The sequence below is a fragment of the Amycolatopsis sp. WAC 04169 genome (genome assembly GCF_003947535.1).
GTDB lineage: Bacteria > Actinomycetota > Actinomycetes > Mycobacteriales > Pseudonocardiaceae > Amycolatopsis > Amycolatopsis keratiniphila.
Window position 1 is genome coordinate 686,798 of the sequence record NZ_QHJI01000006.1, and the last position, 52,995, is coordinate 739,792.

The 52,995-nt window shown below is 67.4% G+C and carries 52 protein-coding genes, 2 tRNA genes, 1 rRNA gene and 1 other RNA gene (1 of these 56 running past the window's edge); 18 read left to right on the top strand and 38 right to left on the bottom strand.

Going from position 1 to position 52,995, the window contains the following annotated elements; translation table 11 throughout:
* Positions 1-380: the 5' end (the start) of a histidine kinase gene (locus tag DMC61_RS19115; protein WP_233594864.1), read on the bottom strand. It extends 1,243 nt beyond the left edge of the window; the window shows 380 of its 1,623 coding nt (coding positions 1-380); its start codon is at positions 378-380; the stop codon falls past the left edge of the window.
* A 97-nt stretch (positions 381-477) separates the two neighbouring features.
* On the opposite strand from DMC61_RS19115, the gene DMC61_RS19120 reads away from it, so the two are divergent.
* Positions 478-687, top strand: coding sequence for a hypothetical protein (locus DMC61_RS19120; RefSeq protein ID WP_016331662.1), 210 nt, complete (start codon positions 478-480; stop codon positions 685-687).
* The gene (locus DMC61_RS19125) at positions 684-1,442 is read left to right on the top strand and encodes a hypothetical protein (protein ID WP_125690423.1); all 759 of its coding nucleotides are present in this window, start codon (positions 684-686) and stop codon (positions 1,440-1,442) included. Before DMC61_RS19120 ends, DMC61_RS19125 begins: the two co-directional genes overlap by 4 nt.
* A gap of 27 nt (positions 1,443-1,469) precedes the next feature.
* Here the strand turns inward: DMC61_RS19125 and hutI are convergent, their stop codons facing one another.
* From hutI to hutH, 5 genes are read right to left on the bottom strand one after another with little or no spacing between them, the layout of a single operon-like run.
* Entirely contained in the window at positions 1,470-2,636 is a 1,167-nt protein-coding gene (gene hutI / locus DMC61_RS19130; RefSeq protein WP_125690424.1) for an imidazolonepropionase, read from the bottom strand.
* Complete coding sequence (locus tag DMC61_RS19135; RefSeq protein ID WP_125690425.1) at positions 2,624-3,919, bottom strand: formimidoylglutamate deiminase; 1,296 nt, start codon at positions 3,917-3,919, stop codon at positions 2,624-2,626. Before DMC61_RS19135 ends, hutI begins: the two co-directional genes overlap by 13 nt.
* Entirely contained in the window at positions 3,916-5,112 is a 1,197-nt protein-coding gene (locus DMC61_RS19140) for an allantoate amidohydrolase (protein WP_125690426.1), read from the bottom strand. Before DMC61_RS19140 ends, DMC61_RS19135 begins: the two co-directional genes overlap by 4 nt.
* Positions 5,109-6,761, bottom strand: a complete 1,653-nt coding sequence (hutU, locus tag DMC61_RS19145) for a urocanate hydratase (protein WP_016331657.1) — start codon at positions 6,759-6,761, stop codon at positions 5,109-5,111. Before hutU ends, DMC61_RS19140 begins: the two co-directional genes overlap by 4 nt.
* Before the next feature lie 4 nt (positions 6,762-6,765).
* Entirely contained in the window at positions 6,766-8,292 is a 1,527-nt protein-coding gene (gene hutH / locus DMC61_RS19150; protein ID WP_016331656.1) for a histidine ammonia-lyase, read from the bottom strand.
* A 356-nt stretch (positions 8,293-8,648) separates the two neighbouring features.
* Between hutH and DMC61_RS19155 the strand changes: the two genes are divergently transcribed.
* Positions 8,649-9,434, top strand: a complete 786-nt coding sequence (locus tag DMC61_RS19155; RefSeq protein WP_072028689.1) for an IclR family transcriptional regulator — start codon at positions 8,649-8,651, stop codon at positions 9,432-9,434.
* Here DMC61_RS19155 and DMC61_RS19160 read toward each other — a convergent pair.
* The 7 genes from DMC61_RS19160 to ssrA form a co-directional block, all read right to left on the bottom strand.
* Positions 9,422-9,637, bottom strand: coding sequence for a hypothetical protein (locus tag DMC61_RS19160; protein ID WP_016331654.1), 216 nt, complete (start codon positions 9,635-9,637; stop codon positions 9,422-9,424). The genes DMC61_RS19155 and DMC61_RS19160 overlap by 13 nt on opposite strands.
* A 124-nt stretch (positions 9,638-9,761) precedes the next feature.
* Complete coding sequence (locus DMC61_RS19165; RefSeq protein WP_125690427.1) at positions 9,762-10,499, bottom strand: alpha/beta fold hydrolase; 738 nt, start codon at positions 10,497-10,499, stop codon at positions 9,762-9,764.
* A 64-nt stretch (positions 10,500-10,563) separates the two neighbouring features.
* Positions 10,564-11,409 carry an alpha/beta hydrolase gene (locus tag DMC61_RS19170; RefSeq protein WP_125690428.1) on the bottom strand — a complete coding sequence of 282 codons (846 nt, stop codon included), beginning with the start codon at positions 11,407-11,409 and terminating at the stop codon, positions 10,564-10,566.
* 80 nt (positions 11,410-11,489) lie between these two features.
* Positions 11,490-12,242 (bottom strand): hypothetical protein, encoded by a 753-nt coding sequence (locus tag DMC61_RS19175; RefSeq protein ID WP_125690429.1) that lies wholly within the window; start codon positions 12,240-12,242, stop codon positions 11,490-11,492.
* A gap of 228 nt (positions 12,243-12,470) precedes the next feature.
* On the bottom strand, positions 12,471-13,271 hold the full coding sequence (locus DMC61_RS19180) for a nucleotidyl transferase AbiEii/AbiGii toxin family protein (protein ID WP_158634113.1): 801 nt from the start codon (positions 13,269-13,271) through the stop codon (positions 12,471-12,473).
* The gene (locus DMC61_RS19185; RefSeq protein WP_158634114.1) at positions 13,240-14,151 is read right to left on the bottom strand and encodes a type IV toxin-antitoxin system AbiEi family antitoxin; all 912 of its coding nucleotides are present in this window, start codon (positions 14,149-14,151) and stop codon (positions 13,240-13,242) included. The genes DMC61_RS19180 and DMC61_RS19185 overlap by 32 nt, the downstream gene beginning before the upstream one ends.
* 196 nt (positions 14,152-14,347) lie before the next feature.
* Positions 14,348-14,720: a transfer-messenger RNA gene (ssrA, locus tag DMC61_RS19190) on the bottom strand.
* Between the two features lie 156 nt (positions 14,721-14,876).
* Between ssrA and DMC61_RS19195 the strand changes: the two genes are divergently transcribed.
* From DMC61_RS19195 to DMC61_RS19215, 5 genes are all read left to right on the top strand, one after another.
* Complete coding sequence (locus DMC61_RS19195) at positions 14,877-15,554, top strand: sensor domain-containing protein (RefSeq protein WP_125690432.1); 678 nt, start codon at positions 14,877-14,879, stop codon at positions 15,552-15,554.
* Complete coding sequence (locus DMC61_RS19200) at positions 15,551-16,690, top strand: sensor histidine kinase (RefSeq protein ID WP_125690433.1); 1,140 nt, start codon at positions 15,551-15,553, stop codon at positions 16,688-16,690. Before DMC61_RS19195 ends, DMC61_RS19200 begins: the two co-directional genes overlap by 4 nt.
* 52 nt (positions 16,691-16,742) lie before the next feature.
* Positions 16,743-17,384 (top strand): response regulator transcription factor, encoded by a 642-nt coding sequence (locus DMC61_RS19205; RefSeq protein ID WP_125690434.1) that lies wholly within the window; start codon positions 16,743-16,745, stop codon positions 17,382-17,384.
* Between the two features lie 81 nt (positions 17,385-17,465).
* Positions 17,466-17,699: a hypothetical protein gene (locus DMC61_RS19210; RefSeq protein WP_016331647.1), complete on the top strand. Its 234-nt coding sequence runs from the start codon at positions 17,466-17,468 to the stop codon at positions 17,697-17,699.
* 93 nt (positions 17,700-17,792) lie between these two features.
* Positions 17,793-19,118, top strand: coding sequence for an acyltransferase (locus tag DMC61_RS19215; RefSeq protein ID WP_125690435.1), 1,326 nt, complete (start codon positions 17,793-17,795; stop codon positions 19,116-19,118).
* On the opposite strand, the gene DMC61_RS19220 is transcribed toward DMC61_RS19215, so the two are convergent.
* The 8 genes from DMC61_RS19220 to DMC61_RS19255 all read right to left on the bottom strand — a co-directional run bounded on the left by DMC61_RS19220 (position 19,108) and on the right by DMC61_RS19255 (position 25,009).
* The gene (locus tag DMC61_RS19220) at positions 19,108-20,004 is read right to left on the bottom strand and encodes an amidohydrolase family protein (RefSeq protein WP_016331645.1); all 897 of its coding nucleotides are present in this window, start codon (positions 20,002-20,004) and stop codon (positions 19,108-19,110) included. The two genes, DMC61_RS19215 and DMC61_RS19220, sit on opposite strands and share 11 nt — an antisense overlap.
* Positions 20,001-20,483 carry an SsrA-binding protein SmpB gene (gene smpB, locus DMC61_RS19225; protein WP_043847924.1) on the bottom strand — a complete coding sequence of 161 codons (483 nt, stop codon included), beginning with the start codon at positions 20,481-20,483 and terminating at the stop codon, positions 20,001-20,003. The genes DMC61_RS19220 and smpB overlap by 4 nt, the downstream gene beginning before the upstream one ends.
* 52 nt (positions 20,484-20,535) lie before the next feature.
* The gene (gene ftsX / locus DMC61_RS19230; RefSeq protein WP_125690436.1) at positions 20,536-21,429 is read right to left on the bottom strand and encodes a permease-like cell division protein FtsX; all 894 of its coding nucleotides are present in this window, start codon (positions 21,427-21,429) and stop codon (positions 20,536-20,538) included.
* Positions 21,430-21,480: 51 nt separating this feature from the next.
* Complete coding sequence (ftsE, locus tag DMC61_RS19235) at positions 21,481-22,170, bottom strand: cell division ATP-binding protein FtsE (protein ID WP_005168409.1); 690 nt, start codon at positions 22,168-22,170, stop codon at positions 21,481-21,483.
* 135 nt (positions 22,171-22,305) lie between these two features.
* Complete coding sequence (prfB, locus tag DMC61_RS19240; protein WP_037345950.1) at positions 22,306-23,409, bottom strand: peptide chain release factor 2; 1,104 nt, start codon at positions 23,407-23,409, stop codon at positions 22,306-22,308.
* Positions 23,410-23,475: 66 nt separating this feature from the next.
* Positions 23,476-23,976 (bottom strand): PadR family transcriptional regulator, encoded by a 501-nt coding sequence (locus DMC61_RS19245; protein ID WP_016331641.1) that lies wholly within the window; start codon positions 23,974-23,976, stop codon positions 23,476-23,478.
* 282 nt (positions 23,977-24,258) lie between these two features.
* Positions 24,259-24,332, bottom strand: a tRNA-Met gene (locus tag DMC61_RS19250).
* Between the two features lie 83 nt (positions 24,333-24,415).
* Entirely contained in the window at positions 24,416-25,009 is a 594-nt protein-coding gene (locus DMC61_RS19255; protein ID WP_125690486.1) for a TetR/AcrR family transcriptional regulator C-terminal domain-containing protein, read from the bottom strand.
* Positions 25,010-25,102: 93 nt separating this feature from the next.
* On the opposite strand from DMC61_RS19255, the gene DMC61_RS19260 reads away from it, so the two are divergent.
* Positions 25,103-26,554 (top strand): FAD-dependent monooxygenase, encoded by a 1,452-nt coding sequence (locus DMC61_RS19260; RefSeq protein ID WP_125690437.1) that lies wholly within the window; start codon positions 25,103-25,105, stop codon positions 26,552-26,554.
* A gap of 161 nt (positions 26,555-26,715) precedes the next feature.
* Here DMC61_RS19260 and DMC61_RS19265 read toward each other — a convergent pair.
* Both DMC61_RS19265 and DMC61_RS19270 read right to left on the bottom strand, forming a co-directional pair.
* Positions 26,716-26,789, bottom strand: a tRNA-Met gene (locus DMC61_RS19265).
* A 67-nt stretch (positions 26,790-26,856) separates the two neighbouring features.
* Positions 26,857-29,853 carry a UPF0182 family protein gene (locus DMC61_RS19270; protein WP_125690438.1) on the bottom strand — a complete coding sequence of 999 codons (2,997 nt, stop codon included), beginning with the start codon at positions 29,851-29,853 and terminating at the stop codon, positions 26,857-26,859.
* Positions 29,854-30,009: 156 nt separating this feature from the next.
* On the opposite strand from DMC61_RS19270, the gene DMC61_RS19275 reads away from it, so the two are divergent.
* Positions 30,010-30,558 (top strand): PPA1309 family protein, encoded by a 549-nt coding sequence (locus DMC61_RS19275; RefSeq protein WP_016331636.1) that lies wholly within the window; start codon positions 30,010-30,012, stop codon positions 30,556-30,558.
* An 83-nt stretch (positions 30,559-30,641) separates the two neighbouring features.
* On the opposite strand, the gene DMC61_RS19280 is transcribed toward DMC61_RS19275, so the two are convergent.
* Positions 30,642-31,646: a PDZ domain-containing protein gene (locus tag DMC61_RS19280; protein ID WP_197684810.1), complete on the bottom strand. Its 1,005-nt coding sequence runs from the start codon at positions 31,644-31,646 to the stop codon at positions 30,642-30,644.
* A gap of 203 nt (positions 31,647-31,849) precedes the next feature.
* Here DMC61_RS19280 and DMC61_RS19285 point away from each other — a divergent pair, with 203 nt between their 5' ends.
* On the top strand, positions 31,850-33,199 hold the full coding sequence (locus tag DMC61_RS19285) for a zinc-dependent metalloprotease (protein WP_016331634.1): 1,350 nt from the start codon (positions 31,850-31,852) through the stop codon (positions 33,197-33,199).
* 6 nt (positions 33,200-33,205) lie between these two features.
* Here DMC61_RS19285 and DMC61_RS19290 read toward each other — a convergent pair whose 3' ends face one another.
* Entirely contained in the window at positions 33,206-33,769 is a 564-nt protein-coding gene (locus tag DMC61_RS19290) for a M48 family metallopeptidase (protein WP_125690487.1), read from the bottom strand.
* A gap of 163 nt (positions 33,770-33,932) precedes the next feature.
* On the opposite strand from DMC61_RS19290, the gene DMC61_RS19295 reads away from it, so the two are divergent.
* The 3 genes from DMC61_RS19295 (at position 33,933) to DMC61_RS19305 (ending at position 37,440) form a co-directional block, all read left to right on the top strand.
* Positions 33,933-34,967, top strand: a complete 1,035-nt coding sequence (locus DMC61_RS19295; protein WP_125690439.1) for a ThiF family adenylyltransferase — start codon at positions 33,933-33,935, stop codon at positions 34,965-34,967.
* 77 nt (positions 34,968-35,044) lie between these two features.
* Positions 35,045-36,385, top strand: coding sequence for an AarF/ABC1/UbiB kinase family protein (locus DMC61_RS19300; protein WP_125690440.1), 1,341 nt, complete (start codon positions 35,045-35,047; stop codon positions 36,383-36,385).
* A gap of 143 nt (positions 36,386-36,528) precedes the next feature.
* Complete coding sequence (locus DMC61_RS19305) at positions 36,529-37,440, top strand: hypothetical protein (protein ID WP_125690441.1); 912 nt, start codon at positions 36,529-36,531, stop codon at positions 37,438-37,440.
* Positions 37,441-37,445: 5 nt separating this feature from the next.
* Here DMC61_RS19305 and DMC61_RS19310 read toward each other — a convergent pair whose 3' ends face one another.
* The 6 genes from DMC61_RS19310 to DMC61_RS19335 form a co-directional block, all read right to left on the bottom strand.
* A complete protein-coding gene (locus DMC61_RS19310; protein ID WP_125690442.1) occupies positions 37,446-37,625 on the bottom strand; it encodes a hypothetical protein in 180 nt (59 codons plus the stop codon).
* Positions 37,622-38,491, bottom strand: coding sequence for a bifunctional 2-polyprenyl-6-hydroxyphenol methylase/3-demethylubiquinol 3-O-methyltransferase UbiG (locus DMC61_RS19315; RefSeq protein ID WP_125690443.1), 870 nt, complete (start codon positions 38,489-38,491; stop codon positions 37,622-37,624). The genes DMC61_RS19310 and DMC61_RS19315 overlap by 4 nt, the downstream gene beginning before the upstream one ends.
* 107 nt (positions 38,492-38,598) lie before the next feature.
* Positions 38,599-38,850, bottom strand: a complete 252-nt coding sequence (locus tag DMC61_RS19320; protein WP_125690444.1) for a hypothetical protein — start codon at positions 38,848-38,850, stop codon at positions 38,599-38,601.
* Complete coding sequence (locus DMC61_RS19325) at positions 38,847-39,230, bottom strand: WhiB family transcriptional regulator (RefSeq protein WP_125690445.1); 384 nt, start codon at positions 39,228-39,230, stop codon at positions 38,847-38,849. The genes DMC61_RS19320 and DMC61_RS19325 overlap by 4 nt, the downstream gene beginning before the upstream one ends.
* A 166-nt stretch (positions 39,231-39,396) precedes the next feature.
* Positions 39,397-39,663 (bottom strand): hypothetical protein, encoded by a 267-nt coding sequence (locus tag DMC61_RS19330; RefSeq protein WP_125690446.1) that lies wholly within the window; start codon positions 39,661-39,663, stop codon positions 39,397-39,399.
* Positions 39,664-39,879: 216 nt separating this feature from the next.
* Complete coding sequence (locus tag DMC61_RS19335; protein ID WP_125690447.1) at positions 39,880-41,967, bottom strand: ATP-dependent DNA helicase UvrD2; 2,088 nt, start codon at positions 41,965-41,967, stop codon at positions 39,880-39,882.
* A 63-nt stretch (positions 41,968-42,030) separates the two neighbouring features.
* On the opposite strand from DMC61_RS19335, the gene DMC61_RS19340 reads away from it, so the two are divergent.
* Both DMC61_RS19340 and DMC61_RS41680 read left to right on the top strand, forming a co-directional pair.
* Positions 42,031-42,759 carry a DUF4191 domain-containing protein gene (locus DMC61_RS19340; RefSeq protein ID WP_016331624.1) on the top strand — a complete coding sequence of 243 codons (729 nt, stop codon included), beginning with the start codon at positions 42,031-42,033 and terminating at the stop codon, positions 42,757-42,759.
* Positions 42,760-43,214: 455 nt separating this feature from the next.
* The gene (locus DMC61_RS41680) at positions 43,215-43,817 is read left to right on the top strand and encodes a hypothetical protein (RefSeq protein ID WP_233594859.1); all 603 of its coding nucleotides are present in this window, start codon (positions 43,215-43,217) and stop codon (positions 43,815-43,817) included.
* 63 nt (positions 43,818-43,880) lie between these two features.
* On the opposite strand, the gene DMC61_RS19350 is transcribed toward DMC61_RS41680, so the two are convergent.
* Complete coding sequence (locus tag DMC61_RS19350) at positions 43,881-44,366, bottom strand: RDD family protein (protein WP_233594860.1); 486 nt, start codon at positions 44,364-44,366, stop codon at positions 43,881-43,883.
* A gap of 172 nt (positions 44,367-44,538) precedes the next feature.
* Between DMC61_RS19350 and glnA the strand changes: the two genes are divergently transcribed.
* On the top strand, positions 44,539-45,963 hold the full coding sequence (glnA, locus tag DMC61_RS19355) for a type I glutamate--ammonia ligase (RefSeq protein WP_007033879.1): 1,425 nt from the start codon (positions 44,539-44,541) through the stop codon (positions 45,961-45,963).
* A 92-nt stretch (positions 45,964-46,055) separates the two neighbouring features.
* Here glnA and DMC61_RS19360 read toward each other — a convergent pair whose 3' ends face one another.
* From DMC61_RS19360 to DMC61_RS19380, 5 genes are all read right to left on the bottom strand, one after another.
* Positions 46,056-46,490 (bottom strand): thioesterase family protein, encoded by a 435-nt coding sequence (locus DMC61_RS19360; RefSeq protein WP_044856402.1) that lies wholly within the window; start codon positions 46,488-46,490, stop codon positions 46,056-46,058.
* Between the two features lie 128 nt (positions 46,491-46,618).
* The gene (locus tag DMC61_RS19365; RefSeq protein WP_125690449.1) at positions 46,619-49,591 is read right to left on the bottom strand and encodes a bifunctional [glutamine synthetase] adenylyltransferase/[glutamine synthetase]-adenylyl-L-tyrosine phosphorylase; all 2,973 of its coding nucleotides are present in this window, start codon (positions 49,589-49,591) and stop codon (positions 46,619-46,621) included.
* A 109-nt stretch (positions 49,592-49,700) separates the two neighbouring features.
* On the bottom strand, positions 49,701-50,819 hold the full coding sequence (locus DMC61_RS19370) for an inorganic phosphate transporter (protein WP_125690489.1): 1,119 nt from the start codon (positions 50,817-50,819) through the stop codon (positions 49,701-49,703).
* A gap of 105 nt (positions 50,820-50,924) precedes the next feature.
* Positions 50,925-51,680 (bottom strand): type 1 glutamine amidotransferase, encoded by a 756-nt coding sequence (locus DMC61_RS19375; RefSeq protein WP_125690450.1) that lies wholly within the window; start codon positions 51,678-51,680, stop codon positions 50,925-50,927.
* Positions 51,681-51,758: 78 nt separating this feature from the next.
* Positions 51,759-52,199, bottom strand: a complete 441-nt coding sequence (locus tag DMC61_RS19380; RefSeq protein ID WP_199750029.1) for a rhodanese-like domain-containing protein — start codon at positions 52,197-52,199, stop codon at positions 51,759-51,761.
* 107 nt (positions 52,200-52,306) lie between these two features.
* Here DMC61_RS19380 and DMC61_RS19385 point away from each other — a divergent pair, with 107 nt between their 5' ends.
* Complete coding sequence (locus tag DMC61_RS19385) at positions 52,307-52,753, top strand: Lrp/AsnC family transcriptional regulator (RefSeq protein ID WP_125690451.1); 447 nt, start codon at positions 52,307-52,309, stop codon at positions 52,751-52,753.
* A 125-nt stretch (positions 52,754-52,878) separates the two neighbouring features.
* On the opposite strand, the gene rrf is transcribed toward DMC61_RS19385, so the two are convergent.
* A 5S ribosomal RNA gene (gene rrf, locus DMC61_RS19390) occupies positions 52,879-52,995 on the bottom strand.

Sequence of the window (52,995 nt, forward strand, 5' to 3'; positions counted from 1 at the left end):
CCGTCCTTGCTCCACAGCAGCGCGACAGGGACCGCCAGGATCGAAACGGCGGCGAAGAGGCGCAGCATCGGTTTCGCGATCGGGTGCCGATAGCCGGCGAGGTAACCGACCGCGACCAGGACGAATCCCTCCCAGATCGGCACCCGGCCGCCGAAGCTGCCCAGCACGATGAAGCTCGCGACCATGGCGATGGCGAGCGAGACCAGCGGGTACCGGCGCGCCACCGCGATCGCGGCCGTGGTCGCGACGAGCCCGAAGAGCAGTTCCCAGTGCTTCGTGCTGGACCCGGCGTCGATGACCACCCAACCGCAGAGCCCGAGCCACAGCGCGACGTCCATCAACAGCCGCCGCCCGCGCCGCACGGGCTCCTCTCCGTCCATCACAGACCTGGACGCTACAAGCCGTGACGAGCGGTCCGCCATGGACGAAAGTAAAGGTCCCCTGCTTCCCGGGCCCGATGAGGCATGATGATCGACCATGGCCGAGCGCACACTCACCGGTCAGCTAGGCGGTCCTGTCCCGGCAGGCATCGAAGCGCTGGCCGACCACGAGAAACAGGACCTCTCCGACGCGCTGCGCGACGCGCGCCACCGTCAGGCCAAGGCGTTGGCCGAAGCGGGCGAAGAGGGCTTGAAGTACGTACCCGCGCTTCTGCGTGGCGCCGTTCGCAAGGTGGTGGGCCTGTGACCACCGAAAACTTCGCTTCGCAGGCGGAGATCCTCAAGCTCGCGCGTGTCCTGGGCACCTCCCCGGAGCGGCTCTCCTACCTGGAGAACGTCGACGCCGCCGAGCTCCAGGCGTTCCGCGAGCAGGTCACGGACACGCTGTTCGACGCCAACCTCGCCGCACTGGAGCGGATGGCGATGGCGAGCAAGCTCGTCCCGAGCCCGATCCTCGCGAAGATCGCCGAGAAGGTCTTCGGCCCGCTTCTGTGCGCGCGGATCGCCGGTCTGGTGGACGTCTCCCGGGGCGTCGACGTCGCGAAGCGGCTGAAGCCGCCGTTCCTGGCCGACGTCGCGGCCGAACTGGACCCGCGCCGGGCGAGCGCGATCATCGCGCGGATCCCGCTCGACACCGTCGTCGAGGTGGCCGGTGAGCTGGTGCGCCGCGAGGACTGGATCACCGTCGGCCGGTTCGTCGGCCACCTGCCCGATCCGACCGTGCGCCGGGCGCTGGCCGTCATCGGCGACGAGGCGCTGATCCGGATCGCGTTCGTCCTCGACGACAAGAGCCGGATCGATCACGTCCTCGGCCTGCTCCCCGAGGCCCGCTTCCGCGGTCTCCTGCAGGTCGCGGCCGCCGACGAGGACCTGTGGGCGCCGGTGCTCGACCTGCTCACGCACCTGAGCGAGAAGCGGGTCGAGCAGTGGTCACCCCTGCTCGGCGAACTCCCGTCCGCCTTGCGTGAGCGCGTCCAGGAGACCCTCGGCCAAGCCTCCTGACCACCGCGGGGGAGCAAGGGACCTTTGCTACCACTTTGAGGCGAAACCGCTGGTCAGACGCCTACCGCGCCGCCACACCCCGGCCGTCAACGGCACCCCCGGCCGGTACGCGAGGTGCGTCGTCGAAGGCGCCTCCAGCACGTGAAGATCGGCCCGCGCCCCCGGCCGCACGTAGCCCACATCGTCGCGCCGCAGGGCGCGAGCGCCGCCCGCCGTCGCCGACCACACCGCCTCGTCGATCGTCATCCGCATCTGCAGCACCGCGGTCGTCACGCAGAACGCCATCGACGTCGTGTACGAGCTGCCCGGGTTCGCGTTGCTGGCCAGCGCCACCGTCGCCCCCGCATCGAGAAGGCGCCGCGCCGGCGCCAGCGCCTGCCGGGTCGACAGGTCACACGCCGGCAGCAGGGTCGCGACAGTCTCCGAAGCAGCGAGAGCCTCGACGTCCGCTTCGCTCAGGTACGTGCAGTGGTCGACACTCGCCGCCCCCAGCTCGACAGCGAGCCGCACGCCCGGCCCCTCCCCCAGCTGGTTCCCGTGCACCCGCAGCCCGAGCCCGCGCTCCCGCGCCGCCTTCAGCACCCGCCCGGACTGCGCCTCGTCGAACGCGCCGGTCTCGCAGAACACATCGGCCCACCGCACGAGCGGCGCCACCGCGTCGAGCATGTCCCCGCACACCAGGTCCACATAGGACTCCGCGTCCGCGTCCGGCGGCACCAGATGCGCACCGAGGAACGTGACCTCGTCCGCCACCTCGGCGGCGATCCGCGCGGAACGAGCCTCGTCCTCGACGTTGAGCCCGTACCCGGTCTTCGTCTCCAGGCAGGTCGTGCCCTGCCTCGCCGCCTCGTCGACGTGACGCCGCAGATTCGCCGCCAGCTGCTCGTCGGAAGCCGACCGCGTCGCGTCGACGGTGACCGCGATCCCCCCGGCGCTGTACGCCTTCCCGGCCATCCGCGCCTCGAACTCGGCCGTCCGGTCCCCGGCGAAAACGAGGTGCGTGTGGCTGTCCACCCAGCCGGGCAGCACCGCGCGCCCCTCGACGTCGACCCGCTCGTCCGCGTCGGGCGCCTCCGCGGCGGCACCGACCCACGCGATCGCTTCGCCATCGATGACGACGGCCGCGTCGCGGAGCTTGCCCAGTTCGGCGTCGTTCGTGGTGAGCTCGCCGATTCCCGTGATCAGGACTGCCACAATGCCTCGATCTCCTTGGCCAAGACCGTTTCCGGCCGGTCGATCAGCTGATGCACGCCGCCACGGACGATCTCACGCCCGGCGACGACGACGCCCCGGACGTCCGCGCCGGAAGCGGCGAAGACCACCCCGGACGGCTCGATCCCCGCGGTCCGCACCGAGCCGAGGCCGACCGTGACCAGGTCCGCGCCCGCGCCCGGAGCCAGCGTGCCGACCTCGTCCCAGCCGACCGCGCCGTGATCCGTGGCCGCCGCGAGCAGTTCCTCGGCGGTGAACCGGCCGCGCTTCTCGCTGGCGAGCCGCTCGTTCAGTTCCAGCGCCCTGGTCTCCTCGAACGCGTCGACGACCGCGTTGCTGTCACTGCCGATCGACAGCCGAACCCCCGCGTCCAGCAGCGTCCGCGCGGGGCCGATGCCGTCGCCGAGATCCCGCTCGGTCGTCGGGCAGAAGCAAGCCCGGCTCCTTGCCGAACCCAACCGCTGGACGTTCTCCGCAGTCAGATGCGTCGCATGCACCGCGGTGAGCCGCTCGCCGAGCACGCCGTGGTCATGAAGCAACTCCGTTGGCGTCCGGCCATAAGCCGCCACACATTGCTCGTTCTCGGCACGCTGCTCCGAAAGGTGGATGTGCAGCGGCCCAGTCCCACCGGCCACTTCGGACAGTTGATCCTCGGGAACGGCGCGCACCGAGTGAATCGCACCCCCGACGCGGAACGTCTCGTCCTCCCGCATTTCGCCGGCTCGTTGCGCCCACTTGGTTGCCGTCCCGTCGGAGAACCGCCGCTGCACCTCGTCGGGTTCGACGCCGATCCCGCCCGCGAGGTAACACGTGTCGAGCAACGTCAGCCGGATCCCGGCGTCCTTGGCCGCCTGCCGCAGCGCCTCACCCATCGCGTTCGGCTCGGCGTACGGCTTTCCGCCCGGCGCGTGGTGCAGGTAGTGGAATTCGCCGACACTCGTGTATCCCGCCAGCACCATCTCCGCGTAGACCCCGCGTGCCAGGCGGTAATACGAGTCCGGATCCAGCCGGGACGCGAGCGAGTACATCCGCTCGCGCCACGTCCAGAAGGTCCCGCGGTCGTGGTGCGTCCGCCCGCGCAGCGCACGGTGGAACGCGTGCGAGTGCCCGTTCGCGAAGCCCGGCAAGGTCAGTCCACTCAGGATAGTTCCCGCCCGAGGCGCGTTCACCGTCACGGCAGCGATCTTGCCGCCGTCGACCTCGATCCGCACGGCCTCGGCGATCCCGTCCGGCAGCCAGGCACGTTCACACCAATATGTCGTCATGTCGACAGTTTCTCCAGGACGTCCGCGAGCGCGCGGGCACCGTGGTCGACGTCCTCCGCTTCGGAGAACTCCTCCGGGGAATGGCTGATCCCGGTGGGGTTACGGACATAGAGCATTCCGGACGGGACGAATCCGGCGAGGATCGCCGCGTCGTGCCCGGCGCCGGTCGGCAGCTCCGGCGGCCCGCCCAGCCAGGTACCCAGATCACGGCGCAGCGCGTCGTCGAAGATCACGTCGTCGGAGTACGACTCCCTGGTGACCTCGACCCGGCACCCCTCCTGCCCTGCCGCCTCTTCGGCCAGCTTCGCGATCTCCGCGACCAGTTCGGGCGTGGCCGTGCCCGGCACCCGCGCGTCCAGCCATAGGTCCACAGTGGACGCGATGACGTTGGTCCCGCCGGGCACCGGCACGAGCCTGCCGACGGTCGCCCTCGCGTCGGCGGTCGCCTTCGCCAGTTTCCGTACGGCGAGCACGGTCTCCGCCGCCGGGATCATCGGGTCGCGACGATCGCCGATCAGCGTCGCACCGGCGTGGTTTCCCTGTCCCTGGAAGGAGAATCGCCACCGCCCGTGCGCGATGACCGTGTTGCCGACGGCGACCGGCGAGCCGAGGTCGATCAGCCCGCGCCCCTGCTCGACGTGCAGTTCCAGGAACCGCCCGATCAGCCCGAGCCGCTCCGAGTCCCGGCCGATCCGGTCGGGATCGAGGCCGGATTTCGCCGCCGCTTCGGCGAACGTGACGCCGTCCGGGTCGCGCAGGCCGCGCGCCTTGTCCGCGTCGATCGTCCCGGTCAGCAGACGCGAGCCGAGGCACGGCACGCCGAATCGGCCGCCTTCCTCCTCCGCGAACACCACCACGGCGAACGGCTTGGCCGGGCGGAATCCCTTGGCCTGCAAGATCTCTACCGCGTCGAGCGCGCTCGCGACGCCGAGCGGGCCGTCGAAGGCGCCGCCGCCGGGCACCGAGTCGAGATGGCTTCCGGTGACGACCGCGTCCGGGCCGGGGGTGCCCCACCAGGCCCAGATGTTGCCGTTGCGGTCGGTCTCGACGCCCAGCCCCAGCCGCCCGGCGCGCTCGACGAACCACGCGCGCAGCTCGGTTTCGGCCGCGTCGAAGGCGTGGCGGGAATAACCGCCGCGCTTCGGATCGCGGCCGACGTCCGAGATCTCCTCCAGCAGCGAGGACGCGGTCACTCGGCGTCCCGCATCGGCACGCGCACGCCCCGCTCGTCGGCGACGTCGGCGGCGCGGTCGTAGCCCGCGTCGACGTGCCGGATGACGCCCATGCCCGGGTCGTTGGTGAGCACACGCTCGAGTTTCTGCGCAGCCAGCAGGGTTCCGTCGGCCACGCTGACCTGGCCCGCGTGGATGGAACGGCCCATGCCGACGCCACCGCCGTGGTGGATCGACACCCAGCTGGCGCCCGACGAGGTGTTGACCAGCGCGTTCAGCAGCGGCCAGTCGGCGATCGCGTCGGAACCGTCGGCCATGCCTTCGGTCTCACGATACGGCGAGGCGACACTGCCCGAGTCGAGGTGGTCACGGCCGATGACGACCGGCGCCTTCAGCTCACCGCTGGCGACCATCTCGTTGAACCGCAGGCCCGCGAGGTGACGCTCGCCGTAACCGAGCCAGCAGATCCGCGACGGAAGGCCCTGGAAGGCGACGCGTTCCCCGGCCATCTTGATCCAGCGCGCGAGGGATTCGTTCTCCGGGAACAGTTCCAGCATCGCGCGGTCGGTCGCCGCGATGTCCTCGGGGTCACCGGAGAGCGCCGCCCAGCGGAACGGGCCGTTGCCCTCGCAGAACAGCGGGCGGATGTAGGCGGGCACGAATCCCGGGAAGTCGAACGCGCGCTCGCAGCCGCCGAGTTTCGCCTCGCCGCGCAGGGAGTTGCCGTAGTCGAAGACTTCGGCACCCTTGTCGAGGAAGCCGAGCATCGCCTCGACGTGCTCCGCCATCGACTCGCGGGCGCGTTCGGTGAACTCGTCGGGCTTCTTGTCCGCGTAGTCCTGCCACTCGTCGACGCCGATGCCCTTGGGCAGATAGGAAAGCGGGTCGTGCGCGGAGGTCTGGTCGGTGACGATGTCGACCTCGACACCGCGGCGCAGCAGCTCGGGCAGCACCTCGGCGGCGTTGCCGACCACGCCGACGGACAGCGCGCGCTTCTCCTTCTTCGCGGCCTCCACCCGGCGGATCGCGTCGTCGAGGTCGTCGGCGACCTCGTCGAGGTAACGGGTCTCGACACGGCGGTGGGCGCGCTGCGGGTCGCACTCGATGACGAGCGCGACACCGTCGTTCATCGTGACCGCAAGCGGCTGCGCGCCACCCATGCCGCCGAGACCGGCGGTGACGGTGAGCGTGCCCTTGAGGCTGCCGCCGAACCGCTTCTTGGCGACGGCGGCGAAGGTCTCGTACGTGCCCTGCAGGATTCCCTGGGTGCCGATGTAGATCCAGGACCCCGCGGTCATCTGGCCGTACATGGTCAGGCCCTGCGCCTCCAGGCGGCGGAACTCCGGCCAGGTCGCCCAGTCGCCGACGAGGTTGGAGTTCGCGATGAGCACGCGCGGCGCCCATTCGTGCGTGCGGAACACGCCGACCGGCTTGCCGGACTGGACGAGCAGCGTCTCGTCCTGCTCCAAAGCGGTCAGCTCGCGGGTGATCGCGTCGAAGCTGGCCCAGTTGCGGGCGGCCTTGCCGGTGCCGCCGTAGACCACCAAGTCCTCGGGGCGCTCGGCGACCTCGGGGTCGAGGTTGTTGTGGAACATCCGCAGCGCGGCTTCGGTCTGCCAGTTCTTCGCGGTGAGCGTGGTGCCTCGGGCGGCACGGACCGTGCGGGTCATGGGCTCAGACCTCCAGTTGGGCCGCGGCGAGGACGGCACCCGACGCGACGAGTTCTTCGGCGGCGGCGATCTCCGGCGCCAGATGACGGTCGGGGCCGGGGCCCTCGACCTTGGTGCGGACGAGATCCCGGACCCGGCCGGTGACCGGCGACGGAGCCAGGGGCGCGCGCATGTCGAGGGCGCGCGCGGCGGTGAGCAGTTCGATGGCGAGGACGGTGTTGAGGCCCTCGACGGCCTTGCGCAGCTTGCGCGCGGCGGACCAGCCCATGGAGACGTGGTCCTCCTGCATGGCGCTGCTCGGGATCGAGTCGACCGACGCCGGCACCGCGAGCCGCTTGAGCTCGCTGACCACGGCCGCCTGCGTGTACTGGGCGATCATATGGCCGGAATCGACGCCGGGGTCGAACGCGAGGAACGGCGGCAGGCCGTGCGAACGGGCCTTGTCGAGCATGCGGTCCGTGCGGCGCTCGGCGATGCTCGCGACGTCCGCGAGCGGGATGGCGAGGAAGTCGAGCACGTACGCGACCGGGGCGCCGTGGAAGTTGCCGTTGGACTCGACGCGGCCGTCGGACAACACGACCGGGTTGTCGACCGCGGACTGGAGCTCACGCCCGGCGACGAGTTCGGCGTGGGTGAGGCTGTCGCGCGCGCCGCCGTGCACCTGGGGCGCGCAGCGGAGGGAGTACGCGTCCTGGACGCGGTTGCAGTCCGGGCCGCGGTGGCTCTCGACGATCTTCGAGTCCTGAAGCGCCGTCCACATGCGCTGGGCGCTCAGCGCCTGACCCGGGTGCGGCCGCAGCGCCTGGAGGTCGGCCGCGAAGGCGCGATCGGTGCCGAGGAGCGCTTCGACGCTCATCGCCGCGGTGATGTCGGCGGTGTCGAGCAGCTTGCGCAGGTCGGCGGCGGCCAGCAGGAGCATGCCGAGCATGCCGTCGGTCCCGTTGGTGAGGGCGAGGCCCTCCTTCTCCGCGAGAACGACCGGCTCGATCCCCGCGTGCTTCAGCGCTACGGCGGCCTGGACGACTTCGCCGTTGTACTCGACTTCGCCCTCCCCCATCAACGCGAGCGCGACGGCGGCGAGAGGGGCGAGGTCGCCGGAGCAGCCGAGACTGCCGTACTCGTGTACGAGCGGCGTGATCCCGGCGTTGAGCATGGCCGCAAGCGCTTGCGCGGTCTGCGGGCGGATGCCGGTGTACCCGCTGGCGAGGGTGCGGAGGCGCAGCAGCATCAGCGCGCGGACGACCTCGGTCTCCACGACCGGGCCCGCGCCGGCCGCGTGCGACCGGATCAGCGACCGCTGCAGCGCGGTGCGGCTTTCGAGCGGGATGTGCCTCGTGGCGAGCGCCCCGAAGCCCGTCGAAACGCCGTACGTCGGCGTCTCGGCGTGCGCGAGGTCGTCGATGTGCTGTCGCGTCGCGGCGAGGTTCTTCTCGGCCGCTTCGCTGACCGCGACGGGCGAGTGGTCACGGGCGACCGCGACGACCTGTTCGGGCCGAAGCGGTTCGGACCCCAGAAGTACGGTTTCCGGCATAGCCCCATTGGACAACGCCATGCCCGCTGGTGGGCGGCGTCAACCGGTGGTTGTGTCTGGTATCCAAGACACCGCACGGTGGGAGCAAGGGACCTTTGCTACCACTTTCGTGGCCGGGTTCGGGGTGTGTGGATTCAGGGACGTTGAGTGTCCCTATATCCACACACCCCGCACTCCGCGTGGCGACGCCTGCCGACCGTGTGGATTTTGGGACATCTGACGTCCCAAAATCCACACGGTCACCGCTCCCACCTGCGAAAAGAGAGCAAGGGACCTTTGCTACCGCTCTCTCAACGTTGAGGCAAGTGGTAGCAAAGGTCCCTTGCTCCCCCGCCGAAGCGAAACAGGAGGTCGACATGGGCGAGAGCAGCGAAGTACCAGCCCTCCGACGCGGCCTCGGCATCCTCCGCGCCCTCGCCGCACGCCCCGGCCCGGTGTCGGCGGCCGCGATCGCGCGCGAACTCGGCCTCCCGCGTTCGACGACGTATCACCTGCTCGCCGAACTGGAAGCCGCCGGTTTCGTGACACACCTGCCGGCCGAGCGCCGGTACGGCCTCGGCATCGCCGCGTTCGAGCTCGGCTCGGCCTACCTGCGGCACGACCCACTGGAACGGCTCGCGCTCCCGCTGCTGCGCAAACTCGCCGACCGGGTCGGCCACACCGCGCATCTCGGCGTGCTCCACGGCAATGAGTCGCTCTACCTGGTCAAAGAGCGACCAGCACGGCCGGAAACCCTGGTGACCGAGGTCGGCGTCCGGCTACCGGGCCAGCTCACCGCCTCGGGCAGGGCGATCCTCCGGCATCTGCCCTCGCCGCACGTGCGCGCGCTTTTCCCGGCCGCGTCGGCGTTCGTCCTGCGCACCGGCCGCGGCCCGCGCACCCTCGCCGAACTCCGCCGCACGCTGAACGCGGAAGGCAGGCTCGGCTGGGCGGTCGAAGACGGTCACGTCACCGAAGGATTCGCCTCGGTGGCATGTCCGGTCTTCGACCACGGCGGCCGGCCGATGGCCGCGATCAGCGTGACCCTCCGCCACCTGTGCCCAGGAGTCGAAGGGTGTGAGGAGACTTGGCCCGATCTCGCCGAAGAGGTCCGTCTGACGGCGGCCGAATTGACCACCCGGATCGGCGGTCAGGTGCGCTGAACGTGCTCTTTCCGCACGCCTTCGAGACCCAACATCGCGAGCAGTTCCGCGCAGTCGAGAGCGCCCGAAGAATGCCCGGCGACGGTACGGGCCGCTCTGGCATTCTGCAGGTTGAGGCGGATTTCTTCCTCCGCGCGAACACCCGCCATCCGGCTGTGGTCGTCCGCGGGATCCGGTCGGCTCGAGTGCCTGGCCCAGGTCATCTGCCACCTTCTTCCGGCCCTCCGGCGACACGGGGTCGTTTCGAAAGAGGGCCATGGTCGGACACTCAGCATGACACCTCCCCCGCACAAGATCACCATTGCGGGTGAATCGAGATGAAATCAGCTACCCTCTGTGATTCAGAAATTCTTCCAAAAGCTCATTGAACGGTGCCCCGGTGTCAGGCACCAAATGCCCCATCCCGCGCACGATTTCGCGCCGAGCGCCGGTCCGGTCCGCGATCGCGTCGGCGATGATCCCGTACTCCGGCCGATGGCCGCCGGTGACCGCGAGCATCGGGAAGCCCGCCTCGGCCAGCACATCGAGTGGCAGTTCCGCGTCACCCGGTGGCCGCATCCCGACGAGCGCGCGGGCGCCGCGCCGCAGCGTTTCCGGCACGGGATCCGGGATGGGCAGCGGCACCCCGGCGAGCGGGAAGAACACCTTGAACACCTCGCGAGGATCTTCGAGCGGCCCGTCGAGAAATCGCCGCAACTCGGCATCCCACGCGTCGACGACCTCGTCCCCTCGGACGACCCCGGCCGCGGGCGGTTCGACCACGGTGATCGTCCGGACCATCTCCGGCCGCCGCGCGGCGGCCAGCATCGCGACGATCGCGCCATAGGACAGCCCGACCAGATGCGCGGGCTCGTCGAGCACCTGCTCAGCGATCAATTCCGAGTCGACTTCGAAATCCTGTACGCCGTCCGGCGATTTCCCGTGACTGAGGCGGTCCGGCGCGAGCAACGTCCACCGCTCGGTCAGCGGGCGCTGCGCCCGCCACGCCTCGCGGCCGCCGAGCAGCACGCCGTGCACGAGAACGACACGTGGCCCGGATCCCCACTGATGCACATGAAGGCGCATGGCTCCGAGCCTATGAGGCTCTCACGAATCGAGCCCGCCCGATCGGGCACAAACCCGCAAACGCTCACGCAGCAAGGATCGCGCGCATCACTTCGCCCGGTCGTTCGATCAAGGGGATGTGCCACCCACCTGATCGATCGTTCATCTTGACTCGCATCAGCGCGGGAAATGCCCTATTCCACTCTGCTATCGACTCTTCGACTCGAACCAGCGGATCTTCCTCCGGGTCGATGGAGTGGATGTAGGTCACCCGGTCCACCACTCCCACAAGCTCCAGTGGACGCAGAGCGGGAAACGAGTCTATGAAGTTCGCCTGGGTTGCCAATGCTGGGATTCCCGCCCATGCAGAACGGCGTCGACCTTCTTCGATGAGACTCTTATCAGCATCAGCTTCAGCGACAACACCGAGGTCGTTGAACTGGCTCAGAAATGCCCAAATCGCCCCCGATATAGGCCCACCCCGATACCAGGAGGCGAACCAAAAAAGAACGGGCGACCGTTTGATGTTACGAACGCTGCCTGGTGCAGTATCGAGAATCAGGGAGACTTTCCCAAAGCGCATACCTGATTGTTCGTATCGCTTAAGGAACTCCCTGGCGCACATTCCCCCCAGGGACGCACCGTACAGCCGGATTCTTTCAGGCTTGAGCTTTTCCAGTTCGACCATGATCTGCGCATAGAAGTCATCCATATCCAAACCGCGATCCGCATATTGGGCCACCAGCATCGCGGTATCCAGACCAAGGTGGCGAGAAAACGCCGCAGAAAGGACATCGCCCGGCATGATGTAGCCCGGGAACACCACAAGCGCTTGCTTTGCAGGCCGCACAGCAGCGTGCGTAGTGCTTATTTTCTGCTTATTCCCCACACCTGCCAGCGTACCAGCCAGTGAATCCAAGCCGCTGACCATCAGTAAGCACATTAAGACTACTGCGATCATCTTGACGACACGCCTGATCGCCCACCCGATAGAGCGCCATGCACTTGCTCTCAACGGAGCCTCGGACACAGTTCATCCCTGACATTCTGCGCATCCCTTAGTTTCCACAGCCCGACAATCCACGAGGCCGCCGCAACGACAAAAGACAAAGAGTAGAGCGACAAGACCACAATACGCCAGCCATTGCCACCGTGCGGCCACCACCTGACGACATCATACGCCGTATAACCAACGACCAGAAAGCCGACTCCGGCGTAGCAAAATATCGTCGCCGCCTTATGCGCCCAGTGCGACTTCATGATATCCATCACTTGATCGCCGGCTTCGGACCCGATTCTCCGTCGTACCGCACCCCGACGAGGAAGTCGAGCTCTTCGAAAGAGCCTGTCTTCCAGAATAAGAACAGAGAGACCATGATTCATGGCATTTAGCGTGATCAGAGAATGAAATACCACGATGACCCATAGTGGCGCGGGCAGCAGGACGACCACAGGCCACGGAATCGAATCCGACCCATACTTCTCAGCCAGCGATATCGCTCCGACAACATAGGCCGCAGCAATACCCATCATCGCCATGGAAACATTAAATATAGCGGATGCGTCCGCCTTTTCACTTTGATAGAGAGCATTCAGGGCACCCGGCGCGTCGTCGCTATCTTTGTTCTCCAAAGCCGGCGAATTAGACTGTCGCGGACTTCGCGTAGCGGCATAAGTAACGAGCATCGCCCCAATTCCGGCAGCCGTCCACCACGCAGCGGAACGCCTTGCGAATCCACCTCGAAACAAGGTTGGCCCGTCCATGTCATTCCCCTCCGTCGCAGTCGGCAGCTCATTTCCAATGTGCACTCACTGGTCGCGACAAGAACCTCGACTGTTACACGACACAGTCGCAGGAATTTTGATCACTTAAGGGTTCTCGACATGGCCATCGTTTCACCAGCTACCTCCGCGATCACGAAGAAAAGCCCAGGCTCGATGCCGCGGGAACGATCCTGGCCTATTGGCCTTGCTAAGCCCTACAGCAGCGACCTATGCCAAAGACGCCTCCTTGATGCCCTCGGCGAGCGCACCGACGAGGACCGGCCCACGCGTGAGGCGAACGTCGCTGCCCAACCGGCCCAGCACGTCGTCGTCGCCGACGATGCCGAGCAGTACCGCGACGCCATCTGAATCCAACAGTTCCGGCATGTGTGATCCCAGCAGCCAGGCCCCCGCGAGCGCAGGGTCGAAGCCGTGCCGTTCGAGCACTTCGAGTTCATCGTCGTAGAGCCGATCCCAATAGGGTCCTGATGAGTACCAGCCGATCATCGTCCCGAGGTCGATGGCGTCGTGTGTGGTCGTGGCGCGCCGATCCCACCAGGTCAAGAGCTTGAGCAGAGCCAGCGCCGGTACCGCGGGAACCTTGATGACGAGCCCGCCGGGCAGGATCACCGACTCGGCCGATGCCACGGCTTCGCGCAATCCGCGGACGTTCATGCGGTGGTCGTCGGGCCAGAGGACGGTCCGGTCGTCATCCTCGATACCGCCGTAAGGCAGCACGTCGACCTCGATGCCCTCCACCAGAAACGAATGCGCGCTCCGGCCATGTCGTTCCAGCCGGCTCACGAATTTCTCGAAATCGTCCCAGGTGCCCATCGCGGCGGCGATGTCGATGTCCTGGGTGGCCCGCTCGGGCGGGCCGCCGACCAACCCGATCGACAACATCGTGCGTGCGGTCGCCCCGACCACGAGGTACTCGACCCCGACGGCATTGGCGACGGCATCGACCCGAGCCAGCACTCTCGCGACGAGCAGGAGATCAGGTTCGGTCGATGCGCTTAAGTCGATCATCATCGCTCCGAATCCGGTCGCCGTGCTCGCGCTGGCGCGGATCGCCCGAGGCCAGCAGGTCAGCGTAGATCAGCGGCGAAGGCACGATCCACGACTCCGGCCCGGGTGCCTGCCAGAACCGGTGCCTGATGTGTACGTTGCCGCCGTTTTCCGCTCTTGCCAAGCGATACCGGCCGATCAGCCGCGCCGGTAGCCCGCCGGCATAGAGAGTGAGCGAGGCGGGCCGCAGACGTGGATCGATGAGGCTCGCCCCAGCTTCTCCGCCCACCTGAACCCCGGAGGAAAGCAGGTCGTCTTCCGCGTCACGCCACCACGACAGGTCGGCCGCCACGAATTCGCCGAGGGCCAACGACGTGTCCAAGGTGATCGAGTAAGCCTCCGACCACCGGTCGAGCAACTCGGCTCCGCGGGCCAGCCGTCGCTCGTTCCCTCGTTCGTACAGATAGCCGGCACGGGTGAGTTCATCGACGACCGTTTTGACCGTACCGAGCGAAACACCGCTCATCTCGGCCAATCGACGGTACGGAAAGGCGGCCGTCTCCGGCCAGCTGAGCAGGACGAACAGGACCTGAAGGCCCGCCCTGCCGAATGCGCCCGCACCTCGCGACGAGACTCGCCCGGCCGGAACGGCGGGCTTGCGACGGCCTCGGACATCGATCAGGACGTCGTCCCACGAAAGGTGGGCGTTGCCCGCGGCGTCCACGTAGTCGATACCCCTGGCTCGCAGCCGCTCTGCAACCGGTTCGCTGAGGTAGGTGGTGAACAGCAGCGGCGGAGGGGACGGCGGGAAATGGACCGCCGTGGCCAGTTCCGCGGTCATCCGTCGCTTGAGCTCGACACCGTAGGTCCGGGCGGCACCGGATCGCGTGGTGAGCTTCACCAGTGCGTCAGCGAGTACTTCGACACGGAAGCCCAGCTCCTGGAGCCGGGAACGCATCTCGGCGTTCAGCGAGTCATCATGTTCATTCAGATTGAACATACGCATATTTTGAACACGCGCGGACCTCCGGCGCAACCCGCATCGCCGCCGAAACGACGAATGGCGAGTGCTCGATCACGAGCACTCGCCATTCGGGCGGTGGAGGTGCCGGGAATTGAACCCGGGTCCTCTGGCGCATCATCAGGGCTTCTCCGTGCGCAGTCCGCTATGTCTCTACTTGGCCCCTTCAGTCACGCGAACAAGCTGAAGTGACGAGCCCAGCCACTGTTTGTTTCCCAATCACACCCCGTAGCCGAGTGTGACGGTAAGCCTCCTAGCTGATGCCGGTGACCGGGTCGGAGGCGACCCCGGACCGACAGAGTTGCTCTACTGCTTAGGCAGCAAGAGCGAACTCGCGCTGGCTCTTAGGCTCGGCGCTTATTGGTTTGCGATGACGCTTACGGTGGTCTCTCGCCTGCACCGGCACGCTTCTCCTGACTCAACGACCAAAGTCGAAACCGTTCACCCCCTTGGTGGGACACAACCTGTACATCATAACGCGGTCGGCAACCGGGTTAATCCCGCAGGTGGGGCTAGCCCTACCTGGGAGATGCCCGCCCGCACCATGTCAGCGGACGCCCCCGGAGCGCGATGCTTGACTCCTCGAACAGGAGAGGAGCACGACCATGAGTTCGCTGGCGGCCGAGCGGGAGCTGAGCAGGTCCGATCCGTCGTTCGGCGGCTCGCTGGTCTACCTGCTGATGAACCTGCCGATGGGCGTGCTTGCCTTCGCGCTCCTGACGGCCTTCATCTCGGCGGGCATCGGCACGGCGGTCGTCTGGATCGGGTTGCCCATCCTCGCGCTGGTGATCCTGACGGTCCGCGGTGCGGCCCGGATGGAACGCGCCAGGGTGTACGCGCTGCTCGACCGCTACATCGACCTGCCGTACCTCCCGCTGCCCGCCGCCGGTCAGTCCGTGCGCTGGAAGGCGCGGCTGAAGGACGGCTCGACTTGGCGCGACCTCGGCTACTTCTTCCTGCTCTTCCCGCTCGGGATCGTCGAGTTCGTCCTGGTCACGGTCTTCTGGTCGACCAGCCTCGGCCTCGCCGGGCTGCCGATCTACTACCGCTTCCTGCCCGGCGGCGAGTACCGCTTCCCGACCTGGGAGAACGCGTGGTTCACCGTCGATTCGACGGTCTCGGCGCTGCCTTGGGCGGCGCTCGGGGTGCTCTGCATCGCTCTCTCGGTAGCGTTGACGAAGGCGCTGGCCGGGACGCATGCCCGGCTGGCGACGGCGTTGCTCGGGCCGACCTACGCCCAGCGCCGCCGTCTGGAAGATTCTTGGGGCGAGGTTCACGGATGACGATCGACCAGCAGGTACAGCAGGTGGGGATCCCGCGGCCGCGGCCGATGCGCACGATCGCCTACATGTTCGTCAGCTTCTTCTTCCGGCTGCTCCAGTTCGTCCTCATCGTCGTCGGGCTGGCGGTCGGCATCGCCACCGCGGTGGTGTGGATCGGCTTCCCGATCCTGATGGCCACGACCAGCTTCATCCGCTGGTCCGCCGACCGGGAGCGGGGTTGGGCGCGGACGATGCTCGAAACCCCGCTGGAGCCGGTCGAGCGCCTCCCCCTCGAAGGGCTTTCGCTGGTCAAGCGCTGGCTGACCCGGCTGACCGACGCGACGACCTGGCGCGACCTCGCCTACCTGATGGCGGCGTTCCCGCTGGCCTGCCTGGAGCTGCCGATCGCGATCGCCTCGGTCGTGCTGCTGCCGATGGCGATCTGGGTGACCCCGTGGGTCGGGTGGCTGCACGGCAACCTGGCGTACTCGCTGCTCGGCCCGAACCGTGCCGCGAAGCTGGAGCAGAAAGCCGAGCGCCTGCAGGCGTCGCGGGCTCGCGGGGTCGACGCCGCCGAGGCCGAACGCCGCCGCATCGAGCGCGACCTGCACGACGGTGCCCAGCAGCGGCTGGTGGCCGTCGCGATGAGCCTCGGCCGCGCGAAGTCGAAGTTCGACCAGGACCCAAACGCCGTACGCGAACTGATCGACGAGGCACACCTCGACGCCAAGCTCGCGGTGTCCGAACTGCGCGATCTCGCCCGCGGGATCTACCCGGCCGTGCTCGGCGACCGCGGCCTCGACGCCGCCTTGTCCGCACAGGCGGCGAAATCGCCGATCCATGTCGACGTCGAGGTGGACGTCGAGCCGCGACCGCCGGCCGCGGTCGAGACGACGGCTTACTTCATCGTCGGCGAGACGCTGACCAACATCGCGAAGCACTCGGGCGCGACCGAAGCGGGCGTGAAGGTGTGGCGCACCGAGTCGATGGTCATCGTCGAGATCACCGACAACGGGCATGGCGGCGCCGAAGTCCGGCCAGGTGGCGGCCTCGCCGGGCTCGCCGACCGCGCCGCCACGATCGACGGCGTGATCACCGTCGTCAGCCCGCCCGGCGGCCCGACGGTGATTCGCGCGGACCTGCCGTGCCAGTGGTGACCAGCTCGTGAGTGAATAGGCTCTGCCATTCACTCACGACGCTGGGGGCAGCATGCGGGTTGTCATCGCCGAAGACGCGGTTCTGTTGCGCGCGGGGGTGATCCGACTGCTCGCCGACGAGGACATCGAGACGGTCGCCGCCGTGGACAACGGCGACGACCTGCTGGGCGCGGTCAAGGAGCACCGGCCGGACCTCGCGATCGTCGACGTCCGTATGCCGCCCACCTTCACCGACGAGGGCCTGCGCGCGGCACTTGGCGCCCGTGAGGCCGTTCCCGGTCTTCCGGTTCTCGTGCTGTCGCAGTACGTCGAAGAGAGCTACGCCGTCGAGCTGCTGTCCGGCGGCGCGGGCGGAGTCGGTTACCTGCTCAAGGAACGCGTCGCCGACGTCGGGGACTTCCTCGACGCGGTCAAGCGGGTCGCCGGCGGCGGCACGGCCATCGACCCGGACGTCATCGCGCAGCTGATGGCCCGCGGCCGCAAGAACCCGCTCGACGCGCTCACCGCCCGCGAGTCCGAGGTGCTGGGCCTGATGGCGCAGGGCCTGTCGAACACCGCGATCGCGAACTCGCTCGTCGTCTCGCACGGCGCGGTCGAGAAGCACATCGGCAACATCTTCTCGAAGCTCGGCCTCGAAGCGAGCTCGGTCGAACACCGCCGGGTCCGCGCGGTACTCACTTACTTAGGACGCTGAAGTAGCTCTTGGTGGCGAAGCCGTCACTCACCTAACATGGGCAGACTGTTGGTGGGGAACGAGCCGAACCGAGGAGGACCCATGACCGACCGGCCCTCCCACAGCGTCCGCTTCTTCGGCGGGCCCCTCGACGGCCGCGTCCAGGAACTCGGTGACACGGAGCCGATCGTCGGCACCGTCGTCAAACACGTCCATCTGCACGACGGCCCCAAGATCGAAACCCGGTACGAACTCGGTCTCGCCGAGGACGACCGCTGGGAGTTCCGGCTGTGCCCCGCCCCGCTCCCGGAGCCCGAGACCGACGGCGTGGGGTAGGGAAAACTCCACCTTCCGAGGGCGAAAACAGGAAGATCGATACGGCGGCCCGCACCGCTGTTTTCGCGGCCCCGAAGCACCAGGCTCTTTTCCATGCACACAAGCGGGAAACAGGGCCGGGACAGGTTCCTGGACATCGTCCGAGCGGTCGCGATCCTCGCGGTCGTCGTCCAGCACTGGGGAATGCCGGTGCTCTCCTATGCCGACGGCCATCTCTCCACCGGGAACGCCCTCGCGACGCCCGGCTGGTGGGTCGTCACCTGGCTGTCGCAAGTGATGCCACTAGTTTTCTTCGCCGGCGGCGCGGCGAACCTGATCTCGCTGAGCCGTGCGGAAAGTTCCCGTTCCTGGCTCGCGGCGCGCCTCAAGCGGCTGATGATCCCGGTGCTGCCGCTGGTGGCCGTCTGGCTGTTCGTCCCGGACATCCTGCGCGGCATGGGCGTCCCGGAGCAGCCGCTGCAGGTCGGCGGCGCGATCGCCGCGCAGTTGCTGTGGTTCCTCGCCGTGTACGTGCTCACCGTGCTGCTCACCCCGATGCTGGCCGCGGCACATCGCCGCTGGGGTCTGAAGGTCCCGCTCGTGATGCTCGGCGCCGCCGTGCTCGTCGACGTCGCCCGCTTCAACGACCTCGGCCTGATCGGTTTCGCGAACGCCGTCTTCGTCTGGATGGCCGTGCACCAGCTCGGTTTCCACTACACGCAAGGACGTCTCGGCTCGCTGAGCCGCAACGCCGCGCTGGGCATGTCCGCTGCCGGTTTCGGTATCACCGCGCTGATGGTCGCCTTCGGCCCGTACCCGGCGAGCATGATCGGCATGCCGGGCGCCCCGGTGTCGAACATGAGCCCGCCGACCGTGCTGCTGGCCTTCCTCGCGATCGGCCAGATCGGGCTCCTGCTGGCCTTCAAACCGCAGCTGAACGCCTTGGCCGCCCGGCCGAACCTCGACGCCGCCCTGAAGTGGATCGGCCCGCGGTTCATGAGCGTCTACCTGTGGCACATGCCGGCGCTGATCGTCGTCTCCGGTGTCGCGGTCTACGGCCTCGGTTACGAAACCCCCGAACCGGGTTCCGTGCTCTGGCTGACGATGCTCCCGGCCTGGCTCGGCGCCTGCGGGCTCGTGCTCCTCGGCCTGCTGCGGATGTTCGCCCGCTTCGAATCGCAGGGTTCCGGCCCCGCGTCGACCGCCCACACGCCTCAGCTCGTGGTGGCCGGGCTGGCGATCGCCGGCGGCCTGCTCGGCCTCGCCGCGCACGGTTTCGCCCCGCTGAGCGACGGTCTCGCGCAGGGCCCGGCGCCGTGGGTGGCGCTGGCGACGGGAGGATTCCTGCTGGCGGGCAAGCAGATCCAGGTTTCGGAGCTGGGGACGCGGCTGCTCGGCCGCGCCGTCTCGGTCACCGAGGTGGCCCAGCTCAAACGCTGAGCAGTTTCGCGGGGGTGTCGTGCAGCACCGCCCGCAGGAACGGCTCACCCAGGCGATCGTCGGCTGCCCAGCCGGCGATCGCCTGCAGCTGTGTGGCGTACGAGTACGGGATGTTGGGGAAATCGGTGCCGAGCACGACGCGATCCGGGAACTCGGCCAGCAGATCCTGCCAGTCCGGCGGGAGCGGGTTACCGCGCAAGGTGAACTCCACCCCGACCATCGTGGTGTCGAGGTACACGCGCGGATACTTCCTGGCCAGCTCGAACGCGAAGTCGATCTCCGGCATCCCGGCGTGCGCGAGCACCAGCGTCAGGCTGGGGTGCCGGACCAGGATCTCCTCGAACAGCCGTAGCCCGGTGTAGGCACCCCTCAACGGACCGTGTCCACAGTGGACGACCACCGGGACACCCGCGTCGGCCAGCGCTCCCCAGACGCCGTCCAGCAGCTCGTCACGCGGATCGTAGGCGCCGACCTGGACGTGCGCCTTGAAACAGCGGGCGCCCGCGCGCAGCGCACCGTCCACAACGGACAGCGCACCGGGCTCCGGGTAGAACGTACCGGTCGGCACCGCCTCCGGGACGCGCTCCGCGAACTCCAGCGCCCACGAGGTCAGCCATTCGGCCATACCCGGCTTGTGCGGATAGACCAGCGGCGCGAACCTGCGCACGCCGAACGAGCGCAGCGTTTCGACGCGTTCTTCTTCGGACGTGCGGTAATGCACCGGCCAGGCCATGCCGTAGTGCTCCTCGGCCCGGTCGAAATAGGCCCACACCTTGTCCATGACCGGCTTCGGCAGGAAGTGCAGATGAAGGTCAACGAGCCCGTCGATGCCCAGCGCCGAGATCCAGCCGGGGATCTCGGCGTCCGACGCGGGCCCGTGGATCAATCGTTGTACCGGCCCTTGAGCGCCCGGCCCATGGCCCGGCTGATGGTGCGCTGCGCGTCCCGCTTGGCGATGTCCTGCCGCTTGTCGTAGGACTTCTTGCCCTTCGCCAGCGCGATCTCGACCTTGACCTTGCCGTCCTTGAAGTACATCGACAGCGGGACCAGCGAAAGGCCGCTCTCCTTGGTCTTGCCGATGAGCTTCTCGATCTCCTGGCGGTGCAAGAGCAGTTTCCGGGTACGCCGCGGCGTGTGGTTCGTCCACGTGCCCTGCACGTACTCCGGGATGTGCACGTTGCGGAGCCAGACTTCGCCGTCGTCCACCGTGGCGAACGCGTCGGCCAGCGATGCCCGTCCTTCACGCAGGCTCTTCACCTCGGTACCGACGAGCACGAGACCGGCTTCGTAGGTGTCGAGGATGGAGTAATCGTGGCGAGCCTTGCGGTTCGACACGATCACTTTTTGTCCGCGTTCCTTGGGCATGACGGCGACTCTACGTGAGTTTCTGTGTTCGGGCAGGTGGTTATCGGGGCGGCTAGTGGCGCACGTACAGGCGCAGCGTCACGTAGCCGGTGATCGCCGAAATGACGATCGAAACGGCGAGCAGGATCGGCGCCACCGGGAACAGCAATTCGAGCATGCCGACCGCGGGGAACACGTCACCGGTGAGCACCAGGTCGAGCAACAGCACCTTGGTGAGGATCAGGAAGACGATACCGATGATCGCACCGACCAGGCCGGCGACCACCGCCTCCAGGAGGAACGGCAGCTGCGTGTACCAGCGGGTCGCGCCGACCAGCCGCATGATGCCGACCTCGGTGCGCCGGGTGAACGCCGACACCTGGATCGTGTTGGCGATCAGCAGCAGCGCGGCGATGGCCATGATCAGCGCGGCCCCGAAGGCCAGGTTCCGCACCCCGTTGAGCGCGTTGAACACGCGGTCCAGCGCCTTCTGCTGGTCGTCGACCTTGGAGACGCCGGGCTTGCCGGTGTACTCCTGGATGATCGCCTGGCTGCGCTCGGGGTTCTTCAGCTTGACGTGCAGCGAGGCGGGCAGCGCCTCCGGCCCGGTGAGCGCGAGCAGTTCCGGCTGGCTCTCGAACATCTTCTTGAACCGCTCGTAGGACTGCTCGCGGTTCTCGAAGACGACCGACTCGACGCCTTCGTTGCGCTGCAGGTCCTGACGCAGCGTCTGGCAGGCGGACTGCGAGCAGTTCGGGTCACCCGCGCTGATGTCGTTGACCAGATAGACCGAAACCTCGACGTCGGCGAGGAAGTTGGCCTTCATCTTGTCGATCGTGCCGACGGCCAGCAGACCGAAGCCGAGCATGGCGAGGGAGACCGCGGTGGTGAGGATCATCGCGATGGTCATCGTGACGTTCCGGCGCAAGCCGGTGACTACCTCGCTGAAGACGAAACTGGCGCGCATCGGGGTTGATGTCCCTTGGAAGTCGTGGGTTACGGAGGAGGGCGGGGCCGGTCAGCGGCCGATGCCGTAGACGCCTCGGGCGTCGTCACGGATGACCTTGCCGAGCTGGAGCTCGACGACCCTTCGCCGCATCGAGTCCACGATCGAATGGTCGTGGGTGGCCATCAGCACCGTCGTGCCGGTGCGGTTGATCCGCTCCAGCAGCAACATGATGTCCTGGCTGGTGTCGGGGTCCAGGTTCCCGGTCGGCTCGTCGGCGAGCAGCACGAGCGGGCGGTTCACGAACGCGCGGGCGATCGCGACGCGCTGCTGCTCACCACCGGAGAGTTCGTTGGGGAGACGGTCGGCCTTGCCGTCGAGGCCGACGAGTTCGAGCACCTCGGGCACGACCTTGCGGATCGTGGGGCGCGGCTTGCCGATGACTTCGAGCGCGAAGGCGACGTTTTCGGCGACGGTCTTGTTCGACAGCAGACGGAAGTCCTGGAACACGCAGCCGATGGTCTGCCGCAGCCGCGGCACCCGGCGCCGGGCGAGCTTGGCGACGTCGAAGTTGGAGACCATGACGCGACCCTTGCTCGGCACCTCTTCGCGCAGCAGGAGACGCAGGAAGGTCGACTTCCCGGATCCCGAGGGACCGATCAGGAAGACGAACTCGCCTTTGTCGATCTCGACCGACACCCGCTCAAGGGCGGGACGGGTCGAGGTCTTGTAGACCTTGGAAACCTCTTCGAGCCGGATCACGGTTCGGCATACTACCCATGCCCGTCGTTAAGCCCGGGTAGCCCGGTACCGGCGGCCAAGCGAGCAAGGGACCTTTGCTGTCACTCTCTTCCGGAAAGTGGTAGCAAAGGTCCCTTGCTCTCTCACGCAGGGTTGTTACGCGGCTCCGGACTGCTTGCGCCAGCGGATGCCCGCCTCCAGGAAGCCGTCGATCTCACCGTCGAGCACGGACGACGGGTTGCCGACCTCGAACTCGGTCCGCAGGTCCTTGACCATCTGGTACGGGTGCAGCACGTAGGAGCGCATCTGGTTGCCCCAGCTGGAGCCGCCGTCCTTGAGCGCGTCCATCTCGGCGCGCTCCTCCTCCTTCTTCCGCTGCAGCAGCCGCGCCTGGAGGACCTTCATCGCGGCCGCCTTGTTCTGCAGCTGCGACTTTTCGTTCTGGCACGAAACGACCACGCCGGTCGGGATGTGCGTGATCCGCACCGCCGAGTCCGTCGTGTTCACGCTCTGGCCGCCGGGCCCGGACGAGCGGTACACGTCGACGCGGATGTCCTTCTCGGGGATGTCGACGTGGTCGACCTCCTCGACCTCGGGCATCACCTCGACGTGCGCGAAGGAGGTCTGGCGACGGCTCTGGTTGTCGAACGGCGAGATGCGCACCAGCCGGTGCGTGCCCTGCTCGACCGAGAGCGTGCCGTAGACGTACGGGGCGCTCACCTTGAAGGTGGCGGACTTGATGCCCGCTTCTTCGGCGTAGGAGATGTCGTAGACGTCCGTCGGGTAGTTGTGGCGCTCCGCCCATCGCAGGTACATCCGGAGCAGCATCTCGGCCCAGTCGGCGGCGTCGACGCCACCCGCTTCGGACCGGATGGTGACCACGGCGTTCCGCGGGTCGTATTCACCCGACAGCAGGGTGCGGACCTCGAGCCCGTCGATGTCCTTGGTGAGCGCCGTGAGCTCGGACTCGGACTCGGCCACACTGGCGGAGTCGCCCTCGGCCTCGGCCAGTTCATAGAGGACGCCCAGGTCGTCGAGCCGCTGCCGCAGCTCGGAAATGCGTCGCAGCTCACTCTGCCGGTGGGACAACTGGCTGGTGACCTTCTGCGCCGCTTCGGGGTCGTCCCAGAGGTTCGGGCTGGATGCCTGTTCCTCCAGCTCGGCCACCTGGGCACGCAGCGCATCCAGGTCCATCACCGACTCGATCTGCGTCAGCTTGCCGGCCAGGTCCTTCAGTGCCGCATCGAACTCATCACTCACGTCGGCCAAGGTTACGGCAAAACCCACGACCGGTTGCGGGGAACCGGCCGTGGGCACCTGTCCGGGTCAGGACTGGGGGATGGAATCCAGCAGTTTCAGTGCGGCTTTGGCCTGCGCCTGAGCGAACTCGGCGACCGCCTTGGCGTACGGGCCGTCGGCGGCCTTGGTGGCGGCCTTGGCCTCGTCGAGCTGCTGCGTGTAGCTCGCGCGGGCCGATTCGAGCAGGGTCGCGCGCTGCTTCACCGTCAACGAACCGGCGTGCACGAGACGGAGGATCAGCGGGCTGCGGAGGTGGTCAGGACCGGCTTCGGAGGACAGCCACGTCTTGAACGCCTTCTTGCCCGCCGCGGTGATGAGGTACTGCTGGCTCGACCGCGGCCCCTGCTTGCCGAGGCGGACGAGGCCCTCCTTCGACAAGGCGGGGAGCTCCCGGTACACCTGGCTGCGAGTCACGCTGAAGAAGGCGCCGAAACGCTCACCCGCCCCCGCGACCAGTTGCCCGCCCGTGGCGGGACCGTCGTGGAGAAGACCGAGCAGTGCGGCGGCTGTTGCATTCAATTCGGACACGTCCTCTACGGTCCCACTTTTCGGAACCTGTGTCCACTGTGGTCAACACATCTGTCCATTGTGGCTAGTGATATGCGCTCATTCGGCCCAACGCACTACGCCTGTCCACAATGGACCGACCACGCTACGCAACCGGCCTTCGCCACGGACAGCGGTACGCGTCCCCCGCCCCGACCAACAACAGGGAGTGATCGCCCCGGAGGGCGCACGGCCCACGAAACCGGAAAACGAAGAAGCGCGGATCTGCGATTTCCGCAGATCCGCGCTTCTTCGTTTTCGAAGTAGCGGGGACAGGATTTGAACCTGCGACCTCTGGGTTATGAGCCCAGCGAGCTACCGAGCTGCTCCACCCCGCGTCGTTGTGTTAATAGATTACACGGGTCCTCAACCGGGTTTCACGGGGGTGCCCTTAACTCTTCAAGAGGCCCTTGACCTGCCTTTATGGCGCGACTTTGTCATCCAGCCAGGCGAAGACGCCGTTGAGCACCATGGTCAGCCCGTCGCCGAACCTGCCTTCGATGTCCTCGTCGAAGACCCACGAGGTGGGCGTCGTGTCGTAACGCGGATCCCGTTCGCCCGGAACCGGATAAACGGCCTGCTCTTCGATGGTGAAACCGATGACATAGCTGTAGACGGTGAACAATGCCCGTCCGGCCAGGTGCGGTTCGAGCCCCGCGTCGACCCGGCTCTGCAGCGGATTGTCACCGAGCAGACTCTCGTCGGTCAGGAAAGTCCCGGCGAAGACCTTCGCCCCGTCACGGTAAGCGAGCATCATCCGGCGCAAAGCCCGTGCCGCCAGCTCGAGAGACTCCCGTTCCCCCATACCTTCCGGCACACGGCCCGGCATCGCGTCCGCGTACATCCGCGTCGCCATCTCGTCGAGCAGTTCCTGCTTGTTCTTCATGTGCCAGTACAACGCGGGCGCCTTGACGCCCAGTTCCTGCGCGATCAGGCGGAGTGTCAGCCCGTTGAGCCCGACGTCATTGAGCAGCCGAAGCCCGGCATGGACGATGTCCTGCCTGGTCAGACCCACTTTCATCCCTCTTTCCAGCGGAACCGCCTTGACACTTTAACGATGTTAAGGGCACGCTGGGCGACAGTCAATTTAACGTCGTTAAGGAGTGGTATGAACAACCTGGGGACGGACGTGGTCGTGGCAGGCGCCGGACCGACGGGGCTGATGCTGGCCAACGAACTTGCGCTCGCCGGCGTCGATGTCGTGGTCCTGGAACGACTTCAGGAGCGCACAGGGCTGTCGAAAGCGCTGAACCTTCAGCCGCGCACGGCGGAAGTGCTGGAGCTACGCGGACTTCTGAGCGGCGCCGAGGAACGTTCGTTCGCCACGGTGCGGGACGGACATTTCGCGATGATCCCGGTCGACTACGACGGCTGGGGCACGCGTTTCCCTTTCCAGCTGGGGATTCCGCAGGCAGAGGTGGAGCAGTACCTGGAGGAACGGCTTGCCGCACAAGGAACGAAGGTCATCCGTGGCGCCGAAGTAATCGATTTCGTCCAGGACAAGGACTCCGTGTCTGTTCGGTACCGAACAGACAGCGGCGAGAACGTGCTGTATGCGAAGTTCCTCGTCGGCTGCGACGGCGCTCGAAGTGTTGTACGCAAAGGACTCGGCGTGGACTTTCCCGGAGTGGACGGTGAAGGTTTCGGCGTGGTCGCGGACGTCCTGTTCGACAGAATCCCTGACGGTGCGCAAAAACAGTGGCGAACGATGCGGAACGTCGGCGAGCCGACCGGCGCGACCACGTTCAAAGGCCTGATTCCGTTGGGAGAACCGGGCCTCTACCGCTTCGTGTACGGCGACCGGGCCTCGCGGCCTGCGGACCTCCGGGCCGCCGTCTCCCACGACGATGTCCGGCAGGCACTGCTGGAGTCGTACGGCGAGACAGCGACGGTGTCGGAAATCCGGTGGGCGTCACAGTTCTCCGACGCCGCACGACAGGCGGAGCACTACCGCGTCGGACGGGTGCTGCTGGCGGGCGACGCCGCGCACATCCATTTCCCGGCTGGCGGCCAGGGGCTGAACCTGGGCGTGCAGGACGCGATGAATCTGGGTTGGAAGCTCGCCGCGACAGTGCACGGCTGGGCGGGCGACGACCTGCTCGACACCTACGAGGCCGAGCGGCACCCCGTCGGCGCTCAGGTGCTGCACAACGTCGCCGCTCAACTCGGGCTGACTCCGCGGTCTCATTCGTCTCGCGCGCTTCGCGCCGTTTTCGCGGACCTGGCTGCGCTGCCCGAGGTGAGCAAGCACCTCTCGGGCATGGTCTCGGGCCTAGGGATCCGCTACCCGACCTACGGGACTTCGCATCCCGCGCTCGGCTCGCGGCTGACCGATGAGGACGTCGTGACCGAAGGCGGCGCACTGCGCCCCAGCACGCTCTTCCGCGACGGCGGCTTCGTGCTCCTGACGACCACTCCGGCCCACATCGACGCCGCCCGGGCCCACGCCCCTTCGCCGCGCCTGACAACCCAGCTGGTCACGTCCCTGCCGTGGCCCGCCACCGAGGCCGTCCTTTACCGCCCCGACGGCTATGCCTGCTGGACCGCCCCCACGCGGTAGCAAAGGTCCCCCGCTACCTCGGGCACCCAGGCGACCGACTGACCTCGGGGGGTCCAGGGGGGCGGAGCCCCTCCTGGCGGGGGTCCGGGGGTTCGACCCCCGGGACAAATGCGAAGGAGGCCCGGCCTGCGTTTTCCGCAGGCACGGGCCTCCAACCTCTGTAGCGGGGACAGGATTTGAACCTGCGACCTCTGGGTTATGAGCCCAGCGAGCTACCGAGCTGCTCCACCCCGCGTCGTGACACCTACCTTACGCCTGCGTTTCGAGCAGGCGCAAAGCAGGTGCCCTTTAGGTAAGCGACGTCACCCTCCAGGCTGGCCGGAGGCCGGGGGCGCACCGGACGCCGGCGGGCTGGCCTTGGCCGCCTCGTAAGCCTTCGAAGCGGCTTCGAGCGCGGCGAGGGCGGCACCCTGGTCGGCGTAGTTGCCGGATTGCTGGGCGGCGCGGAACTTGACCCAGGCGTCGTGCATGTCGCCCGCGGCCTTGTCGAGCGCCGGGTTACCACCGGCAGGCGGCTGCGGCGTCGTGGTGCCCGGGGGCGGCGGCGTGGTCGTTCCGGGTGTGCCTCCGGTCTGCGGCGGCGTGACCCCGGAGCCCGTGCCTGGGCCGAAGACCTGATCCAGGGCCTCGTTGAGCGTCGGCGCGAAACCGATCTTCGTGCCGTAGGAGACCAGGACCCGGGCCAGCTGCGGATAGCTCAGCTGGTTCCGCTGCCGGATGTAGACCGGCTCCACATAGAGGAAGCCGTTCGCGACCGGCAGGGTGATCAGGTTTCCGTACGTGACCGTAACGTTCGGGTTGTTGAACAGCGTCCGGTCCTGCGCGACCCGCGGGTCACTTTGGAATCTGTTCTGGACCTGGACGGGACCGTCCACCTGGGTCGCGCCACTGGCACCTGTCGGCAGTCTCAGGACGCGCATCTTCCCGTAGTCCTCGGGATCCGAGGACACCGACATCCAGGCCGCCAGGTACTGCCGTTGGAGACCGGTCAGTGAACTGGTGAGCTGGAACCGCGACTTGGTGTCTCCCGGCGCGGTGGCCAGGACGTAGTAGCCGGGCTGGTTCGCGACGCCGGATGCGGACGCGTTCACGCCGCCTTCCTGCGTCGGGTCCTGCGGAACACTCCAGAAGGCCTGCTGTGCGTAGAACTCCGCCGGGTTGTTCACGTGGTACTTCGACAGGAGTTCCCGCTGCACCTTGAAGAGGTCTTCGGGGTAGCGGAAGTGCGACCGAAGGTCCGGCGAGATCTCGCTGCTCGGCTTGACCAGGCCCGGGAAGACGTTCTTCCAGGCGTTGAGCACCGGCTCGTTGTCCTCGACCCCGTACAGGGTCACGGTGCCGTCGAACGCGTCGACGGTGGCCTTGACCGAGTTGCGGATGTAGTTGAGCGAGGAGTTCGCCTGGCGGGTGGTGCCGCTGAGCGAGTCGTTGGTCGCCTGGCCGAGCTGGGTCTGCTGGGCGTACGGGAAGTTGTTCATCGTGGTGTAGCCGTCGACGATCCAGATGATCTTGCCGTTGACGACCGCCGGATACGGGTCACCGTCGAGGGTCAGCCACGGGGCGACCTTGGCGACGCGATCCCGCGGTTCGCGGTTGAACATGATCTTGGATCCGTCGCCGATGGCGTCGGAGAAGAGAATGTTCCGCTCGCCGTACTCGGCGGCGAAGACGAGCCGGTTGAACCAGTTGTCGATCGGCACGCCGCCGGAACCCTTGTAGATGTAGGCGCGGTCGACGGCGGTGTCGTACTCGCCGGGCGCCTGCCCGGCCTTGCCGCCGACGATCGCGTACGCGGCGTCGGTCGCCAGCTCGCCGTAGTAGATACGGGGCTCGTCCACCTTGATGCCCGGCTTGTTCGGGTCGGTCGAGCCGGCGCCGGTCGGGTTCTGGGTGTCGCTGGTCGTGGCGATCGGGTAACCGCCGTCGGAGTTCGCGTCCTTCAGCGCGCGGTCGATCGTGTTGGCCGGCGCGGCGACGAAGCCGTTTCCGTGCGTGTAGACGAGGTGCTTGTTGATCCAGTTCGTCTGGTTGCCGGTCAGGCCCTCGGTCTTGATCTCCTTGGCCGCGACGATGTAGTCCTGCGTGACCCCGTTGAGGGTGTAGCGGTCGATGTCGAGCTTCGACGGGAAGCCGTAGAAGTTCTCACGGCCGACGCGCTGGGTGAAGGTGTCGCTGAGGATGTTCGGGTCGAGGAGCCGGATGTTCGGCACGGTCCCCTTGTCCGCCTTGATCTCCGCGGAGGTCGCCTCGGATTTCCCGGTGTAGTCCTTGTACTCGACGTTGGTCAGGCCGAACGCCTGACGGGTCGCGTCCATGTTGCGCTGGATCGACGCGGCTTCCTTCTCGTTCGCGTTGGGACGCACCGAGAACTGGTCGAGCACGGCGGGCCACGCGACGCCGACGAGCACGTTCGACAGGATCAGCAGCACCAGCGCGATCGCGGGAAGCTGCAGGTTGCGCAGGAACGCGCCGGCGAAGAACGCGACGGCACAGATCACCGAGATGCACAGAAGGATCAGCTTCGCGGGCAGCACCGCGTTCAGGTCGGTGTAGGTCGCACCGATGAAGAGCGGCGCCCCCCTGTCGGAGAGCAGCAGGTTGTAGCGATCGAAGAAGTACTCGACCGCCTTCAGCAGCACGAAGATGCCGATGGTGATGGCGAGCTGGGCCCGGGTGGGGCCGGCGAGCTGGCCGCCCTTACCCGCGAGCCGGATGCCGCCGAAGATGTAGTGCGCGATCAGCGCGCCGAAGAACGCGATGACGACGGAGATGAACAGCCAGCCCAGGAGCCAGTTGTAGAACGGCAGGTCGAAGGCGTAGAAGCCGACGTCGTTGCCGAACTCGGGATCGGTCTGCCCGAATCGTGTGCCGTTCAGGAACAGCTGGACGACCTGCCAGTCGCTCTGCGCGGAGGCGCCGGCGATGAGCCCGGTGAGCACCGGGATGCCGATGCCGAAAAGCCGGATCCGGCCGACGATCGCCGACCGATAACGCGCGAGCGGATCGTCGTTGCCGGAAATCGGCACGAAGACGGGCCGCGACCGGTACGCGATCATCAAACTGACCGCGAGCGAACCACCCACCAGGAGCCCGACGGCGAAGAACAAGACGACACGGGTGATCAACACCGTGCTGAAGACCGTCCGGGCGCCGACCTCGCCGAACCACAACCAGTCGACATAGGTGTCGAGCAGTCTCGCGCCCAGCAGCAGGGCCAGGATGACTACGGCGGCGATGATGAGCAGGATCCGGCTGCGCCGGGACAGCTTCGGCAGGCTCACGGGGGGCCGAGTGGCCACTGCACACGCTCCTGGTTTGGTGAACTTTTCGCAGGGGCGCGCGTACCGCGTGCGGCCCCTGATGCTCTAACTCTACGGATGCCGTCGGAAGTTCCCGGAACCCGCCCAAACCGGACTCGGGACGCCGCTGTCCCGGCCGCCTGGAACGATGTGCCAATGGCACCGAGTGAGCAGCAGGGCGTGGCCGGCCTGGCCCGCGAAGTCGAGGAGTTCGTCGCCTCCGGAGGATGGGATCAGCCGCCGCAGTTGTTCGCGCTGGTCCCGACCGCGGCGCTGCTGGACGAGCAGCCCGAACTGGCCGGACAGCTCGATCCGTCGGCCCCGCTGACGCCGGTCGCGCAGGAGTCGCTGCCGGAGGGCGACCTGGGTGAAGCGCTGGCGCAGATCGCGTGGCCCGATCTGGTACTGGGCTGCGCGCTCGCGCAGGAGATCATCGTGCTGCCGCCGGACGCCGAAGCCGAGCTTCCCGTCGTGCCCGAGACCGACGCCGAACGCCTGCGCCAAGCGGCGGCCGACCACCCGCGCCGGACCGAGGCGCGGCTCGTCGCGGCCGTCCTGCGGGATGGCGCCGGAGCATGCGTCATGCGGCTTCGCGGCGCCGGGAAGGTCGAAGAGCCCGGCGACGTCCCGGTCGACGAGATCATCGAGAATCCGGAGCTGGCCCCCAACCTGCTGGAAGCCCTGAAGGCGACCCTGCTGCCCTGACCTGCGAAAAGGAAGCAAGGGACCTTTGCTACCACCGGCCGAGACGCACACGGTGGTAGCAAAGGTCCCTTGCTCCCCAGCGGTCAGCAGGAGGCGGTGGGGCGCCCCGCCTTGAGGTTCTCGAGCTGCGTGATCGCCTCGTCCAGCGTGGAGACCTTGATCAGGTTCAGGCCATCGGGCGCGGCGGTCTTCGCCTCGGCGCAGTTGTGCGCGGGCACGAGGAAGTCGGTGGCGCCGGCCTCGCGGGCGCCGACCACCTTGAACGAGATGCCGCCGATCGCGCCGACGACGCCCTTCTCCGAGATCTCGCCCGTTCCGGCGATGTGCCTGCCACCGGCGAGGTCGCCGGGTTCCATCTTGTCGACGATCGCGAGCGCGAACATCAGGCCCGCCGACGGGCCGCCGACGTCCTGCAGCGAGATCTTCACGTCGAAGGGAACGTCGGCGCGGTCCACCGCGGTCAGGCCCATGAAGCCTTCCGGGCCGTCGGGCCGCTGCGCGAGCGTGAGCGGCACGGTGCGCTCGGCCTGCCCGTCGGATTTGAAAGTGATCTGGACGGTCTGCCCGGGCTTCGTCCCGTTCAGCGCGGCCCGCACGTCGGTCGCTTCCTTGACCGTCGCCCCGTTGACCACCAGAAGCCGGTCCCCGGGAGCGAGCACCTTGTCCGCGGGGCTGCCGGAGACGATCGTTTTCGCGAGCACCTTCACCGGGAACTTGCGGCGCAGCGCCGCGACCTGAGCGGCGGTCTGCGAGTCCTGCAGCTGCTGGATGTTCTCCTGGCGGACCTGCTCGTTGGTCTCACCGGGTTTGAAGTACTCCTCACGCGGCGCCAGCGCGTACCGGCCGCTCGCCCAGAGCCCGAGCGCGTTGAACAGCGTGATACCGCCATCGCGCAGGGAGACCGTCGTCATCCGCAGTTCGCCGGAGGTCTGGAAGATCTCGTGCCCGTTGACCTGGATCACGGACTGCCCGGCGGCGTCCTTGCCGAGGGTGTCGTACGTCGGGCCGGGGCTGATCGCCACATACGGCACCGGGATGAAGAACCCGACCAGCGCGAAGACAACGAACAACCCGCCGCTGACCAGCAGCGTCCAGCCGCGCCGGGTCAGCCGCCGTTCGGAGCGGTCCTGGTCACCCGCGGAGCCCGAACGGCTCCGCGCTCCTGTGGTCTCCTCCGAGGGCTCTGTCACGCGTGACAGCGTACGGTGACCGTGTTCGCTTCTCGGTGAAGGCCACGCTCATCACTCCACTTGACGAGCTGTGAATCCCGGGACCCGCGTACGGTGGTGCCATGAGCAAACCCCCGTTCGGCTTCGGACCGCCCGATCCCGACAAACGAGGCGAGAACGAGCCGTCGGATTCCGGCGGCCAGCCCTCCGGCGCCGAGGCCTTCAATCAGCTCGGTCAGATGCTCAGCCAGCTGGGCCAGATGCTCAGCCAGGCCGGCAGCTCGACCGGGCCGGTCAACTACGACCTGGCGAAACAGATCGCGTTGCAGAACCTCAGCGGCAGCGACAGCGGAGACGTCAAGCTCGGCTTTTCGTCGTCCAGTGGCGGCGACTCGAGCACGGCCGTCCGTGACGCCGCCCACCTGGCAGAACTGTGGCTCGACGCCGCGACGATCCTGCCCGCCGGAGCCACCTCGACCGTCGCATGGTCCGCACGCACCTGGGTCGAGAAGACCCTGCCGACCTGGCAGCGCCTCTGCGACCCCGTCGCCCAGCAAGTCTCGGGCGCGTGGGTCCAGGCCTTGCCCGAGGAGGCCAAGCAGGCCGCCGGTCCGCTGCTCTCGATGATGGGGCAGATGGGCGGGATGGCCTTCGGCTCCCAGCTCGGCAACGCCCTGGCTCAGTTGGCTTCCGAAGTGCTCACCTCCACCGAGGTCGGCCTTCCGCTGGGCCCCGCGGCCACGTCCGCGCTGCTGCCGGCGAACATCGAGAAGTTCACCGAGGGCCTGGAGCTGCCGACCAGCGAGGTGCTGGTCTTCATCGCCGCACGCGAGGCCGCCCACCAGCGGCTGTTCGCCCATGTCCCCTGGCTGCGGCAGCGGCTGCTGGCCACGGTCGAGGAATTCGCGAACGGCATCTCCGTCGACACTTCGGCGCTGGAACAGCTCGCCGGTCGGATCGACCCGTCGAACCCGGCCAGCATCGAAGAGGCCATGTCCTCCGGCCTGCTCGAGCCGCAGACCTCGCCCGAGCAGAAGGCGGCGCTGAACCGCCTGGAGACCCTGCTCGCACTGGTCGAAGGCTGGGTCGACGTCGTGGTCGCCGAGGCCATCGGCGACCGGCTGCCGGGCGCGGACGCGCTCCGGGAGACGCTGCGGCGCCGCCGGGCCACCGGTGGTCCCGCCGAGCAGACCTTCGCCACCTTGGTCGGGCTCGAACTCCGGCCCAGGCGGATGCGGGCGGCTTCCTCGTTGTGGAAGCTCGTCGGCGACCAGCACGGCATCGAGAAGCGGGACGGCCTCTGGTCCCACCCCGACCTGATGCCGACCGCCGAAGACCTCGACGAGCCGCTCGACTTCTCCGAACGCCTCGGCGACGGCGAGTCGACGCTCGAAGGCATCGACCCGATCGCCGAGATCGAACGCACCGAGCGTGAGAAGAACAAGCCCAAGGGCGACGAAGACGAGAGCTGAGGCACGTCAGTCCTCCGTCGCTATGCCCCAACCGGCGGCGGAGGACAAGCCCTCCAGGTAGCCGATGGCGCGTTCGGTCTTGGGATAACGGCGAACGAGCTCCCAGAACGCCGCGTTGTGCCCTGGCTCTTTCAGATGCGCGAGTTCGTGCACGAGGACGTAGTCCAGCACCCATCCCGGCACCCGGCGCAGACGATCACTGACCCTGATCGTCGCGTCGACCGGCGTGCAGGATGCCCACCTCGTCCTCATCGGCGGCACCCAGCGAACGCTCGCGGGTATCGCCTTTCCGTCCAGATACTTCGCCGAGAGCACGGCGCAGCGCGCCAGCAGCGCCTCGTCGGAGGCTTTCGGCGGCGCGGCCTGCCGCGGGCCTTTGCGCAGCAGCTTGCGCTGCATCTCGGCAACCCAGTGCTTCTCCTCGGCCCGGGTCATCCGGGCAGGGATCAGCACGACGAGGGTGTCCTCGTCCCAGTACGCGGTGACGGTCCGGTGACGGCGTTGGCTGCGCCGTACCTCGACCTTGTGTTCGGGAGTGTCCGACGGATTCGTCGTGTCCCGGCCCCTCAATGAGGGCGTCCGTGCTTCGACCACTCGACCACGGTAAGGCCAGTCACCGACAACTCCGAGGGCCGAAAGGTCACAGCCTCCAGTTGTCCACAACGGGGTCAACCTGTGGATAACTCGCGTTCTTTCGGGCGGCGAGGCAGCGGGTGAGTGCGATCCTGCGATCATGAACCTGCGCGAACCCGATCTGCGATCGATCATCCTTCCCGCCTTCCCCGCCCTGCTTCCCGGCCTGGATGTGCTGGAACGGGGGAACGGCGAGATCCAGATCGGCCTCGACCCGGCGCACGCCGTGGTGGTCGCCGGAGTCGCCACCGAGGTGGCCGAAGCCGTCCGCGGACTGGACGGGAAACGGGCCGCGGACGACATCGTGCTCGCGCAGAGCGAACACGACGAACAGCTGCGGGACCTGATGACGGACCTGACGGCCCGAGGACTCGTGACCGACGCGGGGCGGTCCGAACGGCATCCGAGACCGAGACCGGAGACGGGACTTTGGCCGCTTCGCGCCCGTCACCATCAGGCCGCGATGGCGGCACGCCGCAGGCGCACCGCGGTGGCGATCCACGGCGACGGCAGGCTGGCCGTGGCCATCGCCGTCCTGCTCGCCAACAGCGGCGTCGGGCACATCGACGTCCGGGCGACGGGCACGGTTCTCGAACGTGACCTGGGCTCGGGCTATACCGAAGCCGAAATCGGCATGCCTCGCCGGGAGGCGCTGGCCCAGGTGGTGCACCGCACCGGGGCGGATACGGCGACCACCCGGCTCTATTCGGACCGCCGTCCGGAGCTCGTCCTGCTCACCGACGCCGTGGTCCCGGCGCCCGAATTGGTCGAGGAACTCGTCCGTGACGGGGTCAACCACCTGCCGGTGCGCGTCCGGGACGGGATCGGCATCGTCGGACCGCTCGTGGTGCCCGGCCGCAGCAGTTGCCTGCGCTGCGCCGACCTGCACCGTGCCGGCCGCGACGATTCGTGGCCGAGGGTCGCGAGCCAGCTCGCGGGACGTGTGCAGCAGCCGGACCTCGGCGCCGTCCACGCGTGCGCCGCGCTGGCCGCCGCACAGGCGCTCCGGCTCCTGTCCCCCGGCGACCGGACTCCGCCCGCGTGGAACGCGACGCTGGAGATCGACTTCTTCGACGGCACGATCCGGCACCGCGACTGGCCGCCGCACACCGGATGCGGATGCGGCGCCCGGTGATAAGGCGAGCGACGTAGCCCACACCCAAGCCCTCAACAGGCTGCGCGGGCGCAGTGAATCAAGGCAGAATCGCGAAGGTGACCGACTCCCGCAACGCCGAGGACCGTGACGCCGCCATCCCCCGCAACGGGGCCGCGCGAACGGCGAAGTTGGCCAGTATCCCCCTCGGCATAGCGGGACGGGCGGTCGGCGGCTGGGGCAGGCGGCTGACCGGGCAAAGCGCCGAAGAGGTCAGCGCGACGCTGTCGGCGAAGGCCGCGGAGCAGCTTTTCGAGGTCCTTGGCACGCTCAAGGGCGGCGCGATGAAGTTCGGCCAGGCGCTGAGCGTCTTCGAGGCCGCGGTGCCGGACGAGATGGCGAAGCCCTACCGCGAGGCCCTGACGAAGCTTCAGGCGGCCGCGCCACCCATGCCCACCCGGCAGACCCATCGAGTCCTCGCCGAGCAGCTGGGGCGCACCTGGCGGCAGCGATTCGCGGCCTTCGACGACGAGCCCGCCGCGTCCGCGAGCATCGGCCAGGTCCACCGCGCGACCTGGCACGACGGTCGCGAAGTCGCCGTCAAGGTGCAGTACCCGGGGGCCGACGACGCCTTGCGGAGCGATCTTCGGCAGCTCCAGCGTTTCAGCAGGTTGTTCCAGGCCTTCGTGCCGGGGACCGAGGTGAAACCGCTCCTGGCGGAACTCGCCGAACGGATGAACGAAGAACTCGACTACCAGGCGGAAGCCCAGAACCAGCGAGACTTCGTGAAGGCGTTCGAAGGCGTCCCCGGGTTCCTGATCCCCCGCGTGGTCGCCAGCGCACCGAAGGTCGTCGTCACGGAGTGGGCCACCGGCACACCGCTCTCGAAGATCATCGCCGGCGGCGACAAGGAGACGCGGGACCGCGCCGGCCGCCTGCTCACCGAGTTCCACTACTCGTCCCCGGAACGAGCCCGGCTCCTGCATTCGGACCCCCACCCCGGCAACTTCATGCTGACCTCCGACGGCAGGCTGTGCGTCATCGACTTCGGCGGAGTGTCCAGGCTGCCCGAGGGGATTCCGCAGCACCTCGGCGAGATGACCAGGCTGGCACTCGACGGCGAGTCCGCGAAGCTGATGCGGCTGCTCAGGGAGTCCGGCTTCATCCGGGCCGACGCGGATCTGCGGGCCGACGACGTACTCGCCTACCTGGCCCCGTTCACCGAACCGCTGGCGGGCGAAACGTTCCACTTCACCCGGCGCTGGATGCAACGGCAGGCGGGCCGGGTCGGCGATACCCGCGGCCGGGATTTCCGGATCGGCCGCTCCCTCAACCTCCCGCCCGAATACCTGATGATCCACCGGGTGACCGCCGGCTCGACCGGCATCCTCTGTCAGCTCGACGCCGAGATCCCCGCCCGCGCGATCGTCGAACGCTGGCAGCCGGGCTTCGCGGCCTGAGAAAGTTATCCACAGGGAACGTTGGGACTGAGCGGAAAACGGGCTCGCCCGGGCGAGTTGTCCACAAGTTCGCGGAAGCGGTTCCACCCGGTCGGCCCAGCGGTCATCCTCGATTCATGACCATTACACGAAGCGCCCGACTCATGGCGCTCAGTAACACCAGCGAATCCGGGATCATCACCAGCCGCGAGCTGCGCAAGGCGGGCGTCACCGCGCGCTACGCCGCGAAGCTCTGTGGCCCGGGCGGTCCCTGGCGAAGGCTGATGCCGGGTGTGATCCTGTTGCGCGACGCCGCGCCCACCCGGCTTCAGCTACTGCAAGCCGCTGTCGCGCGGTTCGGGCCGGACGTGGTGGTGACAGGCGCCGACGCGCTACGCGCACGAGGCGTCGACTGTCCGGTGACACGGGAGGTCCATCTCCTTGTCCCCGAGTACCGTCGCGTGCCCGCGGAGCCCGGCATGCTGCCGCGAAGAACGACACGAATGCCGCCGCCGACCGTGATCGACGGTGTTCCATTCGCCCCACCGGCCAGGGCCGCGCTCGATCTCGCCCGGTTGGAGCTCGACCCCTCGCGAATCGACGAACTGATCACGCTGCCGCTGTATTGGGGCCTGTGCACGCTCGACGAACTCAGCGAGGAGCTCGATTCCGGCAACCGACGGGGTTCAGCCGCGGTGCGGGCGGCCTTGCGGCGCGTCGATCCCGAAGAGACGTACGCGCATGGGCTGGCGCAGAAGGTCCTCAGCGGCTGTCCGCTGCCCTCGCCCTCGTGGAACACGACGCTCTGCGACCGACGAGGGCGCCCCATCGGCACCGCAGATGCCTGGTGGGACGACATCGGCATGGCATGGCAGTTCCGTGCCCCGAAACAAGGCGCCGCGAATTTCCACCCGCTGGCGCTGACCGCGACCGGGACCGTGCTGGTGCGCTGCACCATCGACCAGATGAGAAAGGTGCCGATGGAAGTCGCGGCCGAGCTCGTCAGGGCGTTCGCCGAAGCGGCGCGGACACCGAGGCCGAAGGTTCGCACGATCGGCCGCATCGACGCGGCCTGAGTGGTTCACCAGTACTCGTCCGGCAGCTTTCCCTCGATGTCGCGGGTGTGGCGGCGAGCGCAGGCGGGGCACATCCAGCGCACGACGTTCTTCTCACGGGTGGAAACCCAGGCGAGCGTCTGCGCCGGCTCCTCGTCGACGCCGCGGATCTGGCCGCACAACGAGCAGCCGATCGGCTCGTTCACGATCGCCGTCCGCGATGGATCGTCTTCGCCCCTTGCAGGAACAGGTCCTGGCGCGCGCCGAGGAAGGCCGGGTTCGCCGGAGCCACCAACGCGGCCACGGTCTCGTGGTCGTCGGCGGCGAGGCGGTCACCTGCGACCTCGCTCAGCCAGGTCAGCCGCTCGACGATGAACTCCCGCAGCAGTTCCGGCCCGGGAGCCGGATGGTGGATGAGCACGCCGAAGGAGTCGACGTCGGTGAGGCCTGCCCGCTGAAGCGCGACATTCCAGCCGTAGGGCATGGGCACGGAGCCGGGAATCCCTGCCCGCATCTCGGCGAACCACTCACCGCGCGCGGCGAGCAGCCTGTCCTCGAGCCCGGGCCGTCCGATGCCGAGATCCCAAGGAAGACAGTTGAAGTCCAGGCCGCCCTCGGAGATGGCGACCAGTCCGCCGGGGCGGGCGAGCCGGGCGAGGGTGTCGATGGCCGCCTGCTGATCGGGCAGGTGATGGACCACGCGGGAGGCCCAGACCAGGTCGGCGGGAGGAAGCTTGGCGGCCAACGCGTCATCGGCCACGTCCGCGTGGATCGTCTCGACGGTGGCCCTGTCGCCGGCGGCCGCGCAGACGACGCGGTGCGCCTCGGCGAGCAGATGCTCGGTCGCGTCGACCAGCACGATCCTGGCGCCGACGGAAGCGAGCTCCTCGGCGAAGAGCACGCTCATCCCGCCCGCGCCGCAGCCGACGTCGAGGATGGTCGGGCCATCCGGCTTGCCCTTCAGCAGCCGTCGAGCAGCCTCCCGCATCGGCTCGGCGTCGAGTGCCTCGGCCATGCGAAGCGATCGAAGCCGATCGGCCCAGTCGATGTCGTCGTGCGTGTGTACGGCCATTCCCCCAGTGAACACCAAGCCGAGCCGCGCAACCGCCCCAAAGGGAGCGGGGGACCTTTGCTACCACCGCGCTGGTGGTAGCAAAGGTCCCCCGCTCCCCCGAGTGGTCAGGCCTGAAGGCGCTCGGCTCGCCGGGCCGCCCAGCGGGCGACCCTGGTCCACCTGCGTGCGGCGCGCGGGCCGCTTCGAGCCCGCTGCGCGCGGACTCCCTCCTCGAGGTCTCGTATTCGGGCCCTGGAAAGTTCTTCGTAAAGCAACATTTCGCTGGTCTCCTCGACCTTGATCTCGTTCAATTCGGTCGGCGCGTGAGTCCCCGTCAGCGCCTCGTAATCCCTGGTGGTGATGAGTTCGACGGTCATGCCGCAGCGCTCCGCTCGACCTTGCGCGCGACGGGGCGAGCCTCGGCGGCCGGCTCGACGACCGGGTTCTTCCGGGGGCGGCCACGGGGCCGCTTCCGCGCGACGACAACGCCACGCTCGAAGATCTCGCCACCCCAGACACCCCACGGCTCACGCCGGGAAAGGGCACCCGCGAGGCAAGCGGAACGGACCGGGCAGTCCGCGCAGAACGCCTTCGCCCGCTCAAGCTCTGCCGGCGACTCGGCGAACCAAAGGTCCGCGTCGCCCGAACGGCAGGGAAGCATCGACTCAGGCGAGTCGATGGCGTCGAGCAGGTCGCCGACGCCGGCGTCGGCGAAAGGCAGAGCCTCCCCCGGCGCGAAAGCTATGGCCGATGACATAAGTGCACTCCTCTGTCCCGTAACGGATTTCGTACTCACGGTGGAACTGGACAACGCTGAACCCCAATTAGGTTGTGCAGCCAACTTGTTTGTGCAGCAAAAACACGAAGGCCGCGGATCCGGTAACCGGTTCCGCGGCCTTCGTGAGCCTCTGGTCCTGACTAGGTCAGGAACTTCGCTCCCGTATGGACAACGGAACACGGAACTGCTTGATGACCGGCAGATCGACGCCACCGTTCTCGTACGCTCCACCGAAGGCGGCGACGTGCGAGAAGGTTTCTTCAGCGGCGATCCGGCCGAGGTCGAAACGCTGGGTGCCGCGGGCGGCGAGGATGCTCACAGGCACAAAGGTGCCCTGGCGCTGAGCCTGCGGGAATTCCGCGACGCAGGACAGACGGGTGCCAGGGTTCGTGAGCATCATGTTGATCGTCATTTCACCGGCACCGCCTTTCTCTGTCGCGCGCGAACCGCCCTGCGGTCTACGCTGTGTTGTAGATGTTCTTCCCCAGTCCGGGCTCTTCCCGCCCGGTACCTGCAGGTTATTGCCACCGGCCGCACCGGGGCAACTTATTTTCCAGAAAATCCGTCGAAGTTGCGAAGATCGGCTCTGAGCAGCAGGTTCGCCGCGTGGATCATGCCTGGAACGCGGTCAAGACTCCACCGACGCCCGTACGACGTCGAGAACCTCCGCTCCGAAGCGTTCGAGCTTCGTCGCGCCGATCCCGGAGATGGCGCACAACGCCGTGTCGTCCGTCGGCCGCTGCTCGGCGATGGCGACCAGCGTCGCGTCCGTGAAAACGACGAAGGCCGGCACCTTGAGCTCGCGCGAGCGCTCCCCCCGCCAGGACTTCAGCTTCTCGAGTAGCTGCTCGTCCACGTTGGACGGACAACGGGAGCACCGGCCCAGCTTGATGTCGAGCGTCTCCGGCAGCGGCCCGCCGCACACCCGGCACCGGGCCTTGTTGCCGGGCTGCTTCGGCTGCTGCGAGCGAGCAACCCTCGCCGCCGGATGATCTTCGGGGATGAGGCCGTAGAGGAAGCGGCTGCGGCGCCGGTTGCGGCGATTTCCCGATGTTCTGGCCAAGGCCCACGAGAGCGAGAGGTGCTCTCGCGCCCGAGTGACACCGACATAGAAGAGACGGCGCTCTTCTTCGATGGCCGCCTCATCGCCGTCGGCGTGGAGGATCGGCATGGTCCCCTCGGCGAGCCCCACGAGGAACACAGCGTCCCATTCGAGCCCTTTCGCCGCGTGAAGCGAGGCCAGGGTGATGCCCTCCACCGTCGGCGGGTGCTGCGCTGTCGCCCGCTGCTCGAGCTCCGCCACGAAACGCGGCAGATCCGCGTCGTCGACGGTGGAGGCCAGCTCCTCGGCCAGCTCGACGATCGAGAGAAGCGCGTCCCATCGCTCTTTCGCCGCACCTCCGGCGGGAGGCTGGTCCGTGAGCCCTACTTTCGCGAGCACGGAGCGGACCCGGGTCACCAGCTCGCCGGTGTCGGCGTCGGTCGACGCCATCCGCAACGCGGACATCGCCTGCCGGACCTCCGCCCTGGCGAAGAACCGCTCGCCGCCACGGACCAGGTACGGGATTCCCATCTCGGCCAGAGCCTGCTCGTAAGCCTCCGACTGGGCGTTGACGCGGTAGAGCACCGCGATCTCGCTGGCCGCCACTCCGCTGTCGAGCAGATCACGGATCCTGCGGGCGACGGCCGCAGCCTCGGCGGTCTCGTCGTCATATTCGGCGAACCGCGGGACGGGCCCGGAAGGACGCTGGCCGATCAGTTTCAACCTCGACCCCGCAGGACGGCCACGCGCGGCACCGATCACCTGGTTGGCGAGAGCCACGACCTCCGGAGTCGACCGGTAGTCCCGTTCGAGCCGCACGACCGTCGCCTCGGGAAACCTCCGCGTGAACTCCAGCAGCGGACGGGGGGAAGCCCCACCGAACGAATAGATGGTCTGGTTGGCGTCGCCGACGACGGTCAGGTCGTCGCGGCCGCCGAGCCAGGCGTCGAGCAACCGCTGCTGCAGCGGGGTGACGTCCTGATACTCGTCGACGACGAAGCAGCGGTAGCGCTCACGGAACTCCTGGGCCACCACCGTGTGCTCCTCGAGGACCGCGGTGGTGTGCAGGAGCAGATCGTCGAAGTCGAGCACCTGCGCGGCGTTCTTGACCTTCTCGTAGTTGCGGTAGACCTCCGCGACCTGCGACGCGGGAGCCGGGGTGTCCCGCTGCGTGCGCGCGGCGACCGCCGGGTAGTCGTCCGGCGATACCAAAGAGGCCTTGCTCCACTCGATCTCACTGGCGAGGTCGCGCAGGAGCTCCGTCTCGGTGCCGAGGCCGGCCTTGTTGGCGGCTTGGCTGATGTAGCGGAACTTGTTCTCGAGGAGCTCCCACGGCCGGTCGCCGACCACCTGCGGCCAGAAGTAGCGAAGCTGGCGGCGAGCTGCGGCGTGGAAGGTCAGCGCCTGGGCGGCGTCGACCCCCAGCCCCCGAAGACGCGTGCGCATCTCGCCCGCCGCGCGGGTCGTGAACGTGACCGCGAGTACCTGACCAGCGGCGACGTGCCCGGACCGGACCAGGTGGGCGATGCGGTGCGTGATCGTCCTCGTCTTGCCGGTCCCCGCTCCCGCGAGGACACAGACCGGCCCCCTCGGCGCGCAGGCGGCGGCGCGCTGCTCGGGATCGAGCCCATCGAGCAGGCCTGGACGACTCTTCGGGGACGATGCGCTAACCACGCCCCGATCCTCGCAGAGGGCCCGACGGGTTCGGCGCAGGGCACGCGGCCGTATCCTGGTCACATGGCGGGAAAGCAGGACAAGGAAGCAGCGAAGCTGGCCAAGAAGGAGAAGCGCGCCGCGAGCAAGGCTCGCCGCGGGCAGATCTTCGAGGCCTTCAAGATGCAGCGCAAGGAAGACAAGGCGCTCATCCCCTGGATGGTCGGATCGCTCCTGGTCATCACCGGTGTCGTGTTCGGCATCGGGTTCATCTTCGACGTCCACTGGGTCGTGCTGCCGCTGGGCATCCTGCTCGGCGCGCTCGCCGCCGTGATCATCTTCGGCAGGCGGGTCCAGAAGACCGTGTACTCGAAGGCCGACGGGCAGCCCGGCGCCGCGGCCTGGGCACTCGAGAACATGCGAGGCCGCTGGAAGGTGACGCCGACCGTGGCGGCCACGACCCAGCTCGACGCCGTGCACCGGGTGCTCGGCGGCCCGGGTGTCGTGCTCGTCGCCGAGGGAGCGCCGCACCGCGTGAAGTCCCTGCTTGCGCAGGAGAAGAAGCGTGTGTCCCGCTTGATCGGTGAGACCCCGATCTACAACGTGATCATCGGGAACGAAGAGCAGCAGGTGCCGCTGAAGAAGCTCCAGGGCTACCTGATGAAGCTTCCTCGCAACCTCAAGCCCGCCCAGGTCGACGCGCTGGAAGCGAAGCTGGCCGCCCTCGGCAGCCGCGGTGCCGCCATGCCCAAGGGCCCGATGCCCGCCGGCGCGAAGATGCGCAACGTCCAGCGCACCATCCGCCGCCGCTGACCAAACGAGAATCAGGGGTCCTTTGCTACCGCCAGGTGGTAGCAAAGGACCCCTGATCCGTCTTCGGGCGAAAAACTGTCGGTGGGTGGTCGCATGATCACTGTGTGGACAGAACCTTGAGCGCCCGGCAGAAGATGCTGGCGGCGATGTTCCCGGACGGCGTGGCCGCCCGGGCGAAACTTGTCGCCCTGGGGTACTCACACTCCTCGATCTCTCGATATTGCCGAGAAGGCGGTCCGTGGAGACGTCCCATACCCGGCGTCATCCTCCTGACCAACACCACGCCGACCAAGCACCAGCTCTTGAAGGTCGCGCTGACTCACGCGGGCCCGGAGGCGATGCTCACCGGCGTACAGGCCGCCAGGTTGTACGGAGTACGAAGACTCCCGCCAGAAAGACGTGCGCACACCTTGATCCCCCACCGGAGCAAAGTGGCCACCTGGGGATTCGCTGTCGTGGAACGAACGATCCATCTGCCGGAACCAGTGGAGATCGACGGACTCCCCGTCGCCCCGCTCGCCCGGGCCCTGATCGACGCGGCACGACGGATGGATGAGCTCAACTCGGTGCGGGCCATGATCCACGACGCGGTCCATCGCGGGCTCTGCACTCCAGAGGAGCTCCGAGTCGAGCTTGCCCAGGCCAGCACGATCGGCTCCGCACTCCCCCGGATCGTCGTCAATGCCCTCCAAGACGGGGTCGACTCCGCCGTCGAGCAGTGGTTGGAGTCCGTACTGGAGCGCAGTGGTCTGCCCACGCCCATGCGGAGGGCAGAGCTGCGGACGTCGGACGGAGCGGTGGTCGGAGTCGCCGATGCCTGGTGGTCGCAGGCTGGCGTCGCCTTGCAGGTCCGCCACGACGAGGCCGTTCTCGATCCGGACAAGTCGCCCAAGATTCCAGCGCTGGCCGCTCCAGGGCTCATTGTCGTCCAGGTAGGCCCGGCACAGCTGCGTGACGAGCCGCTGGTGGTGATCCAGGATCTGCGAGCGGCGCACCGCCGCGCTCGGCAACGACCGCCGCCGAACCTAGGGAGCGTTCCCGCGGCGCCGGCCGCCTGACCACGGCCGGTCAGACAGCGGTATGCCCAGGCGAGAGCAAAGGTCCCTTGCTCTCCCGCGAGGTCATCGCATGCGGATCACGACGGTCCCGGTCAGCCGGTCGAGCCAGCTTCGGCCGTCGATGTTGCGGATCGCGGCCGGGATGATCACAAAGGTCAGTGCCGCGCGCATGACCGCACGCCACACGCCGACCATTTGCGCGCCGTCGAGCCTGGCGACGCGGATCCCTACCACCGCCATACCGGGGGTGAAGCCGAAGAAGGCTGCGGGAATGACAGTGATCGCCGCCCAGACGCCGACCGACCAGAGGTTGAAGGTCTGCATGACAGCCGGATCCTGAAGGCTGGGAGTCACGAAGATGGTTGTGACCAGCGAGGCGAGAACCAGATCGATGATCAGCCCGAGAAGGCGTGCGCCGCCGCCCGCCACCGAGCCGACACCTGATTGGGGCAAGCCGAGTCGCTCGCCACGCCACCGCTGCGTACCCTCGCCACCGGCAGTCGTCTCGTCACCGGCTCCGGGCAGCCATTCTCCGGTCCATCTCGCCACCCATCCAGGGTATGCCGGTGGCGCGGGCCACATTCGCCCTGGTCGACTACCCGATATCGCCGCCCCGTTAACACCGGCGAAACATACGGGTGACGGTCGGGCAACACCGCGCTCTTAGCGTGAGCCGAAGAGAGTACTGCCGCCGGCAACGAACGAGAAGGAGTCACCGAGGGTGCCCACTACTCCAGACGACATTCAGCGCCTTATCGCCGACGAGAACGTAGAGGTCGTCGACGTCAGGTTCTGCGACCTGCCCGGCGTTATGCAGCACTTCACCGTTCCGGCGAAGGCGTTCAACGAAGAAGCCTACGAAGAAGGCCTGGCCTTTGACGGCTCCTCGGTGCGTGGTTTCCAGTCGATCCACGAATCCGACATGCTGCTCCTCCCGGACCCCGAAACCGCGCGTATCGACCCGTTCCGCAAGGCGAAGACGCTCTCGCTGAACTTCTTCGTGCACGACCCGTTCACCCGTGAGGCGTACAGCCGCGACCCGCGTAACATCGCGCGCAAGGCCGAGCAGTACATCTCCGAGTACGGCGTCGCCGACAACGTGTTCTTCGGCCCGGAGGCCGAGTTCTACATCTTCGACTCGATCCGGTTCGACTCGGCCGAGCACGCCTCGTTCCACGAGATCGACTCCGTCGAGGGCTGGTGGAACACCGGTGCCGACGTGCCGGGCGGCAACCAGGGTTACAAGACGAAGTTCAAGGGCGGCTACTTCCCGGTCCCGCCGGTCGACCACTTCGCCGACCTGCGCGACGAGATCGTCCGCAACCTGCAGGGCTCCGGTTTCGAGATCGAGCGCGCGCACCACGAGGTGGGCACCGCCGGCCAGACCGAGATCAACTACAAGTTCAACACGCTGCTGCACGCTGCGGACGACCTGCAGCTGTTCAAGTACATCGTGAAGAACACCGTGTTCGCCGCCGGCAAGACCGCGACCTTCATGCCGAAGCCGCTCGCCGGTGACAACGGCTCGGGCATGCACTGCCACCAGTCGCTGTGGAAGGACGGCACGCCGCTGTTCCACGACGAGTCGGGGTACGCGGGTCTGTCCGACACCGCCCGCCACTACATCGGCGGCCTGCTCAAGCACGCGCCGAGCCTGCTCGCCTTCACCAACCCGACCGTCAACTCGTACCACCGGCTCGTGCCGGGCTTCGAGGCCCCGGTCAGCCTGGTGTACTCGCAGCGGAACCGGTCGGCTTGTGTCCGTATCCCGATCACGGGCAACAACCCGAAGGCCAAGCGCGCCGAGTTCCGGTGCCCGGACTCGTCCGGCAACCCGTACCTCGCTTTCTCGGCGATGATGATGGCCGGTCTCGACGGCATCAAGAACAAGATCGAGCCGCCGGAGCCCATCGACAAGGACCTCTACGAGCTTCCGCCGGAGGAGGCCCAGAACGTCAAGCTCGTTCCTGGCGACCTCGGCGCGGTTCTCGACACGCTGGAAGCGGACCACGACTACCTGCTCGAGGGTGGCGTGTTCACCCCCGACGTGATCGAGACATGGATCTCCTACAAGCGTGAGAACGAGATCGACCCGCTGCGGCTGCGTCCGCACCCGTACGAGTTCTCGCTGTACTACGACGTGTGATCGTGCGGTAGGCAACACCAAGAGCACGCCGGTGGTGAGGTGCGGAAGCGCCCTCACCACCGGCGTTTCTTATTTGGTCATTCGCGGTACGGCTACTCCGAAGTGGAGAGCACCTTCAGATCGACGCCTGCACGCTCGATGCGCCCACGCGGGTCGTCCACCAGCTTGCGCCGCTCGAGATCCATCAGCCCCAGCGTGCACGTGATCTCGGCGGAGAGGGTGCCATCGACCTTGTAGATGTTCGAATCCATGTGGAAGGTCTTGCCGGTGCCGAACTTGGCGTCACAGGTCACGTCGACGACATCGCCCGCACGAAGCTCGCGCCGGAACACGATATGGGACTCGAGCAGCACGAAGGCCAGATTCGCGTCGCGCATGCCGGCGTTGAGGCCGCCGGCGAGCTCCATCAGCTCGAGTCTGGAGACTTCACCGTACGAGTGGTAGACGGCGTGGTTGAGATGGCCGAGGGTGTCCAGCTCGTAATGACGCACCTTGATCCGGGTGCGAAATGGCTCGCGCACAGTCACCGGTCCACTGTAAGCGCCACTCACCGTCCGCGACGTCGAGTGTGAGCAAGGGACCTTTGCTACTACCTCGTCGCTTCCAGGCAGGAGGTAGCAAAGGTCCCTTGCTCACTTACCGCAGGTCAGAGCGGTCAGCCTTGGTAAAAGAGGGTCTCCACGACCGCATGAGCACGTCGCGTCGTCCGCCGGTAGGCATCGAGGAACTCGCCTGGATCGTCATCGGCCGAGTAACCGAGCACTCGCGCGACCGCGGCCAAGTCCCGGCCGGAGCTCGGGATCTCGTCGACGGCCTTACCGCGGACCAGCATCCCGGCATTGCGCACACGCGTCGCCAGCAGCCAGGCCTCGGTCAGGGATTCGATCTCGGCGGGCTCGGCGAGCCCCGCCTCTGCCACGGCTTTCAGCGCCTCGATCGTCGAAGTGGTCCGAAGTCCCTCGACTTCGTGCCCATGACGCAGTTGCATGAGCTGCACAGTCCACTCCACGTCGGCGAGCCCTCCGCGGCCGAGTTTCGTGTGCCGCGTCGGGTCGGCGCCCTTGGGCATCCGCTCCGTCTCCACCCGAGCCTTGATCCGCCGGATCTCCCGCACTCGAACCGCGTCGAGGCCCGCTTGCGGGTATCGAATGGGGTCGATCATCTCGATGAACCGAGCGCCAAGGTCGTCGTCGCCTGCGATGAACCGTGCGCGGAGCAGCGCTTGCGACTCCCAGACCTCCGCCCAACGACCGTAGTAGCTGCGGTAGGACTCCAGGGTTCGCACCAACGGACCGCTCCGCCCCTCCGGACGGAGATCGGCGTCGACGACCAGCGCAGGATCGGGGCTCGGGGCCCCGAGGATCTTGCGCACCGTCTCAGCGACCGAGGAAGCGAACTTCGCGGCTTCGGAGTCCGACACCCCTTCCGCGGGCTCGCACACGAAGAGAACATCCGCGTCAGATCCATAGCCGAGTTCGGCCCCGCCCAGGCGCCCCATACCGATGACAGCGATCTTCGCGGGCGTCTGGCCGAGCTCAGCCTGACGCTGGCGAAAAGCAGCGGCCAAGGCACCTTGAAGCACGGCGACCCACACGCTCGACAACGCCGCGCAGACCGCGGGAACGTCCAGCAATCCCAGCAGATCTGCCGCCGCGATCCGCAACATCTCGTGACGGCGGAGCGATCTCGCGGCCGCGACTGCGGCGTTCAAGCCCGGTTGCCGCCGTACTGCGGCTCGCAGCGAGGTGGCCACCTCTGCCGGAGTGCGACCGGCTAGCCGCGCGGGATCACCGAGCAGCTGCAGGACCTCGGGCGCTCTCGCCAGCAGGTCGGGTACCAGTCGCGAGGTTCCCAGCAGGAAAGCGAGCCGCTCGACGACTGCGCCCTCATCCCGGAGAACCCTGAGGTACCAAGGCGTTTCTTCAAGCGCTTCGGAGACTTTCCGGTAAGACAGCAGCCCGCGGTCAGGGTCCGGAGTGTCGGCGAGAAGGTCCAGCAAAACCGGCAGCAGTGCCTGCTGGATGGCCGCCCGACGTGACATTCCCGCGGTCAACGCCTTGATGTGTTGGAGGGCGCCGTCCGGAGCGGCATAGCCGAGCGCGGCGAGACGGCTCTCCGCCTGTTTCGTGGTCAGCCGGAGCGCTTCGGTCGGCACGTTCGCGACAGATTGCAGCAGAGGCCGATAGAAGAGCTTTTCGTGAAGCCGTCGGATGCTCTGCAGATGACGGCGGAACTCCGCCAGCAGAATGTCCCCTTCACTTTTGCCCCGAGCCGGCCGCACACCGCTCGCCCTCGCGATCGTTCGCAATTCGCTGACGTCCGAGGCGGCAGGGAACAGGTGCGTGCGCCGAAGCCTGCGAAGCTGAAGCCGATGCTCGATGGTCCGGAGAAATTCGTATGACGATGCGAGTTCCGCAGCGTCCTTCCGGCCGACGTAGCCGCCGTCACCCAAGGCGGCGAGCGCGTCCATCGTGGACGGAGATCGCAGCTCCGCGTCGATCCTGCCATGGACCAATTGCAGCAACTGCACGGCGAACTCGACGTCGCGCAGCCCTCCGCGCCCCAGCTTCAGCTCACGCTCGGCGTGCGCGGAAGGCACGTGCCCTTCGACGCGGCGCCGCATCTTCTGGACTTCGGGGACGAAATTCTCCCGATCGGCCGCGGCCCAGACCTTCGGTGCGACCATCTCCGCGTACTGGCGCCCGAGCTCGGCGTCGCCCGCCACCGGTCGTGCTTTGAGCAATGCCTGGAACTCCCAGGTCTTGGCCCACTTCTGGTAGTAAGCGGCATGCCCGTCGAGGGTCCGGACCAAGGCACCGGCCTTACCCTCCGGACGCAACGCCGCGTCGACCTCGAAACAGGCCTTGCCGACCACGCGCATCATCGTGCTGGCGAGCCGCGTGGAGACCGTCAGATCTCCGTCGCCAACAAAGATGACGTCCACGTCGCTCACATAATTCAGCTCTCGACCACCGCATTTGCCCATCGCGATTACGGCCAGCCGGCCTTCGGCACCGGCACCCACCTCGGCCTCCGCGACCAGCAGCCCCACTGTCAGCGCGGCCTCGGCCAGCGTGGTGAGCTGGGCTCCGATCTCGGCATAGGGGGGCTGGCGAAGGCCAGGTTCGACCAGATGCCCGAGGTCGGCCGCTGCGATGCCGAGGAGCAGCTCGCGATAGCCGACGCGAAGAGCCTGCTCCGACTCGAGTCCAGTGAGCACTTCTCCATTCGGCCGTAAGTGGTCGAGGAGACTGCTCACGTACTGACCCGGCTCGGTGCTCTTCTGTCCTTCGAGGGTCTTCCAGCAGCCGGTGTTCGAGACCAGGAAGTCCGCGAGTGCGCTCGAGGTGCCCAAGACACCGAGCATCCGGCCGCGGAAGGTGCGATTGGTGCGGAGTGCCTGGTCGAGTCCGCTCCAGTTTTCAGGGTCGGCTTCCCTGATCCGGTCCAAGCCGCTCAAAGCGAGATCAGGATCCGCCGCGCGGGAAAGGGCGGACAACACGTCGGCGGCGGAGCCGTCCGGGCCGGCTTCGGTCCACCAACCGGCAGCACGCAGCTGCCCGTCGGCACGGGGATCGGTGAAGCCGTATCTCGCTACGGAAGCGGTCGGCCTGGCGCGCTCAACCATCGGCTTCCACCGTAGTCGCCCTTCCGCCCACGGCCAGACGGACGCGCAAGGAAGCAAGGGACCTTTGCTACCTCCCGGCTGAGGCGGTAGCAAAGGTCCCTTGCTCCCACTAGGCGGCGATCCTGCCGACTTCCTGTTCCGGAACGGGCGGGGCAGCGCTGGTGAAGCTGCCTGCGTTGACGGGGCTCCGCCGTGAAAGGAGGTAGATCCCAATGCCGATCGTGAGGCCCGCGACGCCGACGGCGATCGTGCCCACTGTGCCGGTGGAGGTCACGAGGCCGGCACCGGCACCGACGATGGCGGCTGCCGGAAGCGTGAACAGCCAGGCGGTCACCATGCGGCCGGCCGTACGCCAGCGAACCGGTGACTCATTCCTGCCCACACCGGAGCCGATGATGCCACCGGAGCAGACGTGGGTCGTCGAAAGCGGGAAGCCGAAGTTCGTCGAGGCGAGAATGACGGCCGCCGAACTCGTCTGAGCGGCGAAGCCCTGTGGGCCATCGATATCGGTGAGGCCTTTGCCCAGCGTGTAGGTGATTCGCCAGCCGCCCAGGTACGTGCCGAGCGCCAGCGCCAGCGCCGCGCTGACGATCACCCAGAGCGGCGGCCCCGCCCCGGCGGGGAGGGTCCCGGCGGTGATCATCGTCAGCGTGATCACACCCATGGTCTTCTGCGCGTCGTTCGTGCCGTGGGCGAGCGAGACCAGCGAAGCCGAGATGATCTGGCCGACTCTGAAGCCCGCAGTGCGACCGCGGCGGACGAAGAAGCGGTAGACGAAGTACGTCACGGCCATCGCGACGAGGCCGGCCAGGACCGGCGACAGCGCCGCTGGAACCAGCACCTTCTCGACGATCTTTCCGAAATGGACGGAGTCCGTTCCGGCCGACACCCACGTGGCACCGATCAGCCCTCCGAACAGCGCGTGGGACGAGCTGGACGGCAGGCCGATGAACCAGGTGATCAGATTCCACACGATCGCCCCGACCAGGCCCCCGAAGACGATCGCCGGGCCGATCTTGGTGTCGTCGACGAGTCCATTCGAGATGGTCTTGGCCACCTCGACCGACATGAACGCTCCGACCAGGTTCAAGACCGCGGAGATCGTCACTGCGACCCTGGGTCGCAACGCCCCGGTGGCGATCGACGTCGCCATCGAGTTTGCCGTGTCATGGAACCCGTTTGTGAAATCGAAAATTAGGGCCGTGACGACGACGAGCACGACCAACAGTGAGGGCTCCACCCCGACCTCCGAACCCTTCGAAACTCCCCTCGCAAGGTACCTGACGGCAACACCCGAGTGTTAATAACCCATACGGATTTGAGACATAAGTCGTTAAGCCATCGGCAATGTACGTTGACGGTCCGCAGCCGGGGCGAGGTCACCGGACACCAGTCGGACGAAGCGATGGGCGAACGGTCGCCAAGTTTCGGTGATATCGGCATGCACTTTGGCGAGGTTTTCCGGGGTTAGTACGTCCGGCCGGGTGAGTTCCGCCATTTCCGGCGCCTGCCGTGCCCAATCGAGGACCACGTCGGGCGTCGTCTCGATGTGGAACTGGACACCGTAGGCACAACGGTCGAATCGGAAGGCCTGGTAGCCGTACCGCGGAGAAGAGGCGAGAATCTCCGCGTCTGCGGGCAGTCGGGTGATCGCGTCGTTGTGGAACTGCAGGACGTCCTGCATGAGCGGCAGGTCCGCGAACAGCGGGTCGGTCCACGCAGCGTCCTTCTTGGACACAAGCCCCGGGCCGACCTCGGGCCCTTCATCGCCCGTGCTGACACTGCCGCCCAGCGCTACGGCCAGCAGTTGGCTGCCGAGGCAGATCGCGAGTGTCGGGATCCGCGCCCCCGCGGCTTTCGAAAGAAGCTTCCGCACGTCCGCGAGCCACGGGTGAGCCTCGTCGTCGTTGGCACCCATCCCGCCGCCAAGGCATACGACGCCGGCGTATCCGTCAAGATCGGCGGGAAGAGTCTGATCAGGCAGCAACCGGATGTCGAGCTCGGCGCCCGCCTCGGTGAGCCAGTCGCCGAGGGGGCCGATCGGGTCTGATTCATCCGGCTGGATGACGAGCAACTTGGGAGCGGTCACCTCCCCAGCCTACGACCGCGCCGAGAGCAAGGGACCTTTGCTACCGCGCGGGCGGTGGTAGCAAAGGTCCCTTGCTCCTCAGCAGGCGCAGCGCGGGGCGGGCGCGGAAGACAGGGCGTCTCGCTCAACGGGATAGCCGGCCGCTTGCCACGCGGTGATGCCACCGGAGAGGCGTTTGACCTTGAAGCCGAGCTCAGCAAGTTTCAAAGCGCCCTTCGTCGCGGCGTTGCAATGGATGCTTTCGCAGTAGCAGATGTAGACGAGTTCGCGGTCCAGCCCGCTGACCGACTCTGCTGTCATGTCCCGGTACGGGAGATTGATCGCGCCGGGGATACGAGCGGACGCGAAGGCCTCGGGAGCTCTGGTCTCGACGATCACGTAACCCTGTTGGGTGCCAGAGGCGAGATCACGGACCAGGTCGTCCGGGTCGACCTCGAGAGCGAGTTCGGCGCGCAGGTGCGCGGCCGCCGTCGCGCTGTCCAGAGCCGGAAACGTCAGTGCGCGGGGTTCGGTCGTCATGACTCAATCCTCGTAGGCAGTGATCGTTCGCGACATCGGAGAATCCAGGTCTTGGCAAGGGCTAGCCTGGAGATTCCTCGCGAGCATGACGATCGACCTGGAGTTCTGTGAATCTCGATGATCTCGACTGGCAGCTGCTCGAGCTACTCCAGTCTGACGGCCGACTGACCTATTCAGAGCTCGGCAGGCGGGTGTCGCTGTCCGCGCCCGCGGTGACCGAGCGGGTACGTCGGCTCGAAGAGAGAGGCATCATCACCGGGTACTCGGCGAGTGTCGATCTGACGAAGCTCGGGCTCCCGATCGAAGCGATGGTCCGGGCGAGAGTACGCAGCCTGGACACGGCACGCTTCCGCGAAACCATCCTCGCGCTACCGCAGGTGCTCGACGCCGACCACGTCACGGGTGACGAGTGCTGGCTGGTGCGAGTCGCCTGCCGCAACACGGCAGAGCTGGAGGAACTCGTAGAGCGGATGCAGCGCTATGGCGAGACGACCACATCGCTGGTCTTCTCGTCGCCTGTGCGCCGGCGTGCGATCGGCCGCGAAAGCTGCTGAGCGAGATCTCCGCGGGGGGAGCAAGGGACCTTTGCTACCACTCGGCAGACCCAAGCACGAAAAAGGTCTGGGACCTGGGAGAACTCTCGGTTCTCGACCAGGTCCCAGACCTATTTTTAATGTTAGTCCGGCGGTGTCCTACTCTCCCACAACCCTTCGGTTGCAGTACCATCGGCGCTGTCAGGCTTAGCTTCCGGGTTCGGAATGGGACCGGGCGTTTCCCTGACGCTATAACCACCGAA

Excerpts from the sequence above, each read along its gene's own strand:
- DMC61_RS19365 (WP_125690449.1), bottom strand. The coding sequence starts at position 49,591 with ATGGTTGAGCGCGCCAGGCCGACCGCTTCCGTAGCGAGATACGGCTTC.
- DMC61_RS19160 (WP_016331654.1), bottom strand. The coding sequence starts at position 9,637 with ATGACCTGGGCCAGGCACTCGAGCCGACCGGATCCCGCGGACGACCAC.
- DMC61_RS19175 (WP_125690429.1), bottom strand. The coding sequence starts at position 12,242 with ATGGACGGGCCAACCTTGTTTCGAGGTGGATTCGCAAGGCGTTCCGCT.
- hutU (WP_016331657.1), bottom strand. The coding sequence starts at position 6,761 with ATGACCCGCACGGTCCGTGCCGCCCGAGGCACCACGCTCACCGCGAAG.
- DMC61_RS19180 (WP_158634113.1), bottom strand. The coding sequence starts at position 13,271 with ATGATCGACTTAAGCGCATCGACCGAACCTGATCTCCTGCTCGTCGCG.
- DMC61_RS19155 (WP_072028689.1), top strand. The coding sequence starts at position 8,649 with ATGGGCGAGAGCAGCGAAGTACCAGCCCTCCGACGCGGCCTCGGCATC.
- DMC61_RS19260 (WP_125690437.1), top strand. The coding sequence starts at position 25,103 with ATGAACAACCTGGGGACGGACGTGGTCGTGGCAGGCGCCGGACCGACG.
- DMC61_RS19210 (WP_016331647.1), top strand. The coding sequence starts at position 17,466 with ATGACCGACCGGCCCTCCCACAGCGTCCGCTTCTTCGGCGGGCCCCTC.
- DMC61_RS19215 (WP_125690435.1), top strand. The coding sequence starts at position 17,793 with ATGCACACAAGCGGGAAACAGGGCCGGGACAGGTTCCTGGACATCGTC.
- DMC61_RS19305 (WP_125690441.1), top strand. The coding sequence starts at position 36,529 with ATGGCGCTCAGTAACACCAGCGAATCCGGGATCATCACCAGCCGCGAG.
- DMC61_RS19340 (WP_016331624.1), top strand. The coding sequence starts at position 42,031 with ATGGCGGGAAAGCAGGACAAGGAAGCAGCGAAGCTGGCCAAGAAGGAG.
- DMC61_RS19120 (WP_016331662.1), top strand. The coding sequence starts at position 478 with ATGGCCGAGCGCACACTCACCGGTCAGCTAGGCGGTCCTGTCCCGGCA.
- DMC61_RS19205 (WP_125690434.1), top strand. The coding sequence starts at position 16,743 with ATGCGGGTTGTCATCGCCGAAGACGCGGTTCTGTTGCGCGCGGGGGTG.
- DMC61_RS19170 (WP_125690428.1), bottom strand. The coding sequence starts at position 11,409 with ATGGTCAGCGGCTTGGATTCACTGGCTGGTACGCTGGCAGGTGTGGGG.
- DMC61_RS19315 (WP_125690443.1), bottom strand. The coding sequence starts at position 38,491 with ATGGCCGTACACACGCACGACGACATCGACTGGGCCGATCGGCTTCGA.
- DMC61_RS19165 (WP_125690427.1), bottom strand. The coding sequence starts at position 10,499 with ATGCGCCTTCATGTGCATCAGTGGGGATCCGGGCCACGTGTCGTTCTC.
- DMC61_RS19135 (WP_125690425.1), bottom strand. The coding sequence starts at position 3,919 with ATGACGACATATTGGTGTGAACGTGCCTGGCTGCCGGACGGGATCGCC.
- DMC61_RS19200 (WP_125690433.1), top strand. The coding sequence starts at position 15,551 with ATGACGATCGACCAGCAGGTACAGCAGGTGGGGATCCCGCGGCCGCGG.
- DMC61_RS19325 (WP_125690445.1), bottom strand. The coding sequence starts at position 39,230 with ATGTCATCGGCCATAGCTTTCGCGCCGGGGGAGGCTCTGCCTTTCGCC.
- DMC61_RS19285 (WP_016331634.1), top strand. The coding sequence starts at position 31,850 with ATGAGCAAACCCCCGTTCGGCTTCGGACCGCCCGATCCCGACAAACGA.
- DMC61_RS19275 (WP_016331636.1), top strand. The coding sequence starts at position 30,010 with ATGGCACCGAGTGAGCAGCAGGGCGTGGCCGGCCTGGCCCGCGAAGTC.
- DMC61_RS19320 (WP_125690444.1), bottom strand. The coding sequence starts at position 38,850 with ATGACCGTCGAACTCATCACCACCAGGGATTACGAGGCGCTGACGGGG.
- DMC61_RS19380 (WP_199750029.1), bottom strand. The coding sequence starts at position 52,199 with ATGACGACCGAACCCCGCGCACTGACGTTTCCGGCTCTGGACAGCGCG.
- DMC61_RS19330 (WP_125690446.1), bottom strand. The coding sequence starts at position 39,663 with ATGACGATCAACATGATGCTCACGAACCCTGGCACCCGTCTGTCCTGC.
- hutH (WP_016331656.1), bottom strand. The coding sequence starts at position 8,292 with ATGCCGGAAACCGTACTTCTGGGGTCCGAACCGCTTCGGCCCGAACAG.
- DMC61_RS19195 (WP_125690432.1), top strand. The coding sequence starts at position 14,877 with ATGAGTTCGCTGGCGGCCGAGCGGGAGCTGAGCAGGTCCGATCCGTCG.
- smpB (WP_043847924.1), bottom strand. The coding sequence starts at position 20,483 with ATGCCCAAGGAACGCGGACAAAAAGTGATCGTGTCGAACCGCAAGGCT.
- DMC61_RS19295 (WP_125690439.1), top strand. The coding sequence starts at position 33,933 with ATGAACCTGCGCGAACCCGATCTGCGATCGATCATCCTTCCCGCCTTC.
- ftsX (WP_125690436.1), bottom strand. The coding sequence starts at position 21,429 with ATGCGCGCCAGTTTCGTCTTCAGCGAGGTAGTCACCGGCTTGCGCCGG.